The 54,272-nt window shown below is 61.1% G+C and carries 61 protein-coding genes and 1 riboswitch (1 of these 62 running past the window's edge); of the genes, 19 read left to right on the forward strand and 42 right to left on the reverse strand.

Annotated elements, in window-relative coordinates; translation table 11 throughout:
* Positions 1–106: 106 nt before the first annotated feature.
* The 3 genes from G9U53_RS20810 to G9U53_RS33320 form a co-directional block, all read right to left on the reverse strand.
* The gene (locus tag G9U53_RS20810; RefSeq protein ID WP_230691590.1) at positions 107–445 is read right to left on the reverse strand and encodes a hypothetical protein; all 339 of its coding nucleotides are present in this window, start codon (positions 443–445) and stop codon (positions 107–109) included.
* 78 nt (positions 446–523) lie between these two features.
* A complete protein-coding gene (locus G9U53_RS20815; RefSeq protein WP_047269305.1) occupies positions 524–889 on the reverse strand; it encodes a pyridoxamine 5'-phosphate oxidase family protein in 366 nt (121 codons plus the stop codon).
* A gap of 112 nt (positions 890–1,001) precedes the next feature.
* Positions 1,002–1,370 (reverse strand): hypothetical protein, encoded by a 369-nt coding sequence (locus G9U53_RS33320; RefSeq protein ID WP_020906454.1) that lies wholly within the window; start codon positions 1,368–1,370, stop codon positions 1,002–1,004.
* Positions 1,371–2,074: 704 nt separating this feature from the next.
* Between G9U53_RS33320 and G9U53_RS20825 the strand changes: the two genes are divergently transcribed.
* Positions 2,075–2,545 (forward strand): hypothetical protein, encoded by a 471-nt coding sequence (locus tag G9U53_RS20825; RefSeq protein ID WP_003945723.1) that lies wholly within the window; start codon positions 2,075–2,077, stop codon positions 2,543–2,545.
* Between the two features lie 7 nt (positions 2,546–2,552).
* Here G9U53_RS20825 and G9U53_RS20830 read toward each other — a convergent pair whose 3' ends face one another.
* The 3 genes from G9U53_RS20830 to G9U53_RS20840 all read right to left on the reverse strand — a co-directional run bounded on the left by G9U53_RS20830 (position 2,553) and on the right by G9U53_RS20840 (position 5,760).
* Positions 2,553–3,476, reverse strand: a complete 924-nt coding sequence (locus G9U53_RS20830; RefSeq protein WP_054187969.1) for a DUF2797 domain-containing protein — start codon at positions 3,474–3,476, stop codon at positions 2,553–2,555.
* Positions 3,477–3,541: 65 nt separating this feature from the next.
* Positions 3,542–4,198: a DUF305 domain-containing protein gene (locus tag G9U53_RS20835; protein WP_007734614.1), complete on the reverse strand. Its 657-nt coding sequence runs from the start codon at positions 4,196–4,198 to the stop codon at positions 3,542–3,544.
* Positions 4,195–5,760, reverse strand: coding sequence for a hypothetical protein (locus tag G9U53_RS20840; protein ID WP_165639135.1), 1,566 nt, complete (start codon positions 5,758–5,760; stop codon positions 4,195–4,197). Before G9U53_RS20840 ends, G9U53_RS20835 begins: the two co-directional genes overlap by 4 nt.
* Before the next feature lie 178 nt (positions 5,761–5,938).
* Between G9U53_RS20840 and G9U53_RS20845 the strand changes: the two genes are divergently transcribed.
* Together G9U53_RS20845 and G9U53_RS20850 are read left to right on the forward strand one after the other, a co-directional pair.
* Positions 5,939–6,526, forward strand: coding sequence for a TetR/AcrR family transcriptional regulator (locus G9U53_RS20845; RefSeq protein ID WP_228401948.1), 588 nt, complete (start codon positions 5,939–5,941; stop codon positions 6,524–6,526).
* 45 nt (positions 6,527–6,571) lie between these two features.
* The gene (locus tag G9U53_RS20850; RefSeq protein WP_165639136.1) at positions 6,572–7,708 is read left to right on the forward strand and encodes a GIY-YIG nuclease family protein; all 1,137 of its coding nucleotides are present in this window, start codon (positions 6,572–6,574) and stop codon (positions 7,706–7,708) included.
* 80 nt (positions 7,709–7,788) lie between these two features.
* Here the strand turns inward: G9U53_RS20850 and G9U53_RS20855 are convergent, their stop codons facing one another.
* The 4 genes from G9U53_RS20855 to G9U53_RS20870 all read right to left on the reverse strand — a co-directional run bounded on the left by G9U53_RS20855 (position 7,789) and on the right by G9U53_RS20870 (position 11,595).
* Positions 7,789–9,006, reverse strand: coding sequence for a Dyp-type peroxidase (locus G9U53_RS20855; RefSeq protein WP_165639137.1), 1,218 nt, complete (start codon positions 9,004–9,006; stop codon positions 7,789–7,791).
* Complete coding sequence (locus G9U53_RS20860; protein WP_003945769.1) at positions 8,999–9,499, reverse strand: copper chaperone PCu(A)C; 501 nt, start codon at positions 9,497–9,499, stop codon at positions 8,999–9,001. The genes G9U53_RS20855 and G9U53_RS20860 overlap by 8 nt, the downstream gene beginning before the upstream one ends.
* Before the next feature lie 25 nt (positions 9,500–9,524).
* Positions 9,525–10,955 (reverse strand): PepSY domain-containing protein, encoded by a 1,431-nt coding sequence (locus G9U53_RS20865; RefSeq protein WP_042920206.1) that lies wholly within the window; start codon positions 10,953–10,955, stop codon positions 9,525–9,527.
* Between the two features lie 109 nt (positions 10,956–11,064).
* Positions 11,065–11,595 (reverse strand): hypothetical protein, encoded by a 531-nt coding sequence (locus G9U53_RS20870; RefSeq protein WP_007734626.1) that lies wholly within the window; start codon positions 11,593–11,595, stop codon positions 11,065–11,067.
* A gap of 220 nt (positions 11,596–11,815) precedes the next feature.
* On the opposite strand from G9U53_RS20870, the gene G9U53_RS20875 reads away from it, so the two are divergent.
* Both G9U53_RS20875 and G9U53_RS20880 read left to right on the forward strand, forming a co-directional pair.
* Complete coding sequence (locus G9U53_RS20875) at positions 11,816–12,523, forward strand: hypothetical protein (protein ID WP_064112938.1); 708 nt, start codon at positions 11,816–11,818, stop codon at positions 12,521–12,523.
* Positions 12,524–12,832: 309 nt separating this feature from the next.
* The gene (locus G9U53_RS20880) at positions 12,833–13,999 is read left to right on the forward strand and encodes a MinD/ParA family protein (protein ID WP_003945525.1); all 1,167 of its coding nucleotides are present in this window, start codon (positions 12,833–12,835) and stop codon (positions 13,997–13,999) included.
* 40 nt (positions 14,000–14,039) lie between these two features.
* Here the strand turns inward: G9U53_RS20880 and G9U53_RS20885 are convergent, their stop codons facing one another.
* The 3 genes from G9U53_RS20885 to G9U53_RS20895 form a co-directional block, all read right to left on the reverse strand.
* A complete protein-coding gene (locus tag G9U53_RS20885) occupies positions 14,040–15,074 on the reverse strand; it encodes a hypothetical protein (protein WP_007734628.1) in 1,035 nt (344 codons plus the stop codon).
* A gap of 201 nt (positions 15,075–15,275) precedes the next feature.
* The gene (locus G9U53_RS20890) at positions 15,276–16,358 is read right to left on the reverse strand and encodes a M48 family metallopeptidase (RefSeq protein ID WP_042452503.1); all 1,083 of its coding nucleotides are present in this window, start codon (positions 16,356–16,358) and stop codon (positions 15,276–15,278) included.
* Between the two features lie 77 nt (positions 16,359–16,435).
* A complete protein-coding gene (locus tag G9U53_RS20895) occupies positions 16,436–16,639 on the reverse strand; it encodes a hypothetical protein (protein ID WP_003945456.1) in 204 nt (67 codons plus the stop codon).
* 145 nt (positions 16,640–16,784) lie between these two features.
* Here G9U53_RS20895 and G9U53_RS33590 point away from each other — a divergent pair, with 145 nt between their 5' ends.
* Positions 16,785–16,940, forward strand: coding sequence for a DUF6131 family protein (locus G9U53_RS33590; protein ID WP_003945912.1), 156 nt, complete (start codon positions 16,785–16,787; stop codon positions 16,938–16,940).
* Here the strand turns inward: G9U53_RS33590 and G9U53_RS20905 are convergent.
* The 3 genes from G9U53_RS20905 to G9U53_RS20915 form a co-directional block, all read right to left on the reverse strand.
* Positions 16,934–18,112 carry a glutamate--cysteine ligase gene (locus G9U53_RS20905; protein ID WP_165639138.1) on the reverse strand — a complete coding sequence of 393 codons (1,179 nt, stop codon included), beginning with the start codon at positions 18,110–18,112 and terminating at the stop codon, positions 16,934–16,936. The genes G9U53_RS33590 and G9U53_RS20905 overlap by 7 nt on opposite strands.
* 1,165 nt (positions 18,113–19,277) lie before the next feature.
* Positions 19,278–20,519, reverse strand: coding sequence for a serine hydrolase (locus G9U53_RS20910; protein WP_347570822.1), 1,242 nt, complete (start codon positions 20,517–20,519; stop codon positions 19,278–19,280).
* Positions 20,520–20,710: 191 nt separating this feature from the next.
* Positions 20,711–21,598, reverse strand: coding sequence for a class I SAM-dependent methyltransferase (locus G9U53_RS20915; RefSeq protein ID WP_047269285.1), 888 nt, complete (start codon positions 21,596–21,598; stop codon positions 20,711–20,713).
* A gap of 384 nt (positions 21,599–21,982) precedes the next feature.
* Between G9U53_RS20915 and G9U53_RS20920 the strand changes: the two genes are divergently transcribed.
* Positions 21,983–22,468: a hypothetical protein gene (locus tag G9U53_RS20920; protein ID WP_064074095.1), complete on the forward strand. Its 486-nt coding sequence runs from the start codon at positions 21,983–21,985 to the stop codon at positions 22,466–22,468.
* Positions 22,469–22,512: 44 nt separating this feature from the next.
* Here the strand turns inward: G9U53_RS20920 and G9U53_RS20925 are convergent, their stop codons facing one another.
* The 4 genes from G9U53_RS20925 to G9U53_RS20940 form a co-directional block, all read right to left on the reverse strand.
* The gene (locus G9U53_RS20925; RefSeq protein ID WP_003945779.1) at positions 22,513–23,283 is read right to left on the reverse strand and encodes a glucose 1-dehydrogenase; all 771 of its coding nucleotides are present in this window, start codon (positions 23,281–23,283) and stop codon (positions 22,513–22,515) included.
* A complete protein-coding gene (locus G9U53_RS20930; RefSeq protein WP_165639139.1) occupies positions 23,280–23,867 on the reverse strand; it encodes a TetR/AcrR family transcriptional regulator in 588 nt (195 codons plus the stop codon). The genes G9U53_RS20925 and G9U53_RS20930 overlap by 4 nt, the downstream gene beginning before the upstream one ends.
* Positions 23,868–23,918: 51 nt before the next feature.
* Positions 23,919–24,446: an SRPBCC family protein gene (locus G9U53_RS20935; RefSeq protein ID WP_054187956.1), complete on the reverse strand. Its 528-nt coding sequence runs from the start codon at positions 24,444–24,446 to the stop codon at positions 23,919–23,921.
* Between the two features lie 112 nt (positions 24,447–24,558).
* Positions 24,559–25,746, reverse strand: coding sequence for a zinc-dependent alcohol dehydrogenase (locus G9U53_RS20940; RefSeq protein WP_065456062.1), 1,188 nt, complete (start codon positions 25,744–25,746; stop codon positions 24,559–24,561).
* A 181-nt stretch (positions 25,747–25,927) separates the two neighbouring features.
* Between G9U53_RS20940 and G9U53_RS20945 the strand changes: the two genes are divergently transcribed.
* Entirely contained in the window at positions 25,928–26,074 is a 147-nt protein-coding gene (locus G9U53_RS20945; protein WP_003945804.1) for a hypothetical protein, read from the forward strand.
* 139 nt (positions 26,075–26,213) lie between these two features.
* Here the strand turns inward: G9U53_RS20945 and G9U53_RS20950 are convergent, their stop codons facing one another.
* Together G9U53_RS20950 and G9U53_RS20955 are read right to left on the reverse strand one after the other, a co-directional pair.
* On the reverse strand, positions 26,214–26,852 hold the full coding sequence (locus tag G9U53_RS20950) for a PAS and ANTAR domain-containing protein (protein ID WP_165639140.1): 639 nt from the start codon (positions 26,850–26,852) through the stop codon (positions 26,214–26,216).
* Between the two features lie 168 nt (positions 26,853–27,020).
* The gene (locus G9U53_RS20955; RefSeq protein ID WP_054827312.1) at positions 27,021–27,896 is read right to left on the reverse strand and encodes a haloalkane dehalogenase; all 876 of its coding nucleotides are present in this window, start codon (positions 27,894–27,896) and stop codon (positions 27,021–27,023) included.
* A gap of 62 nt (positions 27,897–27,958) precedes the next feature.
* On the opposite strand from G9U53_RS20955, the gene G9U53_RS20960 reads away from it, so the two are divergent.
* Positions 27,959–28,417, forward strand: a complete 459-nt coding sequence (locus G9U53_RS20960; RefSeq protein WP_172403485.1) for a MarR family transcriptional regulator — start codon at positions 27,959–27,961, stop codon at positions 28,415–28,417.
* A 124-nt stretch (positions 28,418–28,541) separates the two neighbouring features.
* Here the strand turns inward: G9U53_RS20960 and G9U53_RS20965 are convergent, their stop codons facing one another.
* The 3 genes from G9U53_RS20965 to G9U53_RS20975 form a co-directional block, all read right to left on the reverse strand.
* The gene (locus tag G9U53_RS20965) at positions 28,542–29,156 is read right to left on the reverse strand and encodes a hypothetical protein (protein WP_054827310.1); all 615 of its coding nucleotides are present in this window, start codon (positions 29,154–29,156) and stop codon (positions 28,542–28,544) included.
* 49 nt (positions 29,157–29,205) lie between these two features.
* Positions 29,206–29,994 carry a hypothetical protein gene (locus G9U53_RS20970; protein ID WP_083058341.1) on the reverse strand — a complete coding sequence of 263 codons (789 nt, stop codon included), beginning with the start codon at positions 29,992–29,994 and terminating at the stop codon, positions 29,206–29,208.
* A 70-nt stretch (positions 29,995–30,064) separates the two neighbouring features.
* Positions 30,065–30,937, reverse strand: coding sequence for a hypothetical protein (locus tag G9U53_RS20975; RefSeq protein WP_007734676.1), 873 nt, complete (start codon positions 30,935–30,937; stop codon positions 30,065–30,067).
* A 369-nt stretch (positions 30,938–31,306) separates the two neighbouring features.
* On the opposite strand from G9U53_RS20975, the gene G9U53_RS20980 reads away from it, so the two are divergent.
* Positions 31,307–32,683, forward strand: coding sequence for a wax ester/triacylglycerol synthase family O-acyltransferase (locus G9U53_RS20980; RefSeq protein WP_165639229.1), 1,377 nt, complete (start codon positions 31,307–31,309; stop codon positions 32,681–32,683).
* A gap of 15 nt (positions 32,684–32,698) precedes the next feature.
* Here the strand turns inward: G9U53_RS20980 and G9U53_RS20985 are convergent, their stop codons facing one another.
* The 6 genes from G9U53_RS20985 to G9U53_RS21010 all read right to left on the reverse strand — a co-directional run bounded on the left by G9U53_RS20985 (position 32,699) and on the right by G9U53_RS21010 (position 38,937).
* On the reverse strand, positions 32,699–33,775 hold the full coding sequence (locus G9U53_RS20985; RefSeq protein ID WP_242692637.1) for a serine hydrolase: 1,077 nt from the start codon (positions 33,773–33,775) through the stop codon (positions 32,699–32,701).
* 208 nt (positions 33,776–33,983) lie between these two features.
* Positions 33,984–35,309: an MFS transporter gene (locus tag G9U53_RS20990; protein ID WP_207624480.1), complete on the reverse strand. Its 1,326-nt coding sequence runs from the start codon at positions 35,307–35,309 to the stop codon at positions 33,984–33,986.
* Positions 35,310–35,441: 132 nt separating this feature from the next.
* On the reverse strand, positions 35,442–35,756 hold the full coding sequence (locus G9U53_RS20995; protein WP_052417036.1) for a DUF202 domain-containing protein: 315 nt from the start codon (positions 35,754–35,756) through the stop codon (positions 35,442–35,444).
* Positions 35,753–36,082 (reverse strand): DUF202 domain-containing protein, encoded by a 330-nt coding sequence (locus G9U53_RS33985; protein WP_165639231.1) that lies wholly within the window; start codon positions 36,080–36,082, stop codon positions 35,753–35,755. The genes G9U53_RS20995 and G9U53_RS33985 overlap by 4 nt, the downstream gene beginning before the upstream one ends.
* Before the next feature lie 101 nt (positions 36,083–36,183).
* A complete protein-coding gene (locus G9U53_RS21005) occupies positions 36,184–37,368 on the reverse strand; it encodes an acyl-CoA dehydrogenase family protein (RefSeq protein ID WP_063314921.1) in 1,185 nt (394 codons plus the stop codon).
* A 12-nt stretch (positions 37,369–37,380) separates the two neighbouring features.
* Positions 37,381–38,937, reverse strand: a complete 1,557-nt coding sequence (locus G9U53_RS21010) for a long-chain fatty acid--CoA ligase (RefSeq protein ID WP_165639141.1) — start codon at positions 38,935–38,937, stop codon at positions 37,381–37,383.
* A 115-nt stretch (positions 38,938–39,052) separates the two neighbouring features.
* Here G9U53_RS21010 and G9U53_RS21015 point away from each other — a divergent pair, with 115 nt between their 5' ends.
* On the forward strand, positions 39,053–39,661 hold the full coding sequence (locus G9U53_RS21015) for a TetR/AcrR family transcriptional regulator (protein WP_007734687.1): 609 nt from the start codon (positions 39,053–39,055) through the stop codon (positions 39,659–39,661).
* On the opposite strand, the gene G9U53_RS21020 is transcribed toward G9U53_RS21015, so the two are convergent.
* From G9U53_RS21020 to G9U53_RS21050, 7 genes are all read right to left on the reverse strand, one after another.
* Entirely contained in the window at positions 39,619–40,821 is a 1,203-nt protein-coding gene (locus G9U53_RS21020; protein WP_063314920.1) for a CoA transferase, read from the reverse strand. The two genes, G9U53_RS21015 and G9U53_RS21020, sit on opposite strands and share 43 nt — an antisense overlap.
* 138 nt (positions 40,822–40,959) lie before the next feature.
* Positions 40,960–41,820 (reverse strand): hypothetical protein, encoded by an 861-nt coding sequence (locus tag G9U53_RS21025; RefSeq protein ID WP_165639142.1) that lies wholly within the window; start codon positions 41,818–41,820, stop codon positions 40,960–40,962.
* Between the two features lie 25 nt (positions 41,821–41,845).
* On the reverse strand, positions 41,846–42,619 hold the full coding sequence (locus tag G9U53_RS21030; protein WP_064074086.1) for an ABC transporter ATP-binding protein: 774 nt from the start codon (positions 42,617–42,619) through the stop codon (positions 41,846–41,848).
* Positions 42,616–43,656 (reverse strand): iron chelate uptake ABC transporter family permease subunit, encoded by a 1,041-nt coding sequence (locus tag G9U53_RS21035; protein WP_007734694.1) that lies wholly within the window; start codon positions 43,654–43,656, stop codon positions 42,616–42,618. The genes G9U53_RS21030 and G9U53_RS21035 overlap by 4 nt, the downstream gene beginning before the upstream one ends.
* Complete coding sequence (locus G9U53_RS21040; protein ID WP_165639143.1) at positions 43,653–44,405, reverse strand: class I SAM-dependent methyltransferase; 753 nt, start codon at positions 44,403–44,405, stop codon at positions 43,653–43,655. Before G9U53_RS21040 ends, G9U53_RS21035 begins: the two co-directional genes overlap by 4 nt.
* Positions 44,406–45,419, reverse strand: coding sequence for an ABC transporter substrate-binding protein (locus G9U53_RS21045; RefSeq protein WP_042452430.1), 1,014 nt, complete (start codon positions 45,417–45,419; stop codon positions 44,406–44,408). It lies immediately after the preceding gene.
* Between the two features lie 57 nt (positions 45,420–45,476).
* Positions 45,477–45,658: riboswitch (cobalamin riboswitch) on the reverse strand.
* Between the two features lie 41 nt (positions 45,659–45,699).
* The gene (locus G9U53_RS21050; protein ID WP_165639144.1) at positions 45,700–46,557 is read right to left on the reverse strand and encodes an SIP domain-containing protein; all 858 of its coding nucleotides are present in this window, start codon (positions 46,555–46,557) and stop codon (positions 45,700–45,702) included.
* 156 nt (positions 46,558–46,713) lie between these two features.
* Between G9U53_RS21050 and G9U53_RS21055 the strand changes: the two genes are divergently transcribed.
* Together G9U53_RS21055 and G9U53_RS21060 are read left to right on the forward strand one after the other, a co-directional pair.
* Complete coding sequence (locus G9U53_RS21055; RefSeq protein WP_155419158.1) at positions 46,714–46,872, forward strand: hypothetical protein; 159 nt, start codon at positions 46,714–46,716, stop codon at positions 46,870–46,872.
* Positions 46,873–47,038: 166 nt separating this feature from the next.
* Positions 47,039–47,830 (forward strand): SDR family oxidoreductase, encoded by a 792-nt coding sequence (locus G9U53_RS21060; RefSeq protein WP_007734701.1) that lies wholly within the window; start codon positions 47,039–47,041, stop codon positions 47,828–47,830.
* Positions 47,831–47,880: 50 nt separating this feature from the next.
* Here G9U53_RS21060 and G9U53_RS21065 read toward each other — a convergent pair whose 3' ends face one another.
* On the reverse strand, positions 47,881–49,236 hold the full coding sequence (locus G9U53_RS21065) for a DUF1254 domain-containing protein (protein ID WP_165639145.1): 1,356 nt from the start codon (positions 49,234–49,236) through the stop codon (positions 47,881–47,883).
* 101 nt (positions 49,237–49,337) lie between these two features.
* Here G9U53_RS21065 and G9U53_RS21070 point away from each other — a divergent pair, with 101 nt between their 5' ends.
* The 4 genes from G9U53_RS21070 to G9U53_RS21085 all read left to right on the forward strand — a co-directional run bounded on the left by G9U53_RS21070 (position 49,338) and on the right by G9U53_RS21085 (position 51,893).
* The gene (locus tag G9U53_RS21070) at positions 49,338–49,739 is read left to right on the forward strand and encodes a nuclear transport factor 2 family protein (protein ID WP_165639146.1); all 402 of its coding nucleotides are present in this window, start codon (positions 49,338–49,340) and stop codon (positions 49,737–49,739) included.
* A 164-nt stretch (positions 49,740–49,903) separates the two neighbouring features.
* Entirely contained in the window at positions 49,904–50,059 is a 156-nt protein-coding gene (locus G9U53_RS21075) for a DUF6131 family protein (RefSeq protein WP_003945564.1), read from the forward strand.
* A gap of 135 nt (positions 50,060–50,194) precedes the next feature.
* Entirely contained in the window at positions 50,195–50,671 is a 477-nt protein-coding gene (locus G9U53_RS21080) for a hypothetical protein (protein ID WP_003945539.1), read from the forward strand.
* A gap of 64 nt (positions 50,672–50,735) precedes the next feature.
* On the forward strand, positions 50,736–51,893 hold the full coding sequence (locus tag G9U53_RS21085; RefSeq protein ID WP_042453495.1) for an AI-2E family transporter: 1,158 nt from the start codon (positions 50,736–50,738) through the stop codon (positions 51,891–51,893).
* 7 nt (positions 51,894–51,900) lie between these two features.
* Here the strand turns inward: G9U53_RS21085 and G9U53_RS21090 are convergent, their stop codons facing one another.
* Positions 51,901–52,116: a hypothetical protein gene (locus G9U53_RS21090; protein WP_003945874.1), complete on the reverse strand. Its 216-nt coding sequence runs from the start codon at positions 52,114–52,116 to the stop codon at positions 51,901–51,903.
* A gap of 187 nt (positions 52,117–52,303) precedes the next feature.
* On the opposite strand from G9U53_RS21090, the gene G9U53_RS21095 reads away from it, so the two are divergent.
* Positions 52,304–52,573, forward strand: coding sequence for a DUF4235 domain-containing protein (locus G9U53_RS21095; protein ID WP_003945929.1), 270 nt, complete (start codon positions 52,304–52,306; stop codon positions 52,571–52,573).
* 22 nt (positions 52,574–52,595) lie between these two features.
* Here G9U53_RS21095 and G9U53_RS21100 read toward each other — a convergent pair whose 3' ends face one another.
* Entirely contained in the window at positions 52,596–53,003 is a 408-nt protein-coding gene (locus G9U53_RS21100; RefSeq protein WP_165639147.1) for a Rid family hydrolase, read from the reverse strand.
* 111 nt (positions 53,004–53,114) lie between these two features.
* Here G9U53_RS21100 and G9U53_RS21105 point away from each other — a divergent pair, with 111 nt between their 5' ends.
* Positions 53,115–53,330 (forward strand): BldC family transcriptional regulator, encoded by a 216-nt coding sequence (locus tag G9U53_RS21105; protein WP_003945782.1) that lies wholly within the window; start codon positions 53,115–53,117, stop codon positions 53,328–53,330.
* A 72-nt stretch (positions 53,331–53,402) separates the two neighbouring features.
* Here the strand turns inward: G9U53_RS21105 and G9U53_RS21110 are convergent, their stop codons facing one another.
* Positions 53,403–54,272: the 3' portion of an acetyl-CoA C-acetyltransferase gene (locus G9U53_RS21110; protein WP_165639148.1), read on the reverse strand. It continues 330 nt past the right edge of the window; only the last 870 of its 1,200 coding nucleotides appear in the window; the start codon falls outside the window, past its right edge; its stop codon occupies positions 53,403–53,405.

Below are 54,272 nucleotides of genomic sequence, written 5' to 3' on the forward strand. Positions count from 1 at the left end.
TGCGGTCGAACCGGTCGACCGTCACACGAACTGACCATCGTCACTCACATAACTCACACCGTCGACATCGAACAATGGGGGCCTACCAGCAAGGTTTTGAGATATGTCAAAACTGCGTGCAGATAATTCTTGTATCGCAGCCGTTGTGGCCGAATTCGACGGTGACGTCGTCGGTCCAGGCGGTACCGAACAGCGCGCGGTCGTATCCGGTCTTGGGTGCGCGTCCCTTGACGGGGATCTGTGCCAGCAGTTCAATTGCGGCGGACGAAGGAGCCGAGGCTTCGGTCACGACCGTCGTGGTGACACCGGATCCGATTCCCGAACCGAGAGAAGATGTTTCGGGCGCGTCGGCGTTGGAATTGGCGCAACCTCCCAGCACGATCACGGCAGCAATGCCGATGGTGACGCCGGTGATGCCGCGCCTGTGATGTGCCGTGCGTGCCATGTGTGAGAGTCCATTTCTGCGAGAGATGAACTACAAGTATGTCATTCACGACAATTCGGGCCTAACCGGCACTGTCTGTCAGTCTGGTCGAAGGAACCATCGAGTCACCGGGACCGAGACGAGGACCCGCGGACCGTCACGAGTTTCGTCTGCGGCATCCCAGCCGTCGTACTTCTCGCCGAAAAGTCTCAGGAGGTCGACGAATTCGCCGACGTCGTGATGAATTGTCGCGAGGCCCTGTGCGACCCACGGGTCGCCAGCGGATCCGTCGACTGCCAACGAGACCCGAGGATCGTCCAGCAGGTTCCGAACCTTACGATTCTGCTCAGCGCTCGGTATCCAGAATGTGTTCTGATGCAGTAAGAACCAGACCGGAGTCGTGTGCGGCGAGCCGTCGCTTCGGAGGGTGGTCAACCACACGCAAGGAGCATCCGCGATAGTCACGGTCCCAGTATCGGCGCCGGCGCGAGGTTCACCAATCGAGTGTTCGGAACGAACAATGCCCGGCCCTCGCCGTTGGCGAGGACCGGGCATTGTCGGGAAGGGAGTGGAAGCGTCAGATCTCGATCTTGGGGGTCTGTTCGCCCAGCTTGTGGCGGGCCAGCGCCAGGTTCGCACGCGCACGGTCCAAAACGAGGTACACGAACAGCGTCGACAGTCCGGGCGTCTCGAGGACGCGAATGAGGTGGTACTGGTTGCTCAGGGTGATCAGGATGTCTTCCAGGGTGTCGGTAATCCCCAAGTTACTCATCGTGCGGAGCTTTGCTCGCACAACCTCGGAGTTGCCTGCGCCGGCGTACTCGAGGCTGAATGACGGGTTGCCGCTCATGCCGAGAACCATTCCGCTGTCGGCGTCGACGACGGCTGCACCGCTGGCACCGTCGATGCGCATCAATTCGCCGAGGATCTTGTCGATGTTGCTCATTGCTTCTCCTTGGTAGGGCCGAGTCGCGCGGGGCGACTCCAGGTGATGCTTCGGTGGTGAAGTCATCGGTACATTTCGAGGTGGAATCGTTGGTTGCGGCGTCGGGAGTGGGTCGGGCGGCAACTTTTCAGTTTGTGAGATTTGTGGGCTCGTTCCGTTCGGTGCAGATGGGCGGCCATTCGACGACTCGAATTCGTCGATGCGGTCTGCGGGTAGCCAGCCGTCTCCGGCGGGTGCGTTGAGTGGCCGTCTCGTATCCGTCTCGTAGTCCGGGGCCGGCGGCTGGAGTTGCGGATACACCGGTGCGGTCAGCGGTCGCTTGTACGGAATCGGCTGACCACCCGCGTCGGCGACGTTCGCGAACCAGGCGGCGTACCCGGGGTCGCTGCGATCGAGGTTTTGCCCGCGATCGTCGTCTTCCTCGCGGGAACCTCGTCGACGAAAAAGTCCCACTCGTTCCAGCCCCTTATAGACGAACTATTTCCGATCGGAGCGTTCCGGATGAACGCAGCAGACCGGACAATCCCACCCGTAGTTATTTTTCAGTTAAGTCACCGTAGCATGGGTTCGCGAACGGGGCATACAGTCCAATCCCGCAGTCGGGAGGGCGAGGCGCTCGGATTCGGCAGGATGCTCGGGCAATTGGCGCTGACGGGCGACGCCGGTCCGTTCGAGCGCCAGTGGCCCTCTGGCATCCTTGAGGGATGAAGAAAACGATCACCGGGTTCATCGGTGCCTGCTCGCTGGTGGCGCTGGTTGCCTGCGGTTCTGACGGAGACAAGCCGACCGAGGTCGGAACACTCACTTCCTCTGCTTCGGCGACCACCACGGCGACGTCGACGACGTCATCCGAGGCTCCGGCGACGTCGTCGGAAATACCTACCGAGACCCCTTCGGTCGACTCGAGTGCTCCGGCTGAGGTCCCGTCCGACCCGAATGTGAGTTCGGCGCTGCCACGGACCTACGCGCAGGCGTGCTCCGACGTTCTCCGGTACCTCGACGCATACCAGCCGGCCATCGACGAGTCCGGAGAGGAAATGGGCATGACGCGTGAATCATTGGCAAACGACATGCTGACCTCCATCCAGGCTTATCCCGAATGGTCGAGCCTGTCTGCCGACGAGCAGGCCGAGGTCACTCGCGGATTCGCCGCAGCGACTGCGGGAAGTTGCTGACCTACTTTCAGAACAACGATTCCTGAATCGCCACGCCAGGGGACTCGAACTCGCCGACGGTGATGGTTCGACCGACCAGTCCGGACACGTCCGCGACAAAGCGTGGCGATTCAGAGTCGGGGTCGATCCGCAGCGAGGCGATCGAACCGGCAAGGCCCTCCAAATACAAGGAATGTTCGCCGGACTCGAAAGTGTGCGGGTACGCGATCAACGGTGCCGCATCGAAGACCATGTCAGCGCACGCCGGCGCCGTCCATTCTTCGGGAGCCTCCAGGATCTCGATTCCGTCGATGTCCGATCCGATGTCATTCAGCTCGTCTTTGATCGACGATACGAAGTGGTGCAACGACTTTCGTAGTTTCTCTCGATCCAAGGGCCCTGTCAACGCTTCGATTTTCCGAGACGTACGTATTGCCTGGCTCAAGTGGAAGTGCTCCGAAACTCGGGCTTCGAGGGCGCGAATGCTGTAACCGTCCGTCGACCGCGCTACGAACAATGCGCAGACTGCCCCTTGTTCGGCGACTCGCGGATGCTTGCGGAACTCGGAAGCCGTCCCCACCTTCATCTGGCCGCCGGCGAATACGTCGACGTAGAGCCATTGTGGTTGTGCGAGGTAGGTACGCACATTCGGATGAATGTGCGCGCCGCTGACGTGTGCCTGATGAACCGTGGTGAACCCCTCACGATTTCGGCATCGGTCGCATTGGCGTCCTGCGGTGACCGTCGCCCCGCGGTCGCACGGCGAGTGTCCTGGACCTTCGGCGGTGAGATCTCGCCAGCCGAGGCAGCGGCGGCCCTTCGTCTCGTCGACGGAGAATCGCAGCACCGAGTCGTGAGTGAAGAAGGTCGTAGCGGAAGTGGTGTCGTCGACGCATCGGATCCGCGGTGCTGTCGGGTTCGACCAATCGATTCCGCGAACGAGCAGGGTCATGATGAAGTGTCGATTCCTTCTGTAGTTCGCAGGTCGACACCTATGGTAGTCACTGCACATGCGGGTCAGTGCAGTGGTTGTGCCCCACGTTGTTCGAGCATCAGCGTCATCAGCCCGGATTCCTGACTCTGGGTGTTGATCATGTCGCGGGCGGACTGTTTCACCGGCCCGCTCTCGAGTAGGGCGTCGGCGGCCTGCGCCATGGCGATCCCGCCACGGTGGTGGCGTTCCATCAGTTGAAGGAAAAGGACCTCGGCGTCGAGCCCGCGAGCGCTGCTCAGTTTCTCGAGTTCTTCGGTCGTAGCCATACCAGGCATGGAGTCGGTCTCGGTGTCCAGCGTTGCCGGGTGATGACGAGAGTCACCCGCGCCGCTCGGCGACGCCTCCATCCACGCCATCGGCGTTCTACTGTTCGGCGGGACACCGGCCAACCTCAGCCAACCGAGCATGACACCGATTTCCGTTCGTTGAACATCGTCGATCTGCTGGGCCAGTCTCGTCACCGCCGGGTCCACATCGGGACTCAGACGCGCGAGAATGAAGAGGGCCTGTTGATGGTGGGCCGCCATGTCGTGCACGAATCCGATTTCGGTTTCGCTCAGAACAGCTCTCTGCGTGTGGTTCTCGGGTGCGAACAGCGGACGTAGTGCTGCGCCGAGTACGAGCAGCATCAGTGCTGCAGCCACGAGTGCGACGGCTTTGACCGCTCGCGGTGCCGTCATGATCCCACGGTCGTCTTCTGGTCAGCCGGTGGTGTGTAGACACCGTTTTCGAGTTGCATGGCAACAAAGCCGTTGTCGGCGCACGTCGCCCACAACGTGGTCCCGCGCCATTCGGGCGGGGAGAAGCACCAATCGGTCGAGATGTCGCCGAGAGCGACCATGCCCGACCGCGAACTCAGTGCTTGGCCGGGGTCGAACTGGCCCTGCGCGATCGACTGCGCGATTGCCGGGGTGCTGAGAACGGGTACCCCGATGAGCGACGCGAGAGCGTGTGGCGAGTTGGCGAGTTCGAGATTGCCGCCGGTCCGAGCAGGTGGGTTGAAGTACGCAATTTCGTGGACGTCGAAGGGATCTCGAACATCGAAGACCCGAATCCCGCTCGAGATCCATCCACATGCCAGCGCCGTCGGGTCGACCGGGCGATCTGCCGAACAGTAGTGAGATTCGTACGCGAACAGCGATCCGCCGGCAGCAGACGCCAGCGCAGCGTCTTGATTCTCCGGCAGATTGATTTCGAGCTTCACTGAATTGACGACCGACGGTTCGTCGTCATCGGAGACGTCGATCAATTTGACTCCGCCGGAACCACCTTCGTCGACGGTGAACAGGTACGGCGAACCGTCGTAGGTGACCGGAATGCTGTGTTGGGTGGCCCACCCGTCGGTCCACGAGAGCTGGGACAGTTGGCGCACCCGAGGATTCGGGACGCGGCGCTGAACCTCACTGATGTCGAGGACATGTATTCCGCCGAGATTGTTCGACAAGTACATGCGATTTCCGTCGGGACTGATTCCGAAGCCGTGCGTCGACAACCCGATGAGGTCCTGCCAGACGACGCGTGGGTTGCCGGGATCGGTGAGATCGACGGCGCTCACCACGCCGGGAGCGGTGCCGGAAGACCAGTAGGTGTTCCCGTCCGGTGAAAATCCTCCCTCGTGATTGGTGATGGGCAGCAGCATCCCCAGATCGGTTCCTGGTCCGGGGTTGAGTAGTTTCGGGTGCGCGCAATCGGAGATGTCGTAGACCGACATCAGGCCGACGCCGGTCAAGAGCGGAACGCCCGTGCCCACCAGCAGCTTTCGCGCGGTGTTGACCTTGAGGCTCTCCCACGTTCCGGCCAGCATCGCGGGTTCGGTCAGCGTGGCGGTGAGAGCGGGATTGGCAGGATCCGATACGTCGAGAACTTGGACGCCCTGTGCGGGGCCCAGGAGGTTCCCGGGGAAGAAACTGCCGACGTACGAGCAGTGTTCGAAGTTGGTGGACGTGATCCCGCCGCCGCGACCCGAGTAGCCGCCGATCTGAGACATGTTGCAGCTGTAGCCGTCTCGGCTGCGTCCGCTGTTTCGGTCCTCGGCCGGAACATCACCCTGCAACCCGGTCTCGGGCATCGATCCCGGGCCGCATTCGGCGCGGCTTGCGGCGGTGGAAGCGACACCCGGGTTCTCGTGGATCGAGCCCGGGGCAGTGGCGGGCTCAGCCGACGCGACGCACACGGGAAGCACGGTGATCAAGGCGACGAGTGCGATGGCAGATCTGGTTCTGATGGTCGTGAACGATTTCATCGAGTCCAACTCCCGGTGCGGGATTGCCTTTCGTATCTCACGGGCAGACGTATCTCACGGACAGGCAGCACGGAGGGCAGGCGCGTGTTCGAGCGCTCACGACGATCGGGTCGGGGTGTGAACCGGTGTCGGGCCGCAACCAACCGGACAATGCTGTCCGGTTGGTATCGTAGTGTGCGTGACATCGTCTGGCCGCGTCAATAGCGGATCTCTCAACAGAGGGCCGAGAGATGCGGCGCGCAATCGTGCGGCACTCGTCTCAGCAGCTCGTGAGGTGTTCGCCACTCAGGGTTTTGCTGCTCCGCTCAGCCTGATCGCCCGCACGGCCGGCGTCGGTCAGGGCAGCCTCTACCGGCACTTTCCCACTCGCGAAAGCCTCGCACTCGCGGTGTTCGACGAGAACATCGTCGAGCTGCAAGATATGGCTGCCGATCCGGATTCGACTCTCGACGATCTTTTTCGATTGTTGGTAGACCAGATCACCACCTCCATCGTGTTCGTGGAGGTCATCAAGCCCGTCTCCTTCGGCGACTCACGACTGAATTCGGCAGGCACCCGCCTGACCGATCTCCTCGAAGGACGCCTCGAGGAGGCGCGTCGAGCTGGGAAGATACGCGAGTCCGTGACTGCTGAGGACGTGATTCTGGCGATCGCGATGTTCGCCGCGATCATGGAACGGACTGCCGAGAGCTCGCGAAAAGAAGTCGCGCAGTCGGCCTGGAACCTACTTGTGCAGGGACTGGCCGGGCCGGCAGCGGCGGGCTGAGTCGCGTTCGCCTCGCGTCTCGAGGTGATCGCCTAGGCTCGTGGCATGGCTATTGTCTGGACAGTTCCTCGCGCTATCGGCTCCACCTTGCTCGTTGCTCCGTTGATCAAGGAGTTCCTTGTCGAGGGTGACGGCACCCTCGATGCAAAACTGACTGCGGTTGGTACGGTCTCTGCATCTCTCGAGAAGCAAGTCGGCCGCACGTTCACCTCGATCAGCGCTGCTTCGGCGGCAATCTTTTCCGGTGCTGCCGGTTCCACCAGCGTGCCAGACGCACTACGTCTGGCCGTGATGCGCACTCTGTCCACCGAGGTCGTCGTCAGGAAGCCGGCTCCGCAGCCGTTCTCCGAGAAGGTCGGTAAGAGACTGGGGCAGTACGTCTTTGCTTTGCGTGACCCGCGTAACGACCAGGTGTTCCATGTCGGGCACGGCACGGGAAATCAAGTATTCGCGCCGGTATTCGAAGCGCTCGGTGAACTCGCGAACCTCGAAAGAGCGGACGCTCCGGTCGAGTCGAATGCCGCTGTGACGGCAGCCAAGATCGCTCGGATCCGCGAGATCTACGACGCAGGTTCGGCGGTGGAGCACTTCGTACTCCTCCGCTCGGTCTCTGCCGCCACGGATTCGGCCGCCACTACCGACGAGGTCGTCCGAGGCATCGTGGAAGCCTTGCGGATCACCGACGCGGGAGAGGGTCTGACCAATCTCGCAGGCGATACCTCGGACAAGGACGCCCGTGCGACCCGCGTCGAGGAACTCGCATTGCGCTACTCGGCTGATCCCGCGCCGGAACTCCCGACGCCGAGCATCGTCCTCCACGTACCGGCCTCCGCCCGTCCGGGAGCAACGCCGGAAGAGATCTACGAACTCGCGCGCGCCGAGTGGTCTGCCGGTGCGGCTGTTCGTGCCGAGATCGGAATTCCCGTTCTGGTGTTTGCCGACAGCATCATTCGTGGTGCCTTCCGTGCTCAGTCATGGGAGGTGTCCACCCGCAATGCCGACGGAAGCCAACTGTGGCGGTTCAACGGAACCGTCGACGACGAGCTTGCTGCCAAGTACGTCGGAACCGAGGTCACCCCACACAACGTCGGCCTGAAGAAGTGGCCCGCCAGTGGGTGGGTCACGAGGTTGACTACCGCCCGTCCAGGCGCGGTCATGCCGGGACCTCGTAAGTCCAAGTAACGCAACAACTTCAGGTAGAAGTCATTGTGGGGGCCGGATCCGTTCGGATCCCGCCCCCACAATATCGTTGCCCGGGGTTGTCAGCCGAGCAATCCGCTTCCCAGATAGTCGTTCTCGGTGCATCCCGGCGGAATGAGATACACCGCAGAACCGATCGGCGTCGTCCACTCGTTGAGTGCGTCGAAGTCACTCAATCGCTGTTGGACCGGTAGATATTGCTCGGCGATGTCCCGTTGGAATGCTGCGAAGATCAATCCCGAATTCGAGGTCTGCCCGCTCTCGGGTGCGTCGTCGTAGTTGTATGCCCGACGGAAGAACTGCTCCTTCTCATGCGTCTGGTGGGCTCGCGCGATGTGTGATCCTGGCGGGATCACCGGAATCCCGAACCTGTCCGTGAGTGTGAAATCCGCTTCGTCGAATTCGTTGGTTCCGTTGAGCGGAGCGCCATTGGACAACGTGCGCCCCATCGTGAGTTCGCGCCCCGAACGGTCGAGTTCGTCCCAGGTATCCATTTCCATGCGAATGCGTCGCAGTACCAACGAGGTTCCGCCCGCCAGCCACGACTGACCCGCGCCGTCGTGCCAGATCAGTGAATCGAAATCCACTGTTCCCGGAGCAGGATTGACGGTCCCGTCCACTTGGCCCATGAGGTTGCGCATCGTGGTTCCCTCAGGCGTGGTGCCGCGAGCGTTGCGGAATCCCTTTTGTGTCCACCGGATGGTTGTCAGTGATCGGACGTTCTTGGTCAGAACTCGCACAGCATGAGCAATGGTCACCGGATCGTCGCCACAAATCTGCAACAACAGGTCCGATCCGCCCCATCGATCGTCAAGTCGGTCGATCGCGTAGCTCGGCAACGGCTCGAACCAGTCCGGTTGACGTGCTTGCAATCCCAGCTTGGTGAACAGGCCAGGGCCGTAGCCGACGGTCACTGTCAAGCGTGCCGGATCCACAGCCAGTTCCCGTTCGGTGTCCGCCAACGCCGGGTTGCCCGCGGTGAGCCGTGACGCATCCTCGGACCACATCTTCATGATTCCGACGACGACTGCTCGATCGGTTCCAGGCAAGAGGTCGAACCCGATGAAGGTGCCGTGCGCTTGCGGCGTGGTGTCGATGCCGGCTTGGTGGACTCCGTAGAACGGTTCCACCAGCTTGCCTGCTTGCTGCTCCTGTTCGCTGCGCTCGACCACTGTGGTTGCGCCCCAAGTTATTCCCGCCACGCCGAGCGCGGCGGCGCCTCCTCCGAGAAGGCGCCGCCGACTGACTGCTCGGCTGGGCGGGTTCGTGTTCTCAGCCACCGTGATTCGGGTCGTAGTTCTCCTGATTACCGGAGAAGTCGCGAATCTGGGCTGTGAACGTGGTGCTGGAACCGTCGTCGTAGATCAAGGTGAGGTCGGTTTCTGCGCCTGGGAGCAGCGGCGCGGACAGGTCCATGAACATGAGGTGGTCACCGCCCGGGGTGAGGGAGGCGGATCCGTTGGCAGGGACCAGGAAACCGCCGTCCTTGGGACGCATCGTCATCGTTCCGCCGTCGCCGGTCACGACTTCGTGCAGCTCGAGTCGAGACGACGCGGGGCTGGTGGCCGAGACCACGCGTACATCCTTGTCACTGGAGTTGACGAGTTCGGCGAACGCCGCGCTCATTCCTTCCGGCGCGGCCTTGACCCATTGATCCTGAACTGTGATGGATTGTGCAGCTTCGGTTTCCTTGTCGGAGTTGGAAGAACAGCCGGTCAGGGCGAGAGCTGCGGACAGTGCAACAGCTGCGAATATCTTTGTGCGAACAGTCATGTGTGTCTCCGTAATTCGTGAAGTGTCAGGTGGTGGCACGGCGTTTGAACGCCGCAAGGCACAGGTCGATCAGCAGGAATGCGAGAAGGCTGATGCCGAGTAGCGGAACGAACCAACCGACCAACGCCGTGATCGCGACGAGCGCAACGAGGCCGACCGGGGAGAGGTTGCGGATTCCGCCGCGGGCAGGAACCCGGCCGGCTGCCCAGTCGGAGCCACGAGTGGGGCGTCGGCGCCACCACATGATGTAGCCCCGAATGACCACGCTGACCAGTGCGAGTGCCAGTGCGGCGAGTGCGATCTGGTTGGCAAGACCGAACAGCAGGCCCATGTGGAGTTGGATTCCCCAGGCCGAAAGTTTGGCTGCGAGTGGCCAATCCGAGAACCACAACTCGTCGGTGACCTTTTGCGTCGCTCCGTCGATTGCGATGGTGTTGTTGCTGTACACCCAGGGCTGACGTGTCTGGGCGACGGTGAACGCCGTCTCGGCGTTCGCGGGTATCGATACTTCGACGGGACCGGTGATCCCGTTGTACCTGGCGATACCGAGGACGGTGTCGACGCGTCCGACGTTGGTGTCCGTCAGCGTGCCGGTGGCGGCGGGGGCCATGTCGTGACCCTCGTGCCCGCCTGTCGCCGGAGGGGGAGCGTCGCCGAGAGTTTTCACAACTGAGGGCGTCGTCCAACTCAACGCGGTTCTCAGATTGCTGACGTTCTCTCCGGCGTAGGTCGACCACGTGAGGCCGGTCGCCGAGAGGAAGACCAATGCAACTGCTATCCAGATGCCGACGACACCGTGCCAGTTCAGGGTCCGGCTTCGTCCGGTGGATGCTCGGTCGATCGTGAGCAGTCGAGCGTTCCGGGCGGTGCGGTATCGACGGAACCAGAGGTAGACACCGCCGAGTGCGACCACCCACATCCACGACGCGGCCAATTCGCTGTAGAGGCGGCCGGGTTCGCCCAGATGAAGGTGGCGATGCAGTTGGGAGATCCAGGTTCGCAGTGGCAGCGAACCACTGCTTCCGTAGACCGCCAACTCGCCGACCGGCTGTGCGAGCACCGGATCGACGAAGACGGCGAGCCTCTCCGATTCGCCCAGTGACGGATCGGTGAACAGGACTCGGGTGGTTTCGCCGGCAGCAGGGGACGGACGTACTGCCGATACGGTCAAGTCGGGGCGGTACTGCTGAGCGGAACGGATCTGGTCGTTCAGTGACGCGATCTGTCCGGTGGTGTCGGTCTGGAGGTAGTCGCTGTAAACGAACTTCTCGATGGTGGGTGCCATCGCGTAGAGGCCGCCGCTCAAAGCGGCGATGAGGATGAACGGTCCGATCAGGACGCCGGCGTAGAAGTGCAGACGCAGGATCAGTGGTCTGGCGCCGCCAACCTGCTTCTTCGGGGGAGAACTGTCGTTGGACGCGCGCGTCTGTGCGCGCTCCAATTCGGGTGCGGACATGCGTGTACTCGATCCCGCCGTGCGCCTTTATTAACCGCGGGCGGTTAATAAAGGCGCACAGCAAAGTGGCGCACGTAATCACGTGCGTGAAAGGAAAAGGGGAGGTGAGTTACACGAATGCCGGTGGGCCGCGAGTGCCCAGGCCAGAGGTGAGAAGTTGACGCAGAACAACTTTGGCGCGGTATCGAGTACGTGCAGCGAACGGTGACGGTTCAGCTGCCCACGGGCGCAATAGAACGGCGACGATTGCCGCTACCGTCGATGCGGCCACGACGTATCCGCGTTCTGCGCCGCGGATCAGCACTGCGCACACTCCGACGGCAGCGATGTGTGCTGCGAGCATCGGAAGGGACAGGAGCAGGCCGTGTTGATGATCCGAAGCGATGGTCAAGGTCGCGTGACCGATGGCCTGGCCCGCAGCGAGCATGAGGGCGAGCAAGAGCGCGGGGGAGCGACGGGTGTCGATGGACGTGACCACCGCGCCGACGCTCGCGCAGGCGAGGATCAGCAACACGACAGCGCTTTCGGACGGGGCCATGCCGCCGCCACCGAGCGCGTGGGCTGCGACGGAAACCGCGCCGGAGGTGCCGCCCACGAAAGCACCGCGCAGCTGCGCGACATCTTTCGGACCCGGCGTCATACGCGAAAGGATACAGGCGCCTACTACCGGGCTTAGTAGGTGATCGGTCGGGATCGTTTCGGTGGCCGACCGACGAACGTGTTAGGTGGGGGATTTGTCCGATTCGCCAAACTTTGCCGAGGACCGGGTGAAACAAACGTGACGGTCATTTTCCGGTGCCAGACTTGGCTCTGGTCGCCGGCAACGGGTCGACGGCAGGGCAAACACATAGGAGAGTTTCATGAGGCGTCGATTCTTTGCGATATTCGCCCTGATGGGTGCGTTCGGTCTCTTCCTGTCTTCGGTGGCCTCGGCGGACCCGGTCACACGCTCCGTGTCGGGCACCCTTGTCAACTCGTGTAGCGATACTGGCGATCCGGTCGGGATATGGATGGTCGTATGGGATGGCTCGACGCAGATATCCTCGGCCACTGTCGGGGTGGGTGGCGGATACACGATCACGAACGTTCCTCCGGGCAATTACACGGTCAGTCCATACTCGCCGGCTGGATGCGGATCCGTACCCGACAGGACGGCGGTAGATCTGACGACGTCCGACGCGACCGGGATCGACTTCGAGTTGGTGAAGGTGTTCAGCATCGTCGGAACTGTCACTGGGTGTCCGGGTGCTGACGGGGTCGGGGCGTCTGACGTGACGTTGAATCTCCTCGATGCCGGCACGCAAATCGCGACGACAACGACGGATGATTCCGGTGACTACTTCTTTCAGTACAAGCCGGCCAAGGACGGCTATTCCGTAGAAGTGGTTCCCGGCAGCGGATGCGGTGCCGATCCAGCAGTAATTCCGGTGAATCTGAGCACGAATGACGTCACCGGTGTCGACTTCGCGCTCACTGCCGACGGCTGCGATACGGGCAGTTCGTTCGGAAGTGTGGATCTGTCGACGATTTTCGGAAGTCTCGGTAGTTCGGAATTCTGCAGCAGCTGAACACTTGTCCATGAAGGGAGGGTGATCGCCGAGGCGATCGCCCTCCCTTTTCTCGTTTGTTACCAAGGGATTTGCCCTGACATTGCGGAAGGCTGTTTCTAGCGGCAGATGAAGATATCTGTGCCGCATATCGTTACGACGTTCGTATTTGCTGAGATCGGCACAAGCTTGGGGACCAAAGTCATCGAAGTGCGGGTGTAACGGTCTGTTGTGCCACGACGGTATTGAGCAGAGAACGGCAAGCCCGCCAGAGTGATAGCGTCCGAGAGGCTATGTCCGAAATGATTCCGAACTCGACCTAGGAAAACGGTGCGCAGCGATAACAACGGTTCGAATAACGGAGTCCTGGGGAACAACTCCGGAACGACTCAGGGCGACGGCCATTTCGACGCGTCCGACGACGGCTATGCAACGTCGATTCGAACCGTCACCTTCACACCACAATTCGACGAGCCTGCAGCAAAACCGTTGCCCAGTCAGCGGATGCGCCAGCAACGTCGTGAAGAGCCGACCGATTTCCGGACCTCGACGCCCAGGCCTATGACCTCCGTCGACGACCTGGACATCATCAAGCGGGCGAAGCGTCCACCCGAACGCGGTTTGGGCAGTGTGTTGTTCAAACTCACCGGGGGCCGGATCAACACTGGGCAGTCGGCTGCCGAACTCGAACACCAGGCTCTCGTGCGCCGTGCCAACCGAACGGTGCGCGGCGTGTACAAGATTGCTTTCATCTCACTCAAGGGTGGAGTGGGGAAAACCACGGCGGCCAAAACTGTCGGTTCGACGTTCGCATCGATCCGTGGGGATCGAATCGTAGCCATCGACGCCAATCCCGACCTGGGGACTCTGGCTGATCGCGAACGACGTGAACATCACCTGACCGTTCGTGATCTGTTGGCCGACGGTGACATTCGTACGTACAGCGATGTTCGCTACTACACCTCGCAAGGCGACAGCCGACTCGAAATCCTTGCGAGTGAGGCAGATCCGGAAACTTCGGAGTCGTTCAACGAGCAGGACTACCTCGATACTCTCCGAATTCTCGAGGTGCACTACAACATCGTCATCACCGACTGTGGCACCGGAATCATGCACTCGGCCATGTACGGAATTCTCGACGAAGCAGATGCTTTGGTTGTCGTCAGCCCGACGGCTCAGGATGGTGCCCGTAGTGCTGCAGCAACGCTCAGTTGGCTGACCAAGCACGGATACGCAGATCTGGTGAGCAGGTCGGTCGTGGCGATCAATTCGACGCGGCCGGGTTCGTCTTCGCTCGACCTCGATCAACTCGAGGACGTTTTCGCTCAGCGTGGAGTGCGAGCGGTCAAGACGTTGCCCTACGACGATCACCTGGGCGAAGGCGGTCCGATCGACTTGAAGTTGTTGAACAAGCGCACGGCACGGGCATATCTGGAACTCGTCGCAGCAATTGCCGATGGGTTCCCGGACTCGGTGGGCAAGCACGCTTCTCGATAGAACGTGCTCGCCACCGAATCTGATCAGCAGGCTCCGGCGTTCAAGGGTGTCGAAGTATCGCGCCGTATCCGTCGGCGAGAACGAGGCGTTCGTCGATCTGTACCAACTCGGTGCCGGTCCCGATTGCGATGTAGGGGAGTACGCGATCGGCGGGCCCGATCAACTCTCCACTGGTGACTTCCTTGTCGTCAGGATCGGTGAGCAGCAGCGTCTCGACCTTGCCCTGTTCGAGGGCGTCGAGGACGCGTGCGGTCCCGTCGATGGAGAGGCCGGAGTCCCGGCCCTGCTCGGCGACGTAGCGTTCGGTTTCCACATCCATTCTGCGCAGTCGCTGCGTGTCGATCAGTTCACGAATCGACTTGGACACCTCGGCGGGTGTCGAACCGACTGAACGCGAACCCTTTTCGACGTCCACCACCCGTAGCGTCGACGGCAAAAGCTGTGCAAAAGCTTTGCGGGATTGTACTTCTCCGATGACAACTACCAGCGCGACCTTGTGTTCACGGGCGAGCGCCGCCGCGCGCTCCACAGCCTGAGTCAGGTTCTTCCGGATATTCTCCTCCACGAGGCTTTGGCTGTCGGTGTATCGCTCCTGACCGCCCACGTGTGCCTTGTGGACCGGGAAGCCGTCTCCGTCTACCGTTTCGCCGTACACGTCACGCCCGCGAGCATCGCGCACGCACAGGTCCGCGCCGGTGTGGTCGACCTTGGCGATGAGGAACGGTTCGGTGTCGTATCCGTGTGCGATCAGTGGAATCAGGTAGGGCAGTTCGCCCAAGGTCGCGATAGTGGAGCCGGCAGGTTCGAGCAGAATATCGTCGATCAGTACTGCCTCGGAAGTGGCGACGATCGCGCGTCCGGCGCGACCTGAGATGCCGTGATGGTTGTCCTTCACCTCGTCCAGTCGTGCGATCAGCGATTCCGATGCTCCCTGTTTCGTGAGTTGATTGCGCATCGAGCGCCATTCGAGTTCGAAGCGCTCGCGCGCATCTTCCCGGTTACGGACGTCTTCGAAGTACACGGAGGCAAACGGGCCGTCACTCGAACCGACCTTCTTCAGTCGCCCAGCATGCATGTCGGCTCCCTTCTGTAGTGGTCCTATGCCGCGTACCCGACAACCGGTGATTCGACACGACCGCTTTCAGTTCGCACGTTTGTTCGACTGCTGGTACTGTCTGTGAACGTGAGGGTGGTGCAGAGGGAAGCCTGCATCACCTTCACGCCAAGAGCCCGGGACCTGCCGCCGACTGCCTTCGGCGGCAGGTCCCGATTCTGCTTACTCGGCGTCGTCAGTGCCCTTCGACCTGTCGGAACTCTTGCGCCAGTGGGTGAATCGTTCTTTGATGTCCGACGCTACATCGCCGACGCCATTCCCCACGGCGCCCACCGCACCGCCCAACCCGCTACCGATGTCGCGCACCATGCGGATCAAAGGGTCCTCCGACTCGTCGAAGTTCTGCTTGTAGGTCTTGGCTGCATTCTTGAACTCGTCGCTGATCTTCGCTCCGTCGTCATCGCCGCGACGGGGGTAGTTTCCGCGCAGAATCGCGGCGTAGTCTCCGCTGTCCACCCACTTCTTGAGCTCGGCGGCGCGAAGCACCGAGAACGGGTGAGAGAGCAGTTCGATGTTGAGGAGCTTGAGTACACCGTCGCGGAGGTCGCCGCTGGCGTCGTACTCGGCGGCCTGGGCAAGAAACGCGTCGATGTCGATTTCACTGACTCGGGATCCGCCCGCCAATTTCATCTGGACGCGAATCGCGGTGTGTACGTCCTGCCCGCACAACAGTCCGGCACGATCACCGGACAGTTCTGACTTGCGCTGCCATTCCATGAGGGCGGCGATGATCGCGCGCAATGCCCATCCGCCGACGGGCAGCCATCCGATGGTTCCGGCCAGTCGCATCAAATGCATCAGGATGGTCCGATACACAGCATGACCGGACAGCGCGTGGCCAAGTTCGTGGCCGATGATGAACCGCTGTTCCTCGTAGTTCATCACGTCCAATAGGCCGGTAGTGACCACCATGAACGGCTTGTCCATGCCGATGGTGAAGGCGTTGACCATCGGGGTCTGGAGTACGAACAGCTCGGGTGTCTCGTCGGCCTGCAGGATGTCGACGCAGTCACGGCGCAGGTCGTTCAGGTCGCTGAACTGGCGTTCGTCGACTCGCACCGACGTGGCGAGGTACATGAGGCGGTGCTGACGTTCTTGGAGCAGTCCGGACAGCGTCCGCAGGACAGTGTCGAACCCCCGAAGCGTCCGGAGCGTCACCAATGCAGCCCGATCGGCTGGGTGTTCCCACGCACGCGAGCTGATGTCCGGGAACTCGATTCGGGTGCGATCTGGTGCAGTGGTCATGGTGGCCCCTCACTTCGATGTGTGTCGACTCACCTCCAGGGTAACGACTAGTCGGTTTAGCGTGGATTTCCGGCAGCTCACTCGGTGGGCTGGGGGAGCGTGCAATCGGTGACTTTGGGGTTGACGCCGAAGTAGTTCAGCGGACCCGCGATGACCGTGAGCGCGATGGTCCCGACGCCGGCGCAGTTGGTCGGCGAACTGCTGTAGTAGCCGCGTTGGCCGGCCGCGACGGCCCCGACTATCAGCCAGATCAGAACGATCAGAGTCACAATTCTCATCATGGCGGGCTCGATTCTTCAAATATTATGGTGCCCAGCGAAATACCCGGTCAGAGTGGGTATGAAACGCTCTGCCGACGGGTATCCGCGGTGTATGCGGCTCGAGGCGGGCGTATCCGCCCGAGTGAACGCACTGAAGGAGCTTGTGATGATCATCCTCGGCGTGATCCTGCTGATAATCGGTTTCGTGGTGAACATTCCGATCCTGTGGACGATTGGTGTCGTCTTGCTGGTGATCGGAATCATCCTGTACGCGCTGGGCGCGGCCGGGCACGCCATCGGTGGTCGGCGGCATTACTACTGATCCGTTGTCGGCTCGTCGTGCGTATCCGTGCCAGTCGGCGCGGTCGGTACGGTGCGCTGAACGGCACGCGCAATCAGTTCCCGAAGGCAGACCTGGCGCAGCGTTCGCTGTTGCCAGTCGCTGCCGTTGCCTGTGACTGACTTGAGCTGCAGCGCCGACTCCACGCTCGCGTACTCGCCTCCCTCGTCGAGGGAGTCACGGACATGGATCAGGAGCCGGTGCAACAGTTCGGTGGCTGAAATTCTTTGTGAGGTAATCGGATCGATCGACGCTCCCAGGGCGCCTTCCTTCGCGGACACCCAGGTTGCGAGGCGGAGGCTCTCGAGGGAAATGTTCGGAGCCTCGATGCCCCGGTCTATCGCGCGTAACGCAGTTGCCACCAGAGCCCGTCCAAGGGTTGCAAGTAGCGCTGTGTCCTCTGCTGTCGGCTGAACGTCGCAGACTCGGATCTCGACGGTCGGTAGGTGGCAGGAAGGTCGGATATCCCAGTAGGCCATCCGCTTGTCGAGCATCACGCCGCAATCCACCATCTTCGCAACCGCGGTGTCGAAGTCCCCGGTGGTCTCGAAGTACGGCGGCGGCCCGGCGACTGGCCACCTGGACCATTGGATCGCCCGCCAACTCGCGAAGTCGGTGTCGACTCCTTGGTGGACACGGGAATTGGCGCTCAGTGCCAACAAGGCGGGCAACCAGATGCGCACGTGATTGCAGACCTGCACGGCCTGTACTTGATCAGCGACGCCCACATGTATGTGGCAACCGCAGATGCTTTGTTCGGCAGCGAGGGCGCCGAAGCGTTCGCCCATCCGGCGGTAACGAGGCGAGTCGCTGATCTCGAAACGCGAAGGCCCCGAAAGCGGTGCGCCGACGGCCAACAGCCTGCAGCCGTTCAACTCGGCAGCTTTTGCCGCGAGCCGACGCATGTCGGTCAAGTGGGTTCGGAGTTCGTCGATGCCATGGCACACGGGAGAGTTGGTCTCGACTTGGCAGCGGGACAACTCGAGCTGAAGATCCAAACCCAGTGTCGACGCGGTTTCCGCAACCGCAGCATTGTCGGTGGACGGCAACCAGGAGGTCGGGTCGACGAGGATGAATTCTTCTTCGACGCCGACGGTCGGGGTCGTCGATTCGTGGCGGCCAGCGGTGGATTCGGTCGAGCAGGTGGCGCCCATGCTCGCGTCTACCCGGTCGGTCGAAGGCGGAAACCGACCCGAGGAAGCCCCGTTCTCGTCGGGAGAACGGGGCCTGTGGTCGGCCTTGCCAACATCTCGGAAGCGTCAACGAGTCCTTGCACACCGTATGAATCTGGGGACTGGCGTGCCTGGGAAAACGTACTGTGTCGGACTCGGTAAAACGAGACCCCAAGGCATGTCTCACCCCCTATTTCACCCTCGTGTGGACTTGTCCGCACGCCCTTCGCCGAGTCGCGGATCATGACCTGGCGGCCTGCGGTGGTGCAGTCTCGGTTTATCCGTGGGGCCGCCGTTATCGAGCAGATCCCGAGAATTACGAACCCATCTAAACTAACGTCCAGCATTCGGATGTGACGTTCTGGCGGAGTGTGTGGATTCGGTGAGTCAACAGATATTTGATCAGTTAATCGCGTGCACAGCATCCGGAGAAGTTGTGGAACTTTCGAACTGGTATTGCGTTTCACCAGCGCAAATCTTCAGTGGTCATGAGTAAAAGTCAGAAGATGGGAGAAAGTGCCTGGGATTGTGTTGCTACCGGTTCGTTATCGCAGACGAGTGTCCACTATGTGCGTGGATGACGACTCTTGAAGGCGGGCAAAACTGCGTGTCAGCTGTGTCGGAGCTTCCTCTGCCTTTGTGTTCTTGGATTGAGAGTTTCACCAGGAATATCTTTCGTGATCGACGCGCCGGGAAATTTTTCTCAAGATTTACCCACTTGCTGATTGGGGAATTCAGCGGGTTGCGGAAGACCGAAATATTGCGGGTGGGAGCTGTTATTTCCGGTGATTTGCCCATATCTTGCTGAGTGACGTATTTGCGACCGAAGTGTCGCGCGGTCGAGAAATAATGCTTTTCATGCTTTACATTGGAAATTGCAAGATGCACGTTTCATCCTCAGTGTTAAACGAAAGGACGAACGCAATGGGTAGCTTGGAAGATTTCGACATCGCGGCACTTCTTCAGAAGGTCATCGCATTCTTCGACGGATTCTCGTCGGACGAGACCGAGACGCCCACGGGCTAAGACTTAGCGAAGCCGCTGTGCATCCGGATGACACTGGATGTGCAGCGGCTTCTCTGTATCCGGCGCCTTCATCGGCGAAGGCAATGAATCGGCGTGCGTGGTTTCGGCCCGCCACTGGGCACTAACTGGTTGCATCCGTCTGGATCAAGAGCATCGCGTCGTCGACCGGATCGAAGTACAGAGTCGGGTCGGCAACCAGTGCAGCGTCGTCACCATGAGTTTGCATGGTGACAACCCAGGCACGATCGTCGTGTTCCACGTAATAGGCACCCGCGAGGACCCCGATGGAACTGCCGCCCTTGAATCCGCCGTAAGTGAACCATTTCGCGGACTCGTCACTGAGCGCCGGATCCTCGGCGAGAATGTCTCGAACCGGTGCGCCGCTCTCGGTCTTCGCCTTCTCTTGCAACGTGACCAACGCGGCACGCAGGTCGGCAGGCGAGGCGAACCAATCGATGTCGAAAGGCCATGCGGGGGTGGTGAATGTTGACGCCGGGATGTCCACCAGGCCGCCAGGTAGTGCCGCGAGTATCGCTCGACGCTCGTCCGGAGTTCCGTCGCGCCAAGCGATACGTTGTGCGCCTTGGCCACCCCAGCCGAGTTGGAACAGTGCGCGAGTCGGCTTGAGCGGGATGTTGAGCGAAGGATTTGCCATGCCCATCGGGGCGAATTCGGCTTCTACCTGCTCGCGCCCGACAGCAGCGATCAGCATGTCGGTGGCGGTGTTGTCGCTGATCGAGATCATCTTGCCGGCGGTATCTCGGACCGTGACTTCAGTTCCCGATGGCAGGTCCTGCATGGTCCCGCCGGGCATCGATTTGAGGTCGTCGGTGATGGTGAGCTTCTGATCCCAGGAGAGTGTCCCGTTCTGGACGGCCGTCGCGACCGCGCCGAGAACGTACAGCTTGATCGTTGACCCTGTGGGCTGTGGTGAGGTGTCGCCGACACTGAAGACTTCGGCGTTCTTTCCTTCGGTGACCTCGGTGACGGTCAGATTGGTCGGCGCGGGAAGCGCTTTGACAGCTGCCTCGAGTTCTTGCCAAGATGCGGCCGGCACATGAACGTCCTTGGTCGGTGTGATCGCCATTCCGAGGATCAGCCCGTTGCCGTCGACGACGACGTTGACGTCGAACGCACCGCCGGTGGTGCTGGTGATGGAAACTGTGCCGTCGGAGTCGCCTCCCTTGTAATTCACTGTTGTCCAAGGCTGTCCGGCTCGGATGGAGTCGAAGTCCGGAGGTGTCAGGATTACGGGTGCAGTGGGCCCGAAGTGTTCGGCGATTTCTTCCTGGGTCAACGGCGTGCTCGTGTTGAACGCACTGAGAAGCCAGGTGATCTGCTTGCCGACGGAGCTGTCAGGGATCGTGACCGTAGCGGGTGCCGCGGTGGGGGCTTCGGCGCGCGTCCGTCTGAGGTGTAGACATACTCAGCCTGAGGTACTGAATTGCTTCATTCTGGAGTACCGTTAACCACTTGTAGTGGTGACACGCGCCTTGCCGCTGGACAAATGGGAGAAAGGCTGCACTCGAAGAACTTTCGTGATGACTGCGAGAGCTAGTTCTTGGTCGCGGCCAAAAAGGACGGTTGCGTTGACAGCGCTGCGATTTCTTCGGGGAGTTCGGGGATCCGACGATCGTACAGTTCTGCCAACTCGACCGAGCTGAAGCGTCGGACAGTCCAATTGTGTTCAGCCAACCACTGGCCCGGATCGGATCGCTTGTCGCTGTAGAACAGTTGCGAAATGTCCAGGTCTCCGAACGGGTCCTTGGCGAAGTACTTGGATCTGATGGCCGCAAGCTTGCTCGGGTCGGTTCCGGCCGGAAAGTCGTTCACCGCCAAGCGACTACCGGTGGCCGAGAGTTCGTCGATCCGCTCGAACAGGGCGTCGTGGGCCGGGCCGGGGAGATAGGCGAGCAGGCCTTCCGCCGACCAGGCTGTGGGTTCGTTCGGGTCGAAACCAGCCTCCTCGAGTGCGGCCGGCCAGTCGTTTCGCAGATCAGTAGGCACAGTGCGTCTATCGGTCTTCGGCTGGGCGTCGTGCGCCGCGAGCACTTCGGCTTTGAACTCCAGCACCTTTGGCTGATCCACTTCGAATACCGTCGATCCTGAGCTCCAATCCAGCCGGTACGCACGCGAATCCAACCCTGCTGCAACGATTACCGCCTGCCTTACTCCGGATTCGGTTGACGACGAGAAGAATTCGTCGAAGAACCTGGTTCGCAACCCCATGAAACCGCCGAAGGGGGTGTCCTCGAGGAGTGTGGGATCTTTCAGAAGAGCTGTGAAATGCGGCTCGGCTGCAGCTTCTACGAACCACGATGCGAACTTGTCTTCGATGATCGCGTCCGGACGGGTGCTCTCCAGTGCTCGGAACGTTGCCACTGCCAGCGCGGTAAGTCCGACGCTACTGACGATGTCCCACGTATCTCCATCGCTCCGCATTGTCTGGGTGTCCTTCCGCTCTTGACGACTGAGCCGAACTCTCTCGACCCTACGCCCGTGTGACCCCTCGTCGCCTGGAACGGAACGGTCGGACTTGGAGCAGCAAATACACGCTGACCGGATCGAAAAATTCTGCAGTGCAAGGCGTTCGGTTTGAATCAGCATCCTGCCAGGAATTTGCCAGGTCAGTGCCAGTGAGCGGCAAGGATGCAGGACTTCACTGGGGTGTGCCTCAGGGCTGAGAGAGAGCCTCGAGAATCCTTCGGGCAGGGGATTGATCGTGGCATGACCATCCGCCGGAACCACTTCGTGGGACCGTTCGGTTCCAGTTGATCTCTCGGACCGCACAACGAATGTCCCGTCGAGAAAGAGAGATGTGAGCCCATGTTGCAGGAAGGCTCGCTGGATGTATTGGCCGCCGCGGCGCGGAGCGGTAGCCGTGAGTCCATGGCCAGTTTGTATGCGGCGTTTCGTCCGATGGTTGTGCTGCGGTGCCGCGCCGAGCTTGATCAGGCCGTTTCCGATTCCGCCGCGGATGCCGCGTGCGTCGCCGTTCTCACGGCAGTGTGCGACGGATCGGAGACGTATCAGCCTTTTCTACGCGTGCTGTACGCGAGTACAAGCATCGCGATTGCTCGGGCGGCATCCGACGGGTTCAGCGGTGGATCGCTCCCGCCTCCGACAACGCTCCCGATTGTCGAACGCGATGTCCTGGTGTTGCGGCTGATCGTCGGGCTCGATACAAAGGCGACCGCAACGTCGCTTGCCCGTACGACAGACGAGGTGTCACTCGACCTGCATCGGGCGCTGCGGCGACTGCGAAAGTTGTCTTCTCCGAATGCAATCAGGGAGAGCTTGGTATTCACCTGAGGGCGTTCGGAATGCGCAGATTCGGGCGGGAACGGATCCCTCCCTTACTGGCCGGCGATGTATTCGATCGACGGGCCGGCAGTCCAACCGCCGTCGACGGCGATCTCGGAACCCGTTGTGTACGAGGCATCGTCGGAAAGCAGGTAGGTGACCGCGCCGACCAACTCCTCCGGGCGACCGACACGGCGATACGGATTGTTGGGGAATGCGCCCTCTTCGAGGCTGATACCCGTCGGTGCAGTCATGGGCGTCAGGACCATGCCGGGGTGAACCGAGTTGACCCGGATCTTGTCGCGACCGAGTTCGACGGCGGCGATCTTGCTCAGCCCACGCACGCCCCACTTGGCTGCGCCGTAACCGCTGGTCAGAGCCATGCCCATCAGGCCGGCGGCCGAGGAGATGTTCACGATGGATCCGCCGCCGGCTGCCTTCATGAACGGCACCACCGTGTGGATGCCGGTGTGCACGGACACCAGGTTGATCTGGATGATGCGCTGGAACGTCTCGAGTGGTTCCTCGGCGACTGTCTGGCCGGACGCCGAGATTCCGGCGTTGTTGACCAAACCGTTGATCGCGCCGAACTCGGATACCGCGTACTCGGCGGCGGACTTCCAAGACGCTGGATCGGTGACGTCGAGGTGAACGTAACGCGCTGCGTCGCCGAGAGATTCGGCCACTGCTCGACCGTCGTCGTCGAGTAGGTCGCCGATGACGACGCGGCCGTTGCCCGCGACGATGCCGCGGGCAAACGCCTCGCCCAGGCCGCGTGCGCCGCCGGTGACGAGAACGATTTTTCCGGAGAGATCCTGAGTCATGATTGTTCCTTACCTGTAGGTGTTGCGAGATATGGCTTCGAGAACGCCCCGAGCGCGCGGGTGATGGCCTCGGGTGCGGGCGTCCGGAGGTCTGCCATCTCACGCAGTGCGGCGACTACCGCAAGTGTTGCCTGGCCCGAAGCCGCTGTGGTGTCGAGCGAGGTTTCCGGACGGTCGATCAGGCGTGCGACTTCTGGGCGAATCAGTTCCATCGTCTCGAAAGTTGCTGATTCCCAAACTCTCCGGAGTGCCGCATCGCCGAAGATGATGGGCATCAGTGACCGGGTCATCGGCTCGAAGGACTCGCCGACCGATGCGATAAAGGCATTCTTCACAGCCGCTGCGAGCCCGAATTCGCGGGCTTGCGCGCTGAGTGCGGCGGCCAGACTGCGGTTTCCCTCGTCGAGCATCGGCCAGATGCTCTCCTCTTTGGTGGCGAAGCAACGGTAGAACGTTCGCTCGGAGATTTCTGCCCGCTCGGCGAGCTCCGCGATGGTCGTCGAAGTGTCGCCGCGTTGGACGAAAGCGGCAGCACAACTCTGCGAGACGCGGAGAAGTAGTGCAGTGCGGCGGGCTGTTGCCATATCCGCACTGTACCAAAAGTGGCAGAAACTGCCACAAATGGTGTCGGCCGGTCAGCCGACGTTGCCTTCGATTCCGGAAACCTCCTGCTCAACTGCGTTCTTGAGGTTCAGGAGCGTCTTGCGGATGTTGCCGCGCTGAAAGTCGGCGAAGGTTTTTCCTCCGGTGGCAATTTTGTCGAACATGTCGGCGGCGAAGTCCGGCCAGCCGCGCCTGTCGTCGGTCCACGTTTCGGTAACTCGGGTTCCGTCGGGCACCGGCGAGAATCGGTACTGCCAGGTTGCGATAGAGGCGGGGATCCGGGGAGTACTGAGGCCGATCTTGTGAACACGGAATTCGAAGAGCTTCCCGGCCTCGGCAGCGGTGACTGTGCATCGCGTGGTCCACTGCGCGCGCCCACGCTTGTTGTGCCCGTCGAACTCCATGCCCAGGAAAGCGCTTTCGCGGTCTCCCCGCAAGGTTGCGCCTATGTTTTCGGGACTCCAGGCACCCATACGAGTGGGATCGCTGATGACCTCGTAGAGGGAAAGCGCGTCGGAGCTGACGACGATGCTGTCGGAGACGGTAAGTTCGCGAGCCATTTCGGTTTCAGGTTCTTTCTGTCGAGCGTGTGTGAGGTGAGTATGACGATCGGTGGTTTCGCGAACAAGATGCGGACGTGGCGGATGAACCGTCGACCTGATCGGCGTTGAACTACAGGTGCGGTTTCAGTTGGATCTTGACCGCGCCTTCCTGCTTCTTCTGGAAGATCTCGTAGGCGTGTGGCGCCTGATCGAGCGGCAGCTGATGGGTGGAAAAGGTGTCGACGCCGAGTGGGTCGTCGTCAGTGAGCAGGGGCATGATGTCCTCTACCCACTTCTTGACGTTCGCCTGGCCCATCCTGAGCTGAATCTGCTTGTCGAACATGGTCATCAGCGGCAGCGGATCAACCATTCCGCCGTAGACACCGATCAAAGAAATGGTTCCGCCGCGCCGAACGATGTCGATGGCCGAATAGACAGCGCCAAGGCGATCGATTCCTGCGTTACGCATCGCAGGCGCGGCAAGAGCATCGGGAAGGAGTCCGACGAACTGCTGCGCGAGCTTTCCGATCGGAGACCCGTGCGCTTCCATACCGACAGCGTCGATCACCGAATCGGTTCCGCGGCCGTTTGTCGCGTCTCTGATGGCATCGCCGATCTTGCTGCCGTAGTCGTCCAGGTTGAGGGTCTCGATACCGCGTTCGGCAAGGCGCGCAAGGCGTTCGGGTACACGGTCCACACCGATTACTCGAAACCCCTTGTGGTGGGCGATACGAGCCGCCATGTCACCGATCGGTCCGAGGCCGAGGATTGTCACGGACCCACCCGGCGGAATGTCGGCGTATTCGACCGACTGCCAAGCGGTGGGGAGCACGTCGGAGAGGTAGACGAATCGCGAATCCGCGGGACCTTCGGGAACTTTGATGTGTGTGAAATGTGCTTGCGGTACTCGGAGGTACTCAGCCTGCCCGCCGGGCACCGAGCCGTAGAGCTCGGAGAAGCCGAACAATGCTGCGCCCGTTCCCTGATCGCGGACCTGCGTCGTCTCGCACTGTGTGTAGAGGCTCGAATCGCACATGAAACAGTTGCCACACGAGATCTGGAACGGAATCACGACGCGGTCACCTATCTCGAGACTCGTGACTTCCGAACCGACTTCTTCGACGATGCCCATCGGTTCATGGCCGAGAATGTCGCCGGCATTCATGAACGCACCCAGAGTCTCGTACAGGTGCAGATCGGATCCGCAGATATTCGTCGTGGTGACCTTGATGATTGCGTCGGTGGGTTCGACGATCTTCGGGTCCGGAACCGTATCGACGCTTACTTTCCGTTTGCCTTGCCAAGTCACTGCGCGCACTGGGATCGACCTCTCATCGTGGAAATGCTGTTCGCAGTCACCTGCCCGAAAGCACTGAAATGCAAACAAAATCGGTGAGGGTTGCGAGAAGTCCTGAGCGCGTTAGATTGAGATGGAGCTGGGTCCCGGACTCTTTGCGCCGGCTCCAGGACCGAGACGACGAGATGATGAGGACGATCGCATGACCGACAAAGACGACAACGACCAGTCGCCCAAGGGCGGGCACCCAGGACCCGTGGACAAGGGCGGCGACGGGGGAATGGCAACGCGAGAACAGGCGCCTGAACTGGTCGAGGAGACCTCCGACGAGAAGTCTGACGACGAGTAGTTTCCTTTTACTCCGCGTTGGGTAACAACGGGGATAGGCCGCATCGGACCGTCCCGGAATCAATGCGGGCGAGGTTCCTCGAGGTTGAGCAGCCAGCCACGGGAACCGCCTTAAGCAGATCCCTCCACCCTGTTGTCATTCAACCCTGTAACAGCACGTGATCGAATCGGGTCCGCAGTAGTGTCGGGACCCGGAAGTCGTCAAGCGTTCGAATTATCAACTGTTCGGCAACATCCCGGAGTTTCACGTTGGTCTCTTGAGAACGCCACACGAGGATGTCGAAGGCGCGATCGGCCGAAATGCCGTAGATCACCATGAGCATGCCTTTGGCTTGCTCGATTACTCCGCGAGAAGCGGTGATTTCGTTGACCAGCACGTCGACAGACGCTTTCACCGTACTGTCGAGGGTTTCGGTGACGTCGATGTAGAAGCCTGAGCTGCCGACCACGGCACCCGACTCGTCCACGACGCTGTCGTCGACGACGATTACCGAGTGAGTGTCCCCTGCAGTGTCGATGATGCGGTGGCGGCTGCTGAACGGTCCGCCTGAAGTGCGGATGGCGTGCAGTGTCTGGGCAACGTGTCTTCGGTCGTCGGGATGCTTGTGCGAGAGCATCAATTCTGTCGTCGGAGCTACTTGGTCGGGTTCGTATCCGTGAATCCGTGCAACTTCGTCCGACCACTCCCACCGGTCGCCGTTGCGGTGATAGAGAAAGCCGCCCACCCGGTGTGGAGCCCCCGATCCTGACGTTCGCCCCAACCCGTCCTCGTTCACCACACACGCCCCCTCGTTCTCGACCTCGTCCCAACCGGCGTACTCGCCAGTTAGTTATATCGGACAAATCCGGCGGAGGTGGTGTCGGTCCCATATTTCGGAGCATCGTCTGGATCGCTACCGCATGGGTCGGGGAAACCGGCGCTCAGAGTACTTGGCGACGGTCCCACGTCACTCGCGGTTGAAACAGTGTTGCCGCTGTGTCCATTCGGTGATCGCCGCCGCGATGGCCGCAGGCTGATCCTCGGGGGCGAGATGTCCTGCGGGACCGCACTGTTCCACCTCGAGATTTGCGATGTTCGATCGGCTCCACGTGACTTCGTCAGGTCCGATCATGAGAAGTTCTGCGGGGCCGCTGAAGGTGAGAAGAAGTTTGGGTACGTCGGTGCTTTCTGCGAGCCAATCGCTGTACGCCGCCACACGTGCATTCACGTCACCGGGAGTTCCTTCGATGGGGAAGGATCGTGGCCACTCGAGAAGGGGTCGGCGACTCTCTCGTGACGGATAAGGGGAGCGATAGGCCTCGGCATCGGTTTCGGTCATTTCACCGAGAACCGTTCTGTGAAGCGCTATTTCGAGAAAGAAGTTCTCGTCGAGTACCTTCGTCTCTCCTGTGTCGGAGTCCCTCAGAGCTTCCACCCGTGCCCGTGCCTCTCCCGGGAAGTGTTCGTCCCAGGTCATCGGACGAAGGATCGTTTCGAAGAAGGCCACACCTCGGACGCGATCGGGGTGGCGGGCAGCCCAGTCCAGTGCAAGTGCCCCGCCCCAGTCGTGTCCGACGAGTACGACGTCGTCGAGTTCCATCTGGTCGAACCAGGCGTCGAGGTAGCGGGCGGTGTCGAGGAAGCCGTAGTTGATTGGCGGTTTGCCTGACCGCCCCATTCCGATGAGGTCAGGGGCAAGTGCACGGCCCAGATTTCCTATCTGCGGCAGGATGTTTCGCCACAAGTGCGAGGATGTGGGGTTTCCGTGGATGAGTACGAAGGGTGGTCCTTCACCGCGCGAGCGGTAGGCCATGGTCGAGTCGAGCACGGGAATTGTGGGCATTGCGACTCCTCAAATAGTTTCCATATACTCTAATTGAGATAGTAGCCATGTATTCTATTTGTATGCAAGATCGAGAAACATGGACGACAGGGTCGCTGGTGTGGCACCTTGGCTTGCGCTGGCGGGCGGGGGTTGACCGAGCGATCGCGCACCTGGGGTTGACTCACGCCCAGTATTCAGTGCTCGCGTCTCTGCATGGTCTGGTGAGTGCGGGGGAGAGGCCGAGTCAGCGAGAACTGTCAGTGCACACAGGATTGCAGCGAATCTACATATCCAAGCTCGTGCGAGCGTTGGAGAAGAGCGGGTTTGTTGTCAGTGAACGCGATAGTCGCGATGCGCGAGCCGTTCGCCTCGATCTCAGTGACGAGGGCAAACGAGTCATAGAGCTCGCTAAAGACATTGTCCGCCAATTGGATGCAAAGAATACGGAAGTGCTGACGAAAACCGGAGGGCGGGAACTCGCCGAGCTCCACCGCGCCCTTGGCGCGTTACTCGACGCCACCGAAGCAGGAGATGGATAACGCGCCGGTCCGCTTCGTGGCGTAACCGAAGGCGATCGTGTGCGGACCCGGTCCACAGGACGTTCGTTGGGGGAGCGACGGAAGCGTCGATCCCCCAACGAGCCTATTGTCTAGCTGTCGATCGTTACGGCGTCACGTTGATCGGCGAGGCCGACGCGAACTGCAGTGTGCCGGACATGGTTGCCGTGCCAGTGGCTGCGGCGGGGCAGACGGGCCCGGTGCCGGTACGCGTGTAGTTCACAGTGCCGGTGTTGCTGGCCACGACGCGCTGGTTGGGAATATCGAATGGCAGCGGTCCGATAGTGCTGGCCCCGACGGTGACTGTGCACGTGGATCCGGGCATCGTCACGACTGCGCCTCCTGCAGGAATGACCAGGGATCCCTGAGCCGATCCGGTGTCTGCCGAGACGTTCAATAGCCACGAGCCGGAGGTGGTGACCACAGCGGGTAGGCCGTTAGCCTTGCACCCGGTCAGGCTGGGGGTGCCGATATTGACGTTGACTCCGCCGGTGCCGGTGTTGGAATTACCCGGCGCGGATGGGATGGTCCCGGAGCCCGTCGTACTGGAGCAGGTAAGTGTGATCGTTCCTGTCTTGATACTGAGATTGCTGCTCGAAGCAGTCACGGTTTGACCCGCTGGAGTGACGACGGTCGAAGCCAGAGCGGTGCCGGCTGCGACTGCAATCGCGGCTGCGGCGGCAGCTGTGACGATGGTGGTGCGGCGAACTGCATGGGACATCGATATCTCCTTGTTGTCGGTGATACTTCGTGAGTCGCCGGTGCTTGCTCTACTGCGTCCGCAGGCTGTCGGCGCCGATGTTGAACACATCGCTTGTGGTGGTCAACGAGTTTTGACCACTCGAAGACGGAACGTTGGCGCGAAGATTGACTGCCCAATTCAATGCGCCGAACAGTCCACATCCAGATGCGCCCGGTACCGCGAACGTCTGGTCGGCGTGCGTCACGTTTCTGACGGCGGCGGTATCCGGAAATCCTGGAACTTCTTCCAGGACACCATTCTCGGACACTCCGAGTTTGAACATGATCGGGTTGCTCGCAGAACCCAGATAGCAGTTGCCGCCCAGCAAGGGGTTGGAGATCTTCAATCTTGCCGGAAGTGTGACACCGAGTTGGAATGCGTCGACTGTTGGCAACGCGACCGGTTCGACTGTTGCCTTGATGGTGGTCAAGCCGCCGGGGAACGGTATACCGAGCCCGAAGATTCCTCCTGGTACCTCGATGGGGCTGGAATAGACGCCTTTGGTGCCGTCAGTGGGAGGAATGAAGATCTGGTCGAACCCGAATTCTGCGTCGGGGTTCTCGCGATAGGCGACACCGCCGGCGATATTCAACGAGCCGGAAGGAATCGGTACTTTGAGCCCGTTGATGTTCATTTCGCCGCCTTTGACGACGACGTCGACACAGGTGCTTGTCTCCGGATTGGCTATCGGGCATTTTCCCCAGCCCCCGAACGGCGCATTGGGCAGCGGGGCCGCCGTCGCGGTTGACACCGCCCCGAGAGTGAGGACTCCCGCTGCGACGACAGCGAGCGCGGCTCTGAATCGTATTGTGCGCATGGACAAGTGAACTCCGTTTCGAGGTGGCAATCTGTCGTCGATGACGGTTCTGTGGCAGTGGGTTGGATTGCTAGTTGGCACTACGTTCGGCAACGACGGCAGCGGGTTCGGGTGAGCCGGCCGGCTGGGGCCTGAGGCTGTCGGCACCGATGTTGTAGACGTCACTCGTCGTGGCGAGGGAGTTGGACGTGGTGGACGAGGGAAGCCCGGCGCGCCAGTTGACGATTGGATTCAGAACGCCGAACGGGCCACACCCGGAAGCTGTCGGGACCGCGAAGGGCTGTCCGGTGTGCCCGGTGTTTCGAACGACGGCAGTATCCGGGAAACCTGGAACCTCCTCGAGGACACCGTATTCGGTCACATCCAAGTTGAGTTGGACGGGGTTGTTGTCCGAGCCCAGGTAGCATTTGCCGCCGAGGAGAGGGTTCGCGATCTTCAATTTGACGGGTAGCTTCACACCAAGCTGAAATGCATCCACGGTGGGGAGTGCAGATGTCGACTCTACGGTGGCCGAAGCCTTGTTCAGTCCGAAGAGATTGTTGAATGGCAGGTCGATTCCGAGTGCGCCCCCGGGGATGTCGATGGGTTTGGCGTAGATCCCCCGACTGTTGTCGTTCGGCGGGATGAATACTTGGTCGAATCCGAATTCAGCCTCTGGATTCTCCCGGTATGCAACTCCGCCTGCGATGCGCATCGCCCCGGCGGGAATGCTGACGGAAAGCTTGCCGATCTTCATGTTTCCGCCGGTGACCGTGACGTCCATACAGGTGCTGGTCTCGGGATTGTCGATCGGACATGAATCCCAACCGCCGAAGGGGATCTCCGCTGCCGGGGCGGCTCCTGCAATGCTTGCTGACAAGCTTCCCACCGCAGCGGCGGTGGCGAACACAGTTGCGGTGGCGAGTGCGCCGAAAAGCCCACGCGACGTCGAACGTCGGGACATGTATTTCTCCTTTGGGTACAACCGACCAGTCGGGATTGTGATGATGAGTGACGGTAGTCACGTGTGACTTGGATGTACAGACAATTTGAAACAATTCCGACAAAAGTATTACTGCGATCGCCTCCGCTACTACTTGTGGCTGTGAGGATTGAAATTTGTTGCAGTGCTCTGTGTCTCGTCATTCACCCACGAATCGCTGTGAGGTGCTTCGACCCGAAAAGGCGTTCGTCGACGGGAATATCGGACTCCTGTCGAAATCGAGGGGGCAATGTTTTGTCGGAGTCGCCAATGAGGGAAGTCAGGGCGAGTAACTTTGTCGAACAGCGGCTGATCGGTACTCCGGGCAGCTGCCCGAGAGAACGGATCGCCATGACGCTGATGCTGCCGCTCGACTCGATGTTCCTTCTGATGGAGTCACGGGAGCATCCCATGCACGTCGGTGGCCTGTCGCTTTTCGTTCCGCCGGAAGGGGACGACGGCGAATTCGCCAGGTCGCTCTACCGTTCGCTGACCGACGTCGACTCGATTCGGCCCCTCTTTCGCCGCAAGCCGGTGCAGTTCTTGTCGAACTTCGCGCCGGTGCGTTGGACGGAGGACGAGGACGTCGATCTCGAATATCACGTCCGGTTGCTCGCGCTGCCCAAGCCGGGGCGAGTCCGCGAGTTGCTCGAGCTGACCTCCATGCTCCACGGCACGCTGCTCGATCGGCATCGGCCGCTGTGGGAGGCGTACGTGATCGAAGGTCTCGCCGACGGCCGAGTTGCCGTGTACATGAAGACGCACCACGCGCTCATGGATGGTGTGTCTGCTGTTCAGGCGTGGTACCGCAGCCTCTCGTCGGACCCGCTCGATCGAGAATCGATGCCTCCGTGGGCGCAGCGACCTTCTTCGGGGCGGGTTCGTGCCGGTCGCGGGCTGGACCTGCAGAGGCGGGTGGGCTCCGTGATCGAGACTGTGCAAGATGTGGTCGGGGTCGGCCCTGCGATAGTGAACGCCGCTGCCTCGGCAGTGAAGGACCACGTCGCACCGTTGCCGTTTGCTGCCCCGAAATCTATCTTCAACGTCCCGATCACCGGAGCGAGGCGTGTCGCCGCGCAGTCGTGGCCGATCGAGCGCCTGCGCAAGGTCAGCTGCGTTGCAGACGTGACGCTCAACGATGCGGTGTTGGCAATGTGCGCGGGTGCGCTACGGCGATACCTGATCGAACTGGACGAGTTGCCGGACAAACCGTTGATCGCGATGGTGCCGGTATCCCTTCGCAAAGGCGAAGAGGGTGAGGCTTCCGGCAATGCCGTGGGTGCGGTGTTGTGTGATCTGGCAACCGAATTGGTAGATCCGGCGGCCCGACTTCAGAGAGTTCACGACTCGATGAGTAGCGCCAAGTCCCTGATGTCGGGCCTGACGCCCCTGCAGATCACGGCGCTCAGTGCATTGAACGTCGCGGGTCTCGGGCTGCCGCTGATCCCTGGTTCATCCCGACTGATCACTGGGCGTCCAGTCTTCAATCTGGTGATTTCCAACGTCCCCGGCCCGACAACGACGCGCTATTGGAATGGCGCGAAACTCGAGAGCTGTTACCCGGCATCGATTCCGTTGGACGGGCAGGCGATGAACATCACCGTCATCGGCTACGCGGACACCATGCAGTTCGGGCTCGTCGGCTGCCGCCGCAATGTTCCGCACTTGCAGCGGCTCCTCGGCCATCTCGAGGAATCCTTGAGTGAGCTCGAAGCCGCCGCAGGTTGAATGCGTGAGGAAACCTCAGCTGACGGGGACCGCTCCGCGAGCGTTCGATACCAAGTGAGTGCCGATCTGAAGGAACGCGGGTACGAAGTTCGGGGTGTCGATTGCAGGCGAGAGGATGTGGGCTCCGAAATGCGCGACCACAAACTCCAGGTCGCGTGAGATCAAGAGCCTCTGGCCATGGATTCCGCTTGCCATGAACGATCCGAACGGATCATTGAGGATCCACCAGTAGTCGTGGTAGCTCATCGTCGCGGGGGAATCGACAGGGGCACGCGGGCTTCTGACCTCCGAAGGATAGCCTGCGGGCACTCCCGCGGTCATCGATCGCGCGATGTGCGGTGGGATCACCTGACGATCCTCGACGGCACCGTCACAACGAATCATCTCACCCACTCTGGCTACGTCTCGAAGGGTCGCACTGAATCCGCCCGCCGCCATTTCCGTTCCAGCGGAGTCGACTATGTAGAACGCATCTTCTTCGGCTCCGATTCTTGACCAGACCAGCTCACTGAGTAGTTCGGCGAGTGAAGTTCCGGTCACGCGGCGCAGTATTTCTCCGACAGTCTCGACATTGCCGTTCTCGTAGCGGAATTCGACGCCGGTCGGGCCCGCAGTGCGTGCCGTGGCGAGGTGCTCGAGAATGGTCTCCGGGCCGCGGTAATTCATGGGGCGCAGCTTCGGGGCGACTACGGCCCAGAAACGGCTGGCTTCGATGGTGCGATGGAACGGCCGACCGCCGTACGTTACATCAGTGCCCATGTGAAGAAGGTCCTGAATCCGATTGTCTCCGAACGCAGTTCCTGCCAACTCGGGAATGAATTTCGACGCCCGATCGTCGCGGTCGAACAATCCTTGTGCTTCGACCAGTGCAGCCATCAAACCGACGTAGGATTTCGCCATCGATGCATTGAGGTGCGGTTCGTGCGGTTTGCAACCGTGCAAGTAACTCTCATACACGATGCGTCCCCGATGTAGCACTGCGATACCGTCACTGTGCGCACCGCGAGGAACTCGGACACCGTCTGCTTCGGCTGATCCGGAAGGTTCAACGTGACACCGGACAGATCCGTGTAGTCGGTCGGTAGGGTCCATTTGGGTCCGTCGCCGCGCCACACACGGCGAGTCGCTACCATCTCTCGTATGGTTGTGGCTTGTTGGCGCACGTCGGCCGGGTCGGTGAATCCGCGCGCCCAGGGGATGTCATCCGTTGCGATGTTTTGTGCCATCTGAGGTCTACTTCCGTCTTGATTGCCGAGTTGGAGTGTTGATTGCCGCGTTCGTAGTTGATGAACTGAATTGCCTAGTGCCGAAGCGCATTCTGTTCATGTAGGGGGTTGGCGGATGGCCCGGAGAGTAGGGCCGCACTGTCGCGGGCGTAGGGGCGATACAGTGCGCCTGAAGCGACTCCGTTGACGGTGGTCAGCACTACGGTGACGATGAAGAGCGCGCCTTGTAATCCGATTCTGTCGCCGAGGGTTCCGACCAAGACAGCGTATCCGGCGTAGGCCAGCGCTTCGACTGTCGAGACGGAGACGGCAAAGGCCAGGGCTCGCAGTTCCGGACGAACTATGGCCATGATAATCGGCCGATTGACCACTGGGACCTGACCTTGAAGGACGCCGACGATCCCGAACAAGACCGCGTAGACGCCGATGCTGTTCCAGGAAATCTGCGTAGCGATCAGTGCTGCGGCCGCGAATCCGAGTTGGCTGGCCTGAAGCATGATGATGCGGCCGTTTCGGGGTCGTTTGACGTGTACGGCGTCGTTGACTCGTCCGCCGACGAACGTGCCGAGCAGGTACCCGATTGCGAAGGGCGGTGCGATGATCGAAGCAGTTGCGGTCGTGAATCCGTGCTCCTCGACGAGAAATACGATGCTGAAGCTCATGATGACGTTCTGGCCCGAGAATGCGCGTTGTACGAGTAGGTATCGGAATGTCTTGATAGCGAGTAGCTCTCGTATCCCTTCGCGCCAGAATCTTGCTTTGGAGCCGAGATCGTCGGTGGTCGTCTGTGCGGGCGCATCGCCGGATTCAGGATCGTCGAGGAAAAGCATGACAAGCACACCGATGGCGATGCAGATTGCACCGGTGATGATGTATCCGTAGCGCCATCCATCTTCGAAGCGAGACAAAAGCCCGAATATCGGGGCGGTCGCGCCGGTGATGACGGCGACGCCGCCGTATACCAATCCCGTTGCGCGGCCCCTCCGGGCGTCCTCGTACAGATCTCCGAGGATGGACAATGCAATCGAGCCGGCGCCGGCGAAACCTGCGGCGCCGATCGCATAGAGGACGAGAAACTGAGTGAAACTGCCGGACAATCCGGCCAGGATTACCCAGGCACCCCAGAACCCTGAACAGATGGCAAGTACCGACTTGCGAGAATATCGTCGGGCAAGGAACGCCCAGGGGATTGCCGTGAAGACCCCGACGGCCTTGGCCACTGCAACGATCGTGCCGAGCGCCGCCGATGACAATCCCATGGCCTCACGCATGAGAGGGAAGAGCACGGACGTCACGCTGCTTTCGGCGTTGTCCATTGCCGTGGAGCCGGTCAGGAGTGCGAGGTTCTTACCTCGCCGACTGCGTGGAAACTGAGTAGGTGCCGCAAGTTCTGTGGTCATTGTTCCCTCTCGAAAAATGCCGATGATTGCTTGGGCGCGGTGGGCAGCGCTCGGCGGTCGACTGTGCACTGAGTCACAGTGAGTATTAATGGAGACAATATACATAAATAGACATACTGTCTATCTCTTTGTTCAAAGTTGGATGACAGTGCAGGTGCCGAGTCCCGCAACCGTGACGCCTACGGCCAAAGTCGCCATGACAATGAACGGTATTTCTCGAGAATCCTTGTCGTCCAGACTGAGTCGACGATGACGGATTGTCGTGCCCACGATGACTCCGGCAGTCGTAATGATGAGCGTGGCGAACACTGCGATTCGTAGAACGGACGGATGCAAAGCGATTTCGCGACCGGTGACCACTGACACAGTCACAGAGGAGAGGGCAGTTCGTCGCCAGGCGAGCACGGTTCGCTCGGGTTGCAGTCCGGGCGGCTCGTTTTTCGTCACAACACGGTCATCCCTACGCCGAGACCCGCAACGACACACACCCCGCCGACGAGAAGCGCGATCATCGGTGACGTGGGTAAGGGAAGATCACGCCTCATCGCGGTTTGGACGGCCTTCCAGTGTCTGAGCGCGCCGAGCGCTACAGCCGACGCCACGACGGTGCACACGACTCCGAGCATTTTGTACATATTGTCGTCGTTTTCGGATACGTAGAACTGACCGACTGCGACGCCGCCTGCCAACAACCCCAACGCAGTTCGTATCCAAGCCAGAAATGTTCGTTCGTTCGCAAGACTGAATCTGTAGTCCGGTTCGTGCTCGATCACGGTGATTGCCTCTGAAATGTCGAGTGCCCGCCAGGCCGTCACGTCGAGCGTATGACGACCTGGCGGGCGCGAAATTGGATACGACTGTCTTTGAATGATCTTCAGGTGGTGAGTAATTGACGCGCGATTCCGTTCTTCTGAATCTCGGAGGAGCCGGTGAGGATTCGGAACATCCTCAACCGCTGGAACAGTGATTCGACCTCCGAACCACGGATGACCCCGGCTTTTCCGTGAATCTGAACTGCGTGGTCGGCGATGGTGAAGGCCTTCTCGGCAACGAACAGCTTGCACATGAATGCTTCGGTACGCGGACTCCCACCGGCATCGAGTGTGGCGAGTGCGTCGTAGGTCATCGAGCGCGCAGCGTAGTAGTCGGTCGCCATGTCGGCGAGTTTGTGTTGGATGGACTGCAACATCGCAAGAGGAGCGCCCTGCACCTGGCGAGTCTTGCTGTACTCCAACGACAATTCCAGTGCTCGGCGGGCTCCGCCGAGGACGGTGGGGCAGTGCAACAACCGGTTGACTGTGACTCGACCGAGTCCGATTCTCAAGCCTTCGCCCACATTTCCGAGAAGCTGTTCCGGCCCCACGTAGCAGCCGTCGAGGATGATGTCCGCTTCGATGTGCTGACCGGACATCGGGACGTCACCGTCCGCCACTGTGCAGCCAGGAGAATCCAAGTCGACCAGGAAGGCCGAGTACGAATCCGGTCCGTCGCCGTCGGATGCCATCTTTGCGATCAGGACCGAAAAGTCGGCGAAGGGGCCCGCGGACGAGAACACCTTGTGGCCGTTCAGGCGCCATCCGGCACCGTCCGGGGTAGCTGTGGTGAGCATGCCGCGAACATCGGAACCTGCGTCGTTCTCGGTGAGAGAAAAGCAGCACGCCTTCTCTCCTCGCAGCACGGGAATCAAGTACTTTTCCAACTGGTGCTCGGTGGCGTATTGAAAGATCGATCCCGCGCGGAGTGGGCCACCCATGTCTCCGAGCACGGACGTCGCGAGGACCCGCGGCGATGCACCGACCTCTTCTTTGAGTGCGGCGAGTTCGGTATAGGTGAGGTTCTGGCCGCCGAGTTCAGTGGGGAGGTGTATTCCGTAGAAGCCGAGTTCGCGGCTGCGTCTCCACACTGGCTCGAGTGTCTCACGGATGTAGTGGGATTCTTGAGTGAGACCCAATTCGGCTTCGTACTCGGCTAGTTCGCCGTCGAGATAGTCGCGTAGACGCTCGACGAGCGATTGAAGTCTTGGATTGTCTTCGTAGGTAGGGGTGAGAGCGAATGACATGTCTATTTCCTGTCAGTTGACGTGACGGTCAGCGGTGGTCCAGTAGGTCGCGCGAATCGCGCGGCGATCGATCTTGCCGTTTCGGTTGACAGGCAACGAATCTGCGAAGTCGACCGAACGTGGCTTCTTCATGCTTGCCAGACGCGTCGAGCAGTGCGCGATCAATTCCATTGCGGTGGTGTCAGTTCCATCTCTGGTCACGACAACAGCCTTGACTGCTTCGCCCCACTTCGGATCGGGAACTCCCACTACGCAGACTTCGGAAACGGCGGGATGTTCGTACAGAGCGGCCTCCACCTCGCTGCAGTAGATGTTGAATCCGCCCGAGATGATCATGTCCTTCTTGCGGTCGACGATGAACAGGTAGCCGTCTTCGCGGAAATAGCCGACATCGCCCGTGTGGACCCAGCCGTTCCTGAACGTCTCAGCCGACAGCTCGGGTTCGTGGAAGTATTCGCGGACACAGTCCGGGCCACTGGCTACGATCTCGCCGATCGTGCCGGCCGGGACCTGTACGCCGTTGTCGTCGACCACGCGAACATCGGTGTCGTATGCCGGCCGGCCGCACGAGAGAAGAAGCTCAGGGTCGGATTCGATACCGTGCACCACGTCTTCAGCGGTCAAGACAGTGACGACGCTGGTCGTTTCGCCGAGCCCGTATCCCTGAATGACGATGGGACCGAACACCTTTACCGCGTCGCGCAACCGTTGTGGAGAAATCGGCGCTGCGCCTACGCCGATGCAGCGCAGAGAGCTCAGGTCGACGTCGGTAACCGACGGATGGTCCATCAGCAAGTTGAGCATCGTCGGGACCACCATGGTGGTGGTGATCCGCTCACGTTCGATGGTCTGCAGGAACGTCCTCGTGTCCCATGCCGGCAGGATCACCACTGCGGCGCCCCTGGCGAACATTCCGAGCATCACCATGCCGGAAGCGTGTGTGATCGGGCCGGGGGCGAGGTAGCGATCACCAACAGTCGGCGCGCCTTCGGGGCTCATCAGTCGCTTGCGCATGTTCGCCAAGCGGTTGCCGTGACTCTGGACCGCAGCCTTGAGCTTGCCGGTGGACCCGGATGTGTAGTTGAGGACAGCCGGGGCGTCAATGTCGACGTCCACCTCGACGTTGTCTTCGCTGCCCCTTGTCGTCAGTTCGTGATAACTGTCCGCGCCGGGAGTCGAAGTGCTGTAGTCGATCACCCTGCAGTTCAGCCCTGCGTCGGCGACGACCTTCAGCGCCATCTCGGCATGGGCGGGGTCGACGAAGAGGACACGCACATCGGCGTCGGCGAGGATATGCCCGAGTTCGTCGGCGCCCAGTCGTGCGTTGATCGGCACCCTGACGAACCCTCCCTTGTACAAGGCCATTTCGGTCACTACGAGTTCCCCGCAGTTTCCGGCAAAGGTTCCGATCATGTGTCCGGGCCGTGTCCCGGTCACTGCGAGAGCGGACGCGAGACGGTTTGCGGCCGTATCGAGCTCGCTGTAGGTCCACCGGCCTTCGCCGCAGACAAGGGCTTCGAGATCGGGGTAGTAGCTGGCGCTTCGGGCGAGATAAGTACCGAGGTTCATGGACATCTCCAGAGAAAATCGACATCACGAATGTTAATGGACAGTCTGTCTATATTCGATCGTCCTGTCAATGTTGAACTATGCTTCGTACAACAGTGCGAAGGAAGGGAACCCAATGCCTCCAGAAGACAGACGTGTCCGGCGTACCCGACGATTGCTGCGGGATGCCTTGGTCTCGCTCGTTCTGGAACGGGGATATGCCGGGATCACCGTCGAAGACATCACGGACCGTGCAGATTTGGGTCGGGCGACGTTCTACAGTCACTACACCGACAAAGACGATTTGCTCGGTCAAGTCGTGTCCGATCTGGCCGATGACCTGCAAGAGCGGCTCGGTCCACTCATTCCCGCCTCTTCGATCGGATTCACCGGCAAGCCTGTGCTCGAGATGTTCAGGCATGCCGCTGAGGAACGTGACGTCTACCGTGTGATCCTGCGTGGTGAGGGGGATGGCAAGGCGCTGCGAAAGTTCGTCGAAGACCGCAGCGTCGCCGCTGTGCGGATATTTTCCGCACGGGCAGAAGCGCTCGGGGTTACTCCGCGAATCGACATCGAAGTACTCTCGCGGGCATGGGTGGGTGAACAGATCGCGGTCATGCAGTGGTGGCTCGAGTCCGACCCGCCACCGCTGACGCCGGAAGAAGTCACCGAGATGCTGCTCGAACTTTCGTTGCGGGGACGCTACTGGTCTTCGGGTTTCGACGGCGAATTGAAATCCGAATAGCCGCTGTCACGTCTCGCCGTTGCCGCGGCGGCTTCGTCGAGAACCGACTCGGTGTGCTCGCCCACGTATGGAGTCGGAAGTCGAAAACTGTTCAGTCCCAAGCTGAATTGCGCCGGGAATCTCATCTGGGGCCAGCTTTCTCCGTTTTCGGTCGCGACCTCGCTGAACAGGTTTCGAGCGACGACATGGGGATCGCTCATCAGTTGTCCGGCGTCGGTGAACACCGGCGCCCATGGGGCATTGATCGCAGTCAACGATCTTTCCCACCACTCGTATGTGTGCGTACCGAAGGTGGTGACCAGGAGTTCCCGCAACTCGGCCTTGTGCTGTGTTCGGGTCCATCGATCGTCGTAGCGCAGTGTGTTCAGTGCTGGAAACTCAGCGCTGAATGCTGTGCGGAACTCGATCCAGAACCTGTCTTCGAAAGTGGCAAGTGAAAGCAAGCAACCGTCGGAAGTCTCGAAAATGTCGTTGTCTCCCTGGACGGTCGGTGAATCGGTAGGGTTCTCGATATCGCGGATCATGAGCGCGAAAGGCGCGCACCACGCGGTTGCAGCCTCGGCGAGGGAAATGTCTATGTGTTGTCCCCGTCCGTGCTTGTCCACGCTGGCGAGAGCAACCGAGATGGACAGTGCTGCGTACATCGAACCCACCAGATCACCGGCCCGGATACCAGGGCGAGTGACGACTCCGTCGGTGCACCCGGGAACTGCGAAAAAGCCGGAAAGGCCGAGGAAGTTCAATTCGTGCCCCGGCTTGTCGGCATAGGGTCCGGACTGCCCGTAACCGGTGATCGAACATAATACGATGCGTGGGTTGGCTTTTCGAAGTACGTCGTAGCCGAGTCCCATGCCTGCCAGTACCTGTGGCCGGAACCCCTCGACCACTGCATCTGCAGTCTCGACCAGTCGAAGGAACGTCTCGCGATCGGATTCGAGACGGAGATCGAGCGCGATCGATCGCTTGTTCCTGTTCAACGAGGCCATCCGTTCACCAGCTGCCCGCGTGGGATCAGGTCGCTTCGGGTTCTCGACCTTGACCACGTCGGCGCCCAGATCTGCGAGCAGCGTCGTCGCAAACGGGCCGGGCAGAAGGCGAGAGAGGTCGAGAACGCGCTTGCCGTGTAAGAAACTCCATTCCGACGTGTTGTCGCTGTCCATGTTCACACTCCGAAGGCTGTCGAGGCAGTGGCCGATAGCGCCAAACCCTCATCGGCATGGCGTTGTCCGTAGCTGCTGGATCCCAGGATGATCAACCTGATCGATAATTGGCAGACTATCGATTAATGAACAGGATGTCTACGAATTGATTGCGGCGAGGTTTTGTTCTGCTTTGTCGACGCGACGCTCAGCAACACGGAGTTCCTTCTCGGATTCTCGAACCGCAGCGTCACTGGTCTTCTCGGCGTTCCGTGCGAACTGCCGTTGCTGCTCAGCGTGCTCGAGTTCGGTGCGCAGTTCTTCAACGCGCCGTTCGACGTCGGAAAGCGTCGTTCTGGCTTCCTGGAGTTCGGCGGTCTCGGACTTCACCCGGCGGCGGATCTCGTCGGCCTGCGCCGTGGCTTCCTTCAATTCTGCTTTTGCTCTGGCTTGTTCGGCCTTCGGTTCCGGAGTTTTCGACTTCGGAGTCGTCGGCTCTTCAATCGCGGCGTGCTGCGGTGATTTCTCATTCACCACGGCGAGCCCGGCGGGTCCGAAACCGCTGTAACTCGCCGCGGTCACGACCCGTCCGAGTCGAACCTGCGCGGCAGTCTCCTCATCGGCCAGAGCGGCATTGAGGGTCTGCGCGACATCACGTAAAGCATCCTCGCCGACGCTTTTTCCCCGTGAAGCCGCGATATCACCGGATTTGTGGGCGAGACTCCGCACCACCTGCTGCCTCTGTGTCGTCAGCCGTCGCAAGTCCGGGCCCGAGAGATGGCGTTGAGCGTCGCGTAGCGATTCGCCAAGCGCGAGAAGTGCATCCAGATCCTCTGGTGCATCGCGCGAGATGAGATTGACCAACCACCCCACGGTGGTCGGCTTCCGAAGTTTGCCGATTTCCGCGGCCAATGTGCGGTCGTTGTCCTCCCGGGCGGCCTTCACATGATGTGTACGTGCCTCGACGAACTCGCCGGGGTCGAGCCCGTACAGTTCGTTGGCGACATCATCGAGGGTCACGTATCCATATTGGCACTCGGAACGGTTACATGTGGCAAGGCGGAAGGTATCGCACGGTAGGTACTCCGCCGGGACCGTCCAGGCGAACCTCGGCGTCGACCTGGTAGACCTCGGCTATCAGGTCAGCGGTGAGGACCTCGGTCGGGCTTCCGTGGGCAACGATGGATCCCCGGTTCAGCATCACTATCGAATCGCAGAACATGGCGGCCAGATTCAGATCGTGCAATGCCATGATCGTGGTGGTGGGGAGGCGTCGCACGAGCGCGAGCAATTCGAGTTGATGGTTGATGTCCAGGTGATTGGTCGGCTCGTCGAGTAGCAACTCATGAGGTTCCTGAGCGAGGGCGCGCGCGATCTGGACGCGTTGGCGCTCCCCTCCGGACAGGGTGTGCCACGACCGGTCCAGCATGCCGGCGAGGTCGGTGTGTTCGATCGCTGCCCGAACGGCGTCGCGATCGGAATCCGACTGCCCACCCCACAGTCCGCGGTGAGGTGTGCGTCCGAGTTCGACTACCTCCGCGACCGTCAGATCGATCTCGGTGTTGCTGTGCTGATCAACGGTCGCGATCCGACGCGCGATGTCGCGGCGTTTCCAGTCGGACAACGGGGTTCGGTCCAGGGTCACGACACCGGATGTCGGACGATTGTGCCCGGCAAGCAGTTTCAGCAGCGTCGATTTCCCCGAACCGTTGGGGCCGAGAAGCCCCACCGTACTTCCGGTTGTAGGCGAGACGTCGAGGTCGTCGACTATGAGCGCCCCGCCGACCCGCCAACTGACGCCGGTAGCTTCGAGTGTCATGGCCTGGCCTTCCGTCTCCAGAGGATGACGGCAAACGCAGGCACACCGACCAGCGCGGTCACCACACCGGCCGGGAGTTCCTGCGGCGCAATGGCTGTGCGTGCCACAGCGTCGACCCAGACAAGGAAGATGGAGCCGATCAGTGCGGACGCGGGCAGGAGTCGGCGGTGGTTCGAACCGACGAGAGCCCGCGCCGCGTGCGGGAGGACCAGGCCCACGAAGCCGATGGCACCTGCGACGCTCACGATCACCGCGGTCATCAAGGCCGTTGCCAACAACAGGGTCACACGCACCCGCCACACGTTCACCCCCAGCGACGACGCCGCGTCCTCGCCGAAGGCAAAGGCGTCGAGTGCGCGGGAGTGAGTCAGACAGACCACGAGGCCGACTGCGACCACCGCAGCGCAGAGTGCGACGTCGAGCCAGTCGGCGCCGCCGAGTGAGCCCAGGAGCCAGAACATCACGCCGCGGGTCTGCTCGGGATCGGCCGAGGTGATGACGATGAACGAGGTGAGCGCGGAGAACAGTTGGGTCGCGGCGACACCGGCCAGGATCACCCGATCCGGCGTGCCGCCGGCCGCATGGGCGAGCAGCAACACAAGGGCGAAGGAGATCACCGCGCCGATGAAGGCGCCGCTCGACAAGCCGATCACTCCCGACCCGACTCCGAGGATCACGATCAGTACGGCACCGGTCGAGGCGCCGGACGAGATACCGAGGACAAACGGATCGGCCAGCGGATTGCGAAGCAGCGACTGCATGATCGCACCGCACAACCCGAGACCGGCACCGCAGAGCGCGGCGAGCAGGGTGCGCGGCAGACGGAGGTCCCACACGATGCCGTCACGGATAGGGGTGACGTCCGCCGCGGTACCGCCGAGATGGCCGACGACAATCGAAGCCACCTCACCGACCGACAGACCGGCCGGCCCCAACGTGATGGCAACGGCGGCTGATCCGGCCAGCGTGACAACACCGATCACCCACAGCAGGGTGACGGTCGTCGGGTTGTCACGCAGCCGAACTCTTGTCGTCATCTCACGCCGTAGACCACGTAGTCGTCGAACAGTTGCCAGACCGTCCCCGACTCCCGAAAACCTGCTTGCGCGAGCGCCGCCAACTGGAAGTCGACGGCCGTGGGCGCGGTGGCGTCACGTCCGGCGAATCTGCGCTCACGCTCGTCGGTCAGTGCCCCGATGCCGTGAGTGGCCCGCAACTCGTCCCACCAGCTCTCCCACTCGGGAGCGCCCGCAGCAAAGGCGGAGCGTTGCGTCTGCTCGTCGTGAGCCTTCGCCCATCGCCCGATGACAGGGAAGCGGCCGTCGAAACGAAAGTGATCACCATTGAGCAGAACGCCGGCAGGGCTCAGCAGTTCGCGGCATTGCCGATACACCTCGACGAGCTGCTGCGGTTGCAACCAGTGCAGCGCGGTTGTCGACACTATCGCCTGAACCGGCGCAGCCACCGAATTCGGCCAATCGGCTTCCGCCAGGTCTGCGTCGATCAGCTGCAGTCGGTCACCGAAACGCGTCGACGACTGGCGGGTGAGCTCCAGCAGCATCGGGTCGTAATCGATCCCCACAACGCTCGCATGCTCGAACTTTTCGAGAATCCGGGCGCTCAGTGAACCCGGCCCGCAGGCCAGGTCGACAACCGTGAACGGGGCGTGCGCGTGCTGCAATTCGAGGACGTCGAGAATCACGTCGAAGCGCTTCTCACGGTCGGCGATGTATGCCGCCTGCTGGTCGTCCCACCGACGCACCAGTTCACTGATCTGCGCGGACATCTAGACCACACCCAACTGGCGCAGCCCGTCGGAGAGCTGTTCGATGCCACCGACATTGCGAATCGAGGGATCCATCGTCGTTCCTTCGAGGATGATGTAACGCTTGTTCTTCACTGCGGTGAGCTTGCTGGCGACCGGGTCCGATTCGAGGAACGCGATCTTGTCTGCGGCACTGTCGCCGTCTCCACCGCGGTCGAGATCTGCGAGCACCAGCACGGTCGGGTCTCGATCGAGCACACTCTCCCAACCGATTTCGGGCCAATACTGCTTGTTGTCGTCGAAGGCGTTCTTCGCACCCACCGCGTCGGTCATGATTCCCGGTGCACCGCAGCACCCGGCGAAGTACGGAGTCTTCGTGGCTGCGTACCACCACGCCAGCGTCACGTTCTCAGCTCCCAGTGCCGCCGTGGCGGTGGCCGCGCGATCCTTCAAACTCTCGGTGAGCTCGACACCTTTGTCCTTGGCATCGAAAAGTGTTGCCACGTCGTCGATTTCGTCGTACAAGTCGTCGAGCGTGAGGGCCTTGCTCTGCTCGGCATCCTGACCGGTGCACTCGCTGGGTGACTGATATGTCGCGACACCGAGGTCGGTGAACTTGATCCGGTCGGCGATGCCCTCCGAGGTGAACGTGTAGTTGAACGTCGTGTAGACCATGTCCGGTTCGCGTTCGAGGACACTTTCGAATGACGGGAACTCGGTGTCGAACGCCTGGACCTGACCACGCGCCTCGCGCAGTTCGGGGAGGACATCGTCATCGCTCATGGCGTACCCGGCCATCCGGTCCTGCACTCCCAGCGCGAACAGCATCTCTGCTGCAGGTTGATTTACCGCGATTGCCCGTTCGATCGGTCGCTCCACCGTGACGTCTCGGCCACAGTTCTGGACTGTCACGCGCGATTGTTCGGAAGAGTTGGATTGTCGGGCAGCACTGTCGTCGGAGGAGCAGGCAACCAACGACGCGCTCAACAGGGCAGCGACGGCGGCGGCGGGTAGGCGAAGTCTGGACAGACGCATGGAATCTCGTTCTCGCAGGGGCTCGTTCGCGGAGCCCGTTACCGTGTGAACAGGCGCCTGTTGACCCCTGCTGCCAGCCGGTATTCGGACTCGAGATCGCCCCACCCGAGCGCCTTCCCAGATTCTCATCCAGTGGCGTAAGCCCGGGCGGTCACCCTCACCGCTGCGCGTCAGTTCCGGATTCACACCGGATTCCCTGACCCCCTGTGTGGAGGTCCGCTGGCACAGAGGAACTTATCACCGCAGTGCACTGCCGGTCAGGTCGGCTGGTGTGAGGCAATCAGATCTCGATGGCCAGGTCGTCGATGTCGGTGAGGGTTCCGCCGTCGGCGAGGATGCGCTCGTAGTTCTCGCGCCGACGGAGGTCGATTTCGGTGTTGCTGACGCCCTGCTTCCAGTATCCGAATATCGCGACGTCGTCCTTGTCGAGTCCGACGGTCGAGCGAAAGTGCTTCCGGATTGCGCGCATCTCACTGCGTTCACCGGCGCCCCACACGACGTAGCTCTCGGGATCGGTGAGCTCGCGCGCCCGTACTGACAGCGGGCCTTCGGGCTCGGTGAGATCGACGCTGACGCGGTGAAGTTCCAGGCCGGGGAGGGCGGGCAGTTCGGCGAAGGCGACCGCGTCATCTGTTGTGACCCAGCCGATTCCGACGACGTCGGTAGGTAACTGCTCGATGATCGAGTGCAACGCGGGTATTGCGGTGCCGTCCAGAAAAAGTGCGATACGTCGACCAGGAACATCAGGGATCAAGAAGTGTGGCCGCGGACCGGTGAGGCCGAAGGTGTCACCGACGGCCAACGCTGCTGCCCACCTCATCATCGGACTGGTCTGTCCGTGCAGGACCACATCGACGACGATCGATCCGCTCGCTGAATCGTAGGAACGCACCGTGTACACGCGCGAAGCGTCGTCGAAGGCCGGCCCGAGATTCATGCGTACGGTCACATTCGGGCGTGACCAGGTCGGATCGTCGGTCGACTCCGTCAAACGAGCCGTGATCCGCAGCAGGTGATCGCTCGGTCGCTCCAGTGCTTCGACGATCGCGAGAACGTCGTTGAGTCCGCGATTGTGGTCAGCGGTCCGTAGGACGGTCGTCGGGGGAGTTGTTGTGCGCGAGGCGTCTGCATGTGTCATCGACTGTGCTCCTGGATCGGGTTTTCGGGATGCCGCCAGGTTAGTGCTACCTAAGTCGAGCGAGTTGTCCAGAAGTGACATCTGATTACCTGAATGATTCGGGTCTCGAAACGACGCGGTTGAGCGAGTGGTGCCGGCGCTGCTACCGTGCCTGTGATGTCCATACGCCGCTGTTCTCTCGCTTCCGGCCGTGCACTGCGCACGGCCCGATTCGGCGTAGCGACTTTCCGACGTGGGCGTAAGGCGATCGACCGCCGCCCGTCCGGTCTTGTCTGGATCGAAAGAGCCTTGGCCGCACCGGCCGGATCCGTCTGACATTCGCCACTTCGGCGAGCATTGCCTCGCCGAGATTTCGCAGTGCCACACCTGTTGCAGTGCTGCGCATTTCCCGTACCTGAGATTTCTCGCGGGTGAGTTGTGAGTGTCGGCGCCACCGAGCCTGGAATGCCAGCCAACTCGTTTTCGTGAAAGGTACACAGCAATGAATCGTTTCGAAGGTCGTCGTATTCTCGTCACCGGCGCAGGATCTGGAATCGGGCAGGCCACCGCGCTGCGGTTGCTCGCCGAAGGTGGCCGCGTGGTCGCTGCCGACATCTCCGAGCAGGGTTTGGCGAACACCCGGAAATCGGCAGAACATGCTTCGACGGAGGATCGCCTCGACACCCTCGTCGTCGATATCGGTGACGAGGGTTCCGTCATCAGGGTTGTGGGTCAGGCGATTTCGTCCCTCGGGGGATTGGACGTACTGGTCAACGCCGCCGGGATACTGCGTGGTGGGCACACCCACGAGACCTCGCTGGACCTGTGGAATCAGGTGCTCTCCGTGAATTTGACGGGCACTTTCCTCGTTACCCGCCAGGCACTGCCGGCTCTCCTTGCCACCGGCAACGCAGTCGTGGTGAATTTCAGTTCCACCTCCGCTGCCTTCGCGCACCCGTACATGGCCGCGTATGCCGCAAGTAAGGGAGGAATCCAGTCCTTCACTCACGCACTGGCTCTCGAATACGGCAAGCAGGGTCTGCGTGCCGTCGCGGTGGCTCCGGGCAGTGTGAAGAGCGGGATCACCGACACTACGGCGTCGTACTTGCCGGAAGACACCGACTGGTCGCTCTTCGGCAAGTTGTCACCGATTCTGAGCACTGATCTGGAGTCCGGTGGTGCCCCCATGGCCGGGCCGGAAAGTGTTGCGGGAGTTATCGCGATGTTGGCATCCGACGATGGTGCCTTCATCACTGGCACGGAGATCCGGATCGACGGCGGCACGCACGCCTGATTCTGCGTCCGTCTGACGGCCCGCACAGGCAGGCCGTCAGACGCGAGCCGTCATTCTCGCGAGCGAGTGATGGCGGGGACGACGTAGGACTGATCGAGCACGGCGGGCGAAGGTTCGTACATTCTCAGTACCGGTCGGAAATCCCCGCGCGGTGCGGGCAGCCAGTTTGCCTTCGCCGTGGGATCTTTCGGCTCCTCGTAGCTGATCGTGATCGTCAACGCACCGTCGGCGTCGTGGACGATTCCTGGAGTGCGGTCGCCGATCGAGTATCGGTCGACGGGGTTCGCCACGAGGAAGAAGTCCGGCACCGAGTACATCGTCAGCGACCAGAAGGCGCTCACCGGCGGAGTGGGGTCGAGTCTTATTGTGTAGGTGTGAGTTCCGTTCAACTGCTCGCCCTGATCGTCGACGTAGGTCATTATGTACGCCGCTTCGTAAGGGTGGTTGCCCCACAGCCCGCCCTTGGCAGCCGCGGCGCGTTCGACGATGCGCAACTTGGGATCGGCGATCTTGAATTGTGGATCGTCGATTGTGCCGACCTCGAAGTAGTCGAGGTTGTAGTCGAAGGCGTGGAATGTGAGCTTCCATCCGTTGACTTCGGGGCTGGAGCCTTTCGTGAGGGCCTCGAGCAGGTTCTTCTCACCGATCGTCAATCCGTCAGCCAACGCGGCTGCCCCGTCGGCAGAGAGTGAAGCGGCAGAGCGTGAGCTATAGGGAGAGGCCCCGGGCTCGTCGATTCCGATCGGGGAGAAGGAATCCTGGAGTTCTCGATCGCGTGGGGCCGGCGGAAACGCCTGTGACCAGATGCGGAGTTTCTCGAGGAACAGGAGGTCCTGGCTTACCCCGGGTTCGGGCACTGGGAGACCCGCCGAGTTTCCGGTGGAGTCGACGACGGTCAGCGTGGTGGCGTCCTGCAAGGCGTGCACCGCAGGGAGGTCGTCGTCGCCACCGCATGCCCAGCGGCCCACGATCGACGCAATGTTCGTGGGAAATCTGATCACCGTGGTCTGGTCCGCCGGGGTTCCCGTCCAGGTGGGTGGGACGAGAAGGAAGTCTCCGCTCTTCGTGCCGGTGGCCCGATGCCCGACGTAAGCGAAATTGTTTGTCCAGGCGTCCACGAACTGGAGGACGTAGTAACGGCCATCGGTATCGGGGACGTGCAGCGCAACGGGGCCGACAGAGAGGTCGATCTGCGCCATGGAGTACACGGTGTCGTTGTTGATCGTGACGAAAGTGTCTGCCGGCCCGGCCAGTGTGCGGGCGTGGCTGAAGGTGTTGAAAGGTGCGGCGGGGTTCGCTCCGACACCGTTGTGAACATACCGATGGACCTGGTCGAGATTGAAAACGAGGGGAAATCCGTAGATATACGCCTGAGCTGCAAGCTCGGTGCGACTGGTGTCTGTCATCTCTGCCCTCTCGTCGTGCACGTCGGTTCGAAGTCCACCCTGCGGGAACCCTGCCGTCGGGGCATCACCCGCCGAGGGTGACGACGGTAGAGGGAGAAGACATGTCGGATCAGGAGAGTGCGGCATTGGTCGCTGTCGCAGACGAGTGGAACGTCGCGATGTGCTCGAACGACGCCGAACGGATCGGCGATTTCATGGCAGACGACTGGGTGATCGTCTCGGAATCCGGAGTGTCGACCAAAGCGGAGTTCCTGGGTTTCGTGGCCTCGGGCGACCTGACTCATTCGGCGATGGACCGCGTCGGGAGCGCTCGCGTGCGTTTCTTCGGTGACGTCGCACTGTTCACCACGCGGATCGTCAATACCGCGCACTACGGCGGCAGACAATACGACGCCGACGAGTGGACCACCGACGTGTTCGCGCGGCGAGACGGTCGTCGGTGCTGCGTGTTGAGCCACATCACGCCGGCGGTCGAGGCGAAGATCGAGGACGTGGAACTATGACGTAGAGATAAGAGAAAGGCTGATGTTTTAACGGTGACACTATTGGGTAGTAATACGAGTTTCGCATTTATGAATGTATTTATCGGATTTATCGATTGTGAAGTTTCTGTAGTAGCGTCAGTTGAGTAGATCATTTTGATACGCATACCGGATGAGGTTCTCACATGATTGTTCTCGGCATTATTCTGGCGTTGATCGGCTTTTTCACGGGGTTGAGCATTCTGACCACCGTCGGCATCATCTTGGTCGTCGTAGGTGCAGTTTTGTCCATCCTCGGTGCTACCGGGCGCGCAGTGGGCGGACGAAAAGTCTGGTATTGATCAATACTGCGCGAGTAGCTGAAAAAGCGGTACCCGATCTCTTCGGAGATCGGGTACCGCTTTTTGTGCTCCAACTGGTTTTCGGTCTCTCTACCCCAAATTATCGATCTGAGCGGCATCGGGTAAACATGAAGGATGCTTTCTCGAGACCATGACGAAGAGAAATCTGCCGAGCGATTCAGATTCCCTCGCAGATGGAATCAGGTTGACGAATCGCGCCGCGGTTTGGTGTTGGCGTGGGTGGCCTTCACGTTGACGTTCGGCGGAGCACGTCTGGTGACGTGGTTGATCCAGATCGACACCAGGGACGTCGGCGACATCAGCGCCGGTGGCACTCATCTGCATCACTATCTATGGGGAATTCTGCTGTTGGCCGGGGTGGCGATCTTCGGACTCGTAGACCGAAGCCCTCGCGCAAGAACATGGATGGGCATCGCGTTGGGCATCGCACTCGGGCTCATCGTCGACGAGGCTGCGTTACTGATCACTCTCGACGACGTCTACTGGCAGAGCGACGGTTGGCCCAGCATCGCCATCGCTGTGTCGATCATCGGAGTGGTAGGAACCGGTCTCGCGCTGACCCGAAGCGGAGCGGAGAAGCCTCGAGGTTGATCCGGCCACGGCACGGGTACTCACTCCCGTGCCGGGAAGTCGCGCGGATCGTGAGGTGGCTTGAATGGATCCCAGTTCCGCGGACACCTCACCGGACTCCGACAGTGAAGTCAAAGCTGCAGATCCGATGGCGGAAGCCGAACGTGAAGCCGCAGCATTGGCGACGCCCGTCCGGCCGCTGGGCGAACCGGGGCCGAGATTCGATCGTCGTTCACCGTTCTTCATCGGTCTGAGCGCGGCGGCCGGTGTTGCCGTGACGTACGCGGTGATCGAAGTGCTCCTGGCGGCGCGAGGCATGCTGATCCTGATCGTGGTCGCGCTGTTTCTCGCGGTGGGCATCGAACCGATGATCGTCTGGCTGGAGCGGAGACATTTCCGGCGCTGGATCGCAGTCACCGTGGTACTCCTCGGAATTGCAGTGATGTTGGCGCTGTTTCTGGTTGCTGCGATCACCCCGCTGGTCGAGCAGGGACGTCAGTTCGCATCACACGCTCCCGAACTTCTGACACACATTCGTGACCGGTATCCGATCGTCAGCGACCTCGACGAGAAGTATCACCTCGAGGAGCACCTCACCACCCAACTGGACGGTTCGGGGTCTGCGCTCGCGACGGGTTTGCTCGGAGCGGGGCGGGCGGTGTTCAGCGCAGTCGCCGACGCTGGAATCGTTGCTGTACTGACGACGTACTTCTTGATCGACTACCCACGAATCCGCACGAATCTGTATCGGCTGGTGCCACATTCGCGGCGGCCACGAGCAATCGCCATCGGTGATCAGATACTGGCAGGTGTGGGTGGGTACGTCCTCGGCAATGTTCTGATCTCCGTGATCACCGCAGTGTGCACCTTCGCGTGGTTGTTGATCTTCGACGTGCCGTATCCGTTGATCCTGGCGCTGCTGGTCGCTCTGCTCGATCTGATCCCGATAGTCGGTTCCACGATCGCAGGGGTTGTCGTCGCCCTGGTCTCCCTGACAGTCTCTGTCCCAACGGCATTGGCGACAGTTGCGTTCTTCATTGCGTTACGTCTGCTCGAGGACTACCTGCTCGTTCCGAAGATCATCGGGAAGACGGTGGCGGTCCCGGCACTGGTGACCGTTGTCGCGGTTCTGTTGGGTGGAGCGTTGCTCGGTATTGTCGGTGCGTTGCTGGCGATTCCGGTCGCTGCGGCCTTGCTGCTGCTTGCAAGGGAGACGCTCTTTCCGCGCCTCGACGCTTCTTGACCGGCTTCTATCGGACGCTTCGCGCGCGACGCCGAGAACCAGGATTCGGCTTGGGGCACATCCGAGTCGGGATGGTTTCTCCCTCGGCGGTGATACGGAATACCGAGACTTTCTCGCTACAACCGTGATTCAGATCGACCGCGTATGCGATTGCGGCGCGATCCGAGACGAAATCTTCCATCACCGTTGTACCGTCCGGTAGTTCGATTCTGTAGTTTTCCATGACTTACACAACCTTCTTTCGCTAAGACGATCCTACCCGGCTCGAGAAGTGGCAAACCCGTGGAACACAACGTGCGACAGTCGTCTTCGTGCCTTGCCGGTGCAATGTTTCGACACCTCGCCTGCTGGGTAGTGAGAGTCGGTCAGCCGCTCAGGCGGTACGTATCGAACCACGGAGGATCCGCGCAATGAGCGCAGTATCGAAAGCGATGTACAAGCCACTCTCACTGGCGACCAGCGTCCTGGGCGGCATCTTGGCCGGCGCTGTCTTCCAGCAGGTGTGGAAGCGCATCGGTGACGACAAGAATGCGCCCGAGCCCAAAGACTTGAGCAGGTCGAGCAAGGAAGTCCTGATCGCCGCAGCCCTGCAGGGAGCCATCTTCGCTGTTGTGCGAGCCGCAGTGGATCGCGCGGGGGCAAAGGGCTACCGGGCCCTTGCTCATGAAGATCCTCGGTAGGAACGCCCGGTTCGGTTCGAGTTCAGTCGACGACGGCCGCGATTGCCTCGATCTCGACCAGTTGATCGTCGTAACCGAGAACGGTCACACCCATCAGAGTGCTCGGGGCGTCGTGATCACCGAACGCGTCGCGGACTACCTCCCACGCCGCAACGAGGGCGGCTTGATTGCTCGACGCCACCAGGACGCGGGTGTTGATCACGTCGGTGATGGACGCGCCCGCGTCCGAGAGAGCTGTTCTCAGGTTGTCGACGGCCTTGGCTGCCTGTCCTGCGTAGTCACCGATGGCGGCAGTAGAGCCGTCCTCGTTCAACGGGCAGGATCCGGCCAGGAAGATCAGTCGGGCCTCGGCGGGAGCCGTTGCTGCATAGGCATATTCAGCCACCGAAGAGAGTGACGTGGAACGGATCAGAGTTACCGACTTCGACATTATTTCCCCAAGGAATAGTAAAGTTTTGCAGCGAGTCTTTCACAGCACGCCAGGGGTTGCCAATTCATCGTCGGACCCATCCATTCAGTCGGCAGCTACGAATGACTGTCAATGAGCCGAGAAGAAGAGCACACAGCACCTGTCGACGAGTGGCTGACGACCAAACAGGTTGCAGCACTGTTCCACGTCGACAGGACCACGGTGTCCAGATGGGCGAGGGAGGGCAAAGTCGGCACTCTGAGAACGCTTGGCGGGCATCGGAGGTACCGGCGATCGGAGATCGAGACGTTGCTGCGTAACCGCTCGACGACGCTCGATCACCAATAACCTCCGGCACGAAACAGACAGGTCGCCGAGCATGATGAGGGCTCGGCGACCTGTCTGGTCAGCAGGAAGTAATTACGCCTTGGGGACGCGGATGATGAGTGCGTCGCCTTGTCCGCCGCCGCCGCAGAGTGCGGCTGCGCCGATGCCGCCGCCGCGGCGTTGCAGTTCGAGGGCGAGGTGCAGGGCGATGCGGGCGCCGGACATGCCGAGGGGGTGGCCGACGGCGATGGCGCCGCCGTTGACGTTGACCTTGGCGGGGTCGAGGCCGAGTTCGCGGGTGGAGGCGATCCCGACGGCGGCGAATGCTTCGTTGATTTCGACGAGGTCGAGGTCGGTGGGGTCGATGCCTTCCTTCGCGCAGGCTTTGGCGATGGCCCGGGCGGGTTGGGATTGGAGGGTGGAGTCGGGTCCGGCGACGACGCCGTGGGCGCCGATTTCCGCGATCCAGGTCAGGCCGAGTTCTTCGGCTTTGGTTTTGCTCATCACGATCACGGCGGCGGCGCCGTCGGAGATCGGGGAGGCGGAGCCGGCGGTGATGGTGCCGTCCTTGCTGAACGCGGGACGCAGTTTGCCGAGGGATTCGGTGGTGGTGTCGGCGCGGATGCCTTCGTCCTGGGCGAAGACGATGGGCTCGCCCTTGCGTTGGGGGATGGAGACGGGGACGACTTCGTTGTCGAAGAGGCCGTCTTTCCAGGCGCGGGCCGCGTTCTGGTGTGAGGCGGCGGCGAAGGCGTCCTGCTCGGCGCGGGTGATGTGGGCGGTTTCTTGTTGGTTGACCTGTTCGGTGAGCAGGCCCATGGCCTGGTCGGTGAAGATGTCGTGGAGGCCGTCGTAGGCCATGTGGTCGCGGAGGGTGACGTCGCCGTATTTGAAGCCTTCGCGGCTTTTTTCGAGCATGTGGGGTGCGCGGGACATCGATTCCTGCCCGCCGGCGACGACGAT

Origin of the sequence: Rhodococcus sp. D-46, assembly GCF_011290655.1 — a bacterium.
GTDB lineage: Bacteria > Actinomycetota > Actinomycetes > Mycobacteriales > Mycobacteriaceae > Rhodococcus_F > Rhodococcus_F qingshengii.

Bases quoted from the DNA above. Each gene is read 5' to 3' on its own strand.
- G9U53_RS20930 (WP_165639139.1), bottom strand. From the start codon at position 23,867: ATGGCAACAGCCCGCCGCACTGCACTACTTCTCCGCGTCTCGCAGAGT.
- G9U53_RS21060 (WP_007734701.1), top strand. From the start codon at position 47,039: ATGAATCGTTTCGAAGGTCGTCGTATTCTCGTCACCGGCGCAGGATCT.
- G9U53_RS20830 (WP_054187969.1), bottom strand. From the start codon at position 3,476: ATGACCCTGCTCGTTCGCGGAATCGATTGGTCGAACCCGACAGCACCG.
- G9U53_RS20865 (WP_042920206.1), bottom strand. From the start codon at position 10,955: ATGTCCGCACCCGAATTGGAGCGCGCACAGACGCGCGCGTCCAACGAC.
- G9U53_RS20980 (WP_165639229.1), top strand. From the start codon at position 31,307: ATGACGCTGATGCTGCCGCTCGACTCGATGTTCCTTCTGATGGAGTCA.
- G9U53_RS20985 (WP_242692637.1), bottom strand. From the start codon at position 33,775: ATGGACCCTACCGACCGACTACACGGATCTGTCCGGTGTCACGTTGAA.
- G9U53_RS21045 (WP_042452430.1), bottom strand. From the start codon at position 45,419: ATGCGTCTGTCCAGACTTCGCCTACCCGCCGCCGCCGTCGCTGCCCTG.
- G9U53_RS21020 (WP_063314920.1), bottom strand. From the start codon at position 40,821: ATGGACAGCGACAACACGTCGGAATGGAGTTTCTTACACGGCAAGCGC.
- G9U53_RS20925 (WP_003945779.1), bottom strand. From the start codon at position 23,283: ATGACTCAGGATCTCTCCGGAAAAATCGTTCTCGTCACCGGCGGCGCA.
- G9U53_RS20840 (WP_165639135.1), bottom strand. From the start codon at position 5,760: ATGAAATCGTTCACGACCATCAGAACCAGATCTGCCATCGCACTCGTC.
- G9U53_RS21075 (WP_003945564.1), top strand. From the start codon at position 49,904: ATGATTGTTCTCGGCATTATTCTGGCGTTGATCGGCTTTTTCACGGGG.
- G9U53_RS20965 (WP_054827310.1), bottom strand. From the start codon at position 29,156: ATGTCCCATGCAGTTCGCCGCACCACCATCGTCACAGCTGCCGCCGCA.
- G9U53_RS21090 (WP_003945874.1), bottom strand. From the start codon at position 52,116: ATGGAAAACTACAGAATCGAACTACCGGACGGTACAACGGTGATGGAA.
- G9U53_RS20915 (WP_047269285.1), bottom strand. From the start codon at position 21,598: ATGCGGAGCGATGGAGATACGTGGGACATCGTCAGTAGCGTCGGACTT.
- G9U53_RS20825 (WP_003945723.1), top strand. From the start codon at position 2,075: ATGAAGAAAACGATCACCGGGTTCATCGGTGCCTGCTCGCTGGTGGCG.
- G9U53_RS33320 (WP_020906454.1), bottom strand. From the start codon at position 1,370: ATGAGCAACATCGACAAGATCCTCGGCGAATTGATGCGCATCGACGGT.
- G9U53_RS21085 (WP_042453495.1), top strand. From the start codon at position 50,736: ATGGATCCCAGTTCCGCGGACACCTCACCGGACTCCGACAGTGAAGTC.
- G9U53_RS21050 (WP_165639144.1), bottom strand. From the start codon at position 46,557: ATGACACATGCAGACGCCTCGCGCACAACAACTCCCCCGACGACCGTC.
- G9U53_RS21080 (WP_003945539.1), top strand. From the start codon at position 50,195: ATGCTTTCTCGAGACCATGACGAAGAGAAATCTGCCGAGCGATTCAGA.
- G9U53_RS20885 (WP_007734628.1), bottom strand. From the start codon at position 15,074: ATGCATGCTGGGCGACTGAAGAAGGTCGGTTCGAGTGACGGCCCGTTT.
- G9U53_RS20935 (WP_054187956.1), bottom strand. From the start codon at position 24,446: ATGGCTCGCGAACTTACCGTCTCCGACAGCATCGTCGTCAGCTCCGAC.
- G9U53_RS21100 (WP_165639147.1), bottom strand. From the start codon at position 53,003: ATGTCGAAGTCGGTAACTCTGATCCGTTCCACGTCACTCTCTTCGGTG.
- G9U53_RS20905 (WP_165639138.1), bottom strand. From the start codon at position 18,112: ATGGGCGCCACCTGCTCGACCGAATCCACCGCTGGCCGCCACGAATCG.
- G9U53_RS21105 (WP_003945782.1), top strand. From the start codon at position 53,115: ATGAGCCGAGAAGAAGAGCACACAGCACCTGTCGACGAGTGGCTGACG.
- G9U53_RS20810 (WP_230691590.1), bottom strand. From the start codon at position 445: ATGGCACGCACGGCACATCACAGGCGCGGCATCACCGGCGTCACCATC.
- G9U53_RS20860 (WP_003945769.1), bottom strand. From the start codon at position 9,499: ATGACTGTTCGCACAAAGATATTCGCAGCTGTTGCACTGTCCGCAGCT.
- G9U53_RS20890 (WP_042452503.1), bottom strand. From the start codon at position 16,358: ATGACCACTGCACCAGATCGCACCCGAATCGAGTTCCCGGACATCAGC.
- G9U53_RS21035 (WP_007734694.1), bottom strand. From the start codon at position 43,656: ATGACGACAAGAGTTCGGCTGCGTGACAACCCGACGACCGTCACCCTG.
- G9U53_RS21015 (WP_007734687.1), top strand. From the start codon at position 39,053: ATGCCTCCAGAAGACAGACGTGTCCGGCGTACCCGACGATTGCTGCGG.
- G9U53_RS21070 (WP_165639146.1), top strand. From the start codon at position 49,338: ATGTCGGATCAGGAGAGTGCGGCATTGGTCGCTGTCGCAGACGAGTGG.
- G9U53_RS20835 (WP_007734614.1), bottom strand. From the start codon at position 4,198: ATGACGGCACCGCGAGCGGTCAAAGCCGTCGCACTCGTGGCTGCAGCA.
- G9U53_RS20975 (WP_007734676.1), bottom strand. From the start codon at position 30,937: ATGTCCCGACGTTCGACGTCGCGTGGGCTTTTCGGCGCACTCGCCACC.
- G9U53_RS21010 (WP_165639141.1), bottom strand. From the start codon at position 38,937: ATGAACCTCGGTACTTATCTCGCCCGAAGCGCCAGCTACTACCCCGAT.
- G9U53_RS20990 (WP_207624480.1), bottom strand. From the start codon at position 35,309: ATGACCACAGAACTTGCGGCACCTACTCAGTTTCCACGCAGTCGGCGA.
- G9U53_RS21040 (WP_165639143.1), bottom strand. From the start codon at position 44,405: ATGTCCGCGCAGATCAGTGAACTGGTGCGTCGGTGGGACGACCAGCAG.
- G9U53_RS20920 (WP_064074095.1), top strand. From the start codon at position 21,983: ATGTTGCAGGAAGGCTCGCTGGATGTATTGGCCGCCGCGGCGCGGAGC.
- G9U53_RS21095 (WP_003945929.1), top strand. From the start codon at position 52,304: ATGAGCGCAGTATCGAAAGCGATGTACAAGCCACTCTCACTGGCGACC.
- G9U53_RS20970 (WP_083058341.1), bottom strand. From the start codon at position 29,994: ATGCGCACAATACGATTCAGAGCCGCGCTCGCTGTCGTCGCAGCGGGA.
- G9U53_RS20945 (WP_003945804.1), top strand. From the start codon at position 25,928: ATGACCGACAAAGACGACAACGACCAGTCGCCCAAGGGCGGGCACCCA.
- G9U53_RS21005 (WP_063314921.1), bottom strand. From the start codon at position 37,368: ATGTCATTCGCTCTCACCCCTACCTACGAAGACAATCCAAGACTTCAA.
- G9U53_RS21065 (WP_165639145.1), bottom strand. From the start codon at position 49,236: ATGACAGACACCAGTCGCACCGAGCTTGCAGCTCAGGCGTATATCTAC.
- G9U53_RS21055 (WP_155419158.1), top strand. From the start codon at position 46,714: ATGTCCATACGCCGCTGTTCTCTCGCTTCCGGCCGTGCACTGCGCACG.
- G9U53_RS20875 (WP_064112938.1), top strand. From the start codon at position 11,816: ATGAGGCGTCGATTCTTTGCGATATTCGCCCTGATGGGTGCGTTCGGT.
- G9U53_RS20895 (WP_003945456.1), bottom strand. From the start codon at position 16,639: ATGATGAGAATTGTGACTCTGATCGTTCTGATCTGGCTGATAGTCGGG.
- G9U53_RS20955 (WP_054827312.1), bottom strand. From the start codon at position 27,896: ATGCCCACAATTCCCGTGCTCGACTCGACCATGGCCTACCGCTCGCGC.
- G9U53_RS20850 (WP_165639136.1), top strand. From the start codon at position 6,572: ATGGCTATTGTCTGGACAGTTCCTCGCGCTATCGGCTCCACCTTGCTC.
- G9U53_RS33590 (WP_003945912.1), top strand. From the start codon at position 16,785: ATGATCATCCTCGGCGTGATCCTGCTGATAATCGGTTTCGTGGTGAAC.
- G9U53_RS20870 (WP_007734626.1), bottom strand. From the start codon at position 11,595: ATGACGCCGGGTCCGAAAGATGTCGCGCAGCTGCGCGGTGCTTTCGTG.
- G9U53_RS21030 (WP_064074086.1), bottom strand. From the start codon at position 42,619: ATGACACTCGAAGCTACCGGCGTCAGTTGGCGGGTCGGCGGGGCGCTC.
- G9U53_RS20960 (WP_172403485.1), top strand. From the start codon at position 27,959: ATGCAAGATCGAGAAACATGGACGACAGGGTCGCTGGTGTGGCACCTT.